This is a genomic window from Arthrobacter sp. sptzw32, from assembly GCF_059089735.1.
Genome location: NZ_JBNHEZ010000002.1, coordinates 509,483 through 567,153, shown reverse-complemented (window position 1 = coordinate 567,153; position 57,671 = coordinate 509,483). Strand labels below are relative to the sequence as shown.

At 66.0% G+C, this 57,671-nt stretch carries 48 protein-coding genes (2 of these 48 running past the window's edge); 27 read left to right on the top strand and 21 right to left on the bottom strand.

What is annotated here, in order from left to right; translation table 11 throughout:
• Positions 1-575, top strand: the 3' end of a protein-coding gene (hisD, locus tag AC5RVN_RS06165) for a histidinol dehydrogenase (protein ID WP_494137375.1). The gene continues 790 nt to the left of window position 1, outside the view; only the last 575 of its 1,365 coding nucleotides appear in the window; the start codon falls outside the window, past its left edge; the stop codon is at positions 573-575.
• Between the two features lie 185 nt (positions 576-760).
• Positions 761-1,252, top strand: coding sequence for a transcriptional regulator NrdR (gene nrdR / locus AC5RVN_RS06160; RefSeq protein WP_494039443.1), 492 nt, complete (start codon positions 761-763; stop codon positions 1,250-1,252).
• A gap of 147 nt (positions 1,253-1,399) precedes the next feature.
• Here nrdR and ppgK read toward each other — a convergent pair whose 3' ends face one another.
• Both ppgK and map read right to left on the bottom strand, forming a co-directional pair.
• Positions 1,400-2,203, bottom strand: a complete 804-nt coding sequence (gene ppgK, locus AC5RVN_RS06155) for a polyphosphate--glucose phosphotransferase (RefSeq protein ID WP_494105628.1) — start codon at positions 2,201-2,203, stop codon at positions 1,400-1,402.
• A gap of 122 nt (positions 2,204-2,325) precedes the next feature.
• Positions 2,326-3,204: a type I methionyl aminopeptidase gene (gene map / locus AC5RVN_RS06150; protein WP_494105627.1), complete on the bottom strand. Its 879-nt coding sequence runs from the start codon at positions 3,202-3,204 to the stop codon at positions 2,326-2,328.
• Between the two features lie 123 nt (positions 3,205-3,327).
• Between map and AC5RVN_RS06145 the strand changes: the two genes are divergently transcribed.
• Positions 3,328-3,492, top strand: coding sequence for an SPOR domain-containing protein (locus AC5RVN_RS06145; protein WP_494039446.1), 165 nt, complete (start codon positions 3,328-3,330; stop codon positions 3,490-3,492).
• A gap of 56 nt (positions 3,493-3,548) precedes the next feature.
• Here the strand turns inward: AC5RVN_RS06145 and panB are convergent, their stop codons facing one another.
• Positions 3,549-4,445, bottom strand: coding sequence for a 3-methyl-2-oxobutanoate hydroxymethyltransferase (panB, locus tag AC5RVN_RS06140; RefSeq protein WP_494137374.1), 897 nt, complete (start codon positions 4,443-4,445; stop codon positions 3,549-3,551).
• Positions 4,446-4,702: 257 nt separating this feature from the next.
• Here panB and glnA (AC5RVN_RS06135) point away from each other — a divergent pair, with 257 nt between their 5' ends.
• The 4 genes from glnA (AC5RVN_RS06135) (at position 4,703) to AC5RVN_RS06120 (ending at position 10,326) form a co-directional block, all read left to right on the top strand.
• Positions 4,703-6,043 (top strand): type I glutamate--ammonia ligase, encoded by a 1,341-nt coding sequence (gene glnA / locus AC5RVN_RS06135; protein WP_494039448.1) that lies wholly within the window; start codon positions 4,703-4,705, stop codon positions 6,041-6,043.
• Between the two features lie 9 nt (positions 6,044-6,052).
• On the top strand, positions 6,053-9,064 hold the full coding sequence (locus AC5RVN_RS06130; protein WP_494137373.1) for a bifunctional [glutamine synthetase] adenylyltransferase/[glutamine synthetase]-adenylyl-L-tyrosine phosphorylase: 3,012 nt from the start codon (positions 6,053-6,055) through the stop codon (positions 9,062-9,064).
• A gap of 186 nt (positions 9,065-9,250) precedes the next feature.
• Positions 9,251-9,784 (top strand): N-acetyltransferase, encoded by a 534-nt coding sequence (locus tag AC5RVN_RS06125; protein ID WP_494137372.1) that lies wholly within the window; start codon positions 9,251-9,253, stop codon positions 9,782-9,784.
• A 368-nt stretch (positions 9,785-10,152) separates the two neighbouring features.
• Positions 10,153-10,326, top strand: a complete 174-nt coding sequence (locus AC5RVN_RS06120) for a hypothetical protein (protein ID WP_494039451.1) — start codon at positions 10,153-10,155, stop codon at positions 10,324-10,326.
• Between the two features lie 115 nt (positions 10,327-10,441).
• Here the strand turns inward: AC5RVN_RS06120 and glnA (AC5RVN_RS06115) are convergent, their stop codons facing one another.
• Entirely contained in the window at positions 10,442-11,866 is a 1,425-nt protein-coding gene (gene glnA, locus AC5RVN_RS06115; protein ID WP_494137371.1) for a type I glutamate--ammonia ligase, read from the bottom strand.
• Between the two features lie 277 nt (positions 11,867-12,143).
• Here glnA (AC5RVN_RS06115) and AC5RVN_RS06110 point away from each other — a divergent pair, with 277 nt between their 5' ends.
• Positions 12,144-12,581 (top strand): RDD family protein, encoded by a 438-nt coding sequence (locus AC5RVN_RS06110; protein ID WP_494137370.1) that lies wholly within the window; start codon positions 12,144-12,146, stop codon positions 12,579-12,581.
• Between the two features lie 12 nt (positions 12,582-12,593).
• Here the strand turns inward: AC5RVN_RS06110 and AC5RVN_RS06105 are convergent, their stop codons facing one another.
• The 4 genes from AC5RVN_RS06105 to lipB all read right to left on the bottom strand — a co-directional run bounded on the left by AC5RVN_RS06105 (position 12,594) and on the right by lipB (position 15,573).
• Positions 12,594-12,980, bottom strand: coding sequence for a DUF3817 domain-containing protein (locus tag AC5RVN_RS06105; protein ID WP_494137369.1), 387 nt, complete (start codon positions 12,978-12,980; stop codon positions 12,594-12,596).
• Positions 12,981-13,061: 81 nt separating this feature from the next.
• The gene (locus AC5RVN_RS06100; protein WP_494039455.1) at positions 13,062-13,814 is read right to left on the bottom strand and encodes a DUF4191 domain-containing protein; all 753 of its coding nucleotides are present in this window, start codon (positions 13,812-13,814) and stop codon (positions 13,062-13,064) included.
• 86 nt (positions 13,815-13,900) lie between these two features.
• Positions 13,901-14,908, bottom strand: a complete 1,008-nt coding sequence (gene lipA / locus AC5RVN_RS06095) for a lipoyl synthase (protein WP_494137368.1) — start codon at positions 14,906-14,908, stop codon at positions 13,901-13,903.
• On the bottom strand, positions 14,905-15,573 hold the full coding sequence (gene lipB, locus AC5RVN_RS06090; protein WP_494137367.1) for a lipoyl(octanoyl) transferase LipB: 669 nt from the start codon (positions 15,571-15,573) through the stop codon (positions 14,905-14,907). Before lipB ends, lipA begins: the two co-directional genes overlap by 4 nt.
• A gap of 140 nt (positions 15,574-15,713) precedes the next feature.
• On the opposite strand from lipB, the gene AC5RVN_RS06085 reads away from it, so the two are divergent.
• Positions 15,714-17,375, top strand: coding sequence for a serine/threonine-protein kinase (locus AC5RVN_RS06085; RefSeq protein WP_494137366.1), 1,662 nt, complete (start codon positions 15,714-15,716; stop codon positions 17,373-17,375).
• 25 nt (positions 17,376-17,400) lie between these two features.
• Here the strand turns inward: AC5RVN_RS06085 and AC5RVN_RS06080 are convergent, their stop codons facing one another.
• Positions 17,401-18,294 (bottom strand): TIGR01777 family oxidoreductase, encoded by an 894-nt coding sequence (locus AC5RVN_RS06080; protein ID WP_494137365.1) that lies wholly within the window; start codon positions 18,292-18,294, stop codon positions 17,401-17,403.
• A gap of 76 nt (positions 18,295-18,370) precedes the next feature.
• On the opposite strand from AC5RVN_RS06080, the gene AC5RVN_RS06075 reads away from it, so the two are divergent.
• Positions 18,371-21,877 (top strand): S41 family peptidase, encoded by a 3,507-nt coding sequence (locus AC5RVN_RS06075; RefSeq protein WP_494137364.1) that lies wholly within the window; start codon positions 18,371-18,373, stop codon positions 21,875-21,877.
• Positions 21,878-21,963: 86 nt separating this feature from the next.
• Here the strand turns inward: AC5RVN_RS06075 and AC5RVN_RS06070 are convergent, their stop codons facing one another.
• The 5 genes from AC5RVN_RS06070 to AC5RVN_RS06050 form a co-directional block, all read right to left on the bottom strand.
• Positions 21,964-22,392, bottom strand: a complete 429-nt coding sequence (locus AC5RVN_RS06070; protein ID WP_494039461.1) for an OsmC family protein — start codon at positions 22,390-22,392, stop codon at positions 21,964-21,966.
• 192 nt (positions 22,393-22,584) lie between these two features.
• Positions 22,585-22,935 (bottom strand): hypothetical protein, encoded by a 351-nt coding sequence (locus tag AC5RVN_RS06065; protein WP_494137363.1) that lies wholly within the window; start codon positions 22,933-22,935, stop codon positions 22,585-22,587.
• 143 nt (positions 22,936-23,078) lie between these two features.
• Positions 23,079-24,833, bottom strand: a complete 1,755-nt coding sequence (gene sucB / locus AC5RVN_RS06060; RefSeq protein WP_494137362.1) for a 2-oxoglutarate dehydrogenase, E2 component, dihydrolipoamide succinyltransferase — start codon at positions 24,831-24,833, stop codon at positions 23,079-23,081.
• A gap of 116 nt (positions 24,834-24,949) precedes the next feature.
• Positions 24,950-26,332 carry a dihydrolipoyl dehydrogenase gene (gene lpdA, locus AC5RVN_RS06055; RefSeq protein WP_494039464.1) on the bottom strand — a complete coding sequence of 461 codons (1,383 nt, stop codon included), beginning with the start codon at positions 26,330-26,332 and terminating at the stop codon, positions 24,950-24,952.
• Positions 26,333-26,590: 258 nt separating this feature from the next.
• A complete protein-coding gene (locus AC5RVN_RS06050; protein WP_494039465.1) occupies positions 26,591-28,117 on the bottom strand; it encodes a leucyl aminopeptidase in 1,527 nt (508 codons plus the stop codon).
• A gap of 258 nt (positions 28,118-28,375) precedes the next feature.
• Here AC5RVN_RS06050 and AC5RVN_RS06045 point away from each other — a divergent pair, with 258 nt between their 5' ends.
• The 4 genes from AC5RVN_RS06045 (at position 28,376) to AC5RVN_RS06030 (ending at position 33,668) form a co-directional block, all read left to right on the top strand.
• Positions 28,376-29,314, top strand: a complete 939-nt coding sequence (locus AC5RVN_RS06045; protein ID WP_494039466.1) for a proteasome assembly chaperone family protein — start codon at positions 28,376-28,378, stop codon at positions 29,312-29,314.
• A 78-nt stretch (positions 29,315-29,392) separates the two neighbouring features.
• Entirely contained in the window at positions 29,393-30,739 is a 1,347-nt protein-coding gene (locus AC5RVN_RS06040) for an MFS transporter (protein WP_494137361.1), read from the top strand.
• A gap of 91 nt (positions 30,740-30,830) precedes the next feature.
• Positions 30,831-32,102 (top strand): DUF4192 domain-containing protein, encoded by a 1,272-nt coding sequence (locus AC5RVN_RS06035; RefSeq protein WP_494137360.1) that lies wholly within the window; start codon positions 30,831-30,833, stop codon positions 32,100-32,102.
• Between the two features lie 252 nt (positions 32,103-32,354).
• On the top strand, positions 32,355-33,668 hold the full coding sequence (locus AC5RVN_RS06030; protein WP_494137359.1) for an RNA polymerase sigma factor: 1,314 nt from the start codon (positions 32,355-32,357) through the stop codon (positions 33,666-33,668).
• 167 nt (positions 33,669-33,835) lie between these two features.
• Here AC5RVN_RS06030 and AC5RVN_RS06025 read toward each other — a convergent pair whose 3' ends face one another.
• Positions 33,836-34,057 (bottom strand): DUF7455 domain-containing protein, encoded by a 222-nt coding sequence (locus AC5RVN_RS06025; RefSeq protein ID WP_013600696.1) that lies wholly within the window; start codon positions 34,055-34,057, stop codon positions 33,836-33,838.
• Positions 34,058-34,313: 256 nt separating this feature from the next.
• Between AC5RVN_RS06025 and AC5RVN_RS06020 the strand changes: the two genes are divergently transcribed.
• Complete coding sequence (locus AC5RVN_RS06020; protein WP_494039470.1) at positions 34,314-36,422, top strand: DNA gyrase/topoisomerase IV subunit B; 2,109 nt, start codon at positions 34,314-34,316, stop codon at positions 36,420-36,422.
• A 36-nt stretch (positions 36,423-36,458) separates the two neighbouring features.
• On the opposite strand, the gene AC5RVN_RS06015 is transcribed toward AC5RVN_RS06020, so the two are convergent.
• Positions 36,459-37,442, bottom strand: coding sequence for a M56 family metallopeptidase (locus AC5RVN_RS06015; protein WP_494137358.1), 984 nt, complete (start codon positions 37,440-37,442; stop codon positions 36,459-36,461).
• A 6-nt stretch (positions 37,443-37,448) separates the two neighbouring features.
• Positions 37,449-37,835, bottom strand: a complete 387-nt coding sequence (locus tag AC5RVN_RS06010) for a BlaI/MecI/CopY family transcriptional regulator (protein ID WP_494039472.1) — start codon at positions 37,833-37,835, stop codon at positions 37,449-37,451.
• A gap of 274 nt (positions 37,836-38,109) precedes the next feature.
• Between AC5RVN_RS06010 and AC5RVN_RS06005 the strand changes: the two genes are divergently transcribed.
• The 3 genes from AC5RVN_RS06005 to cydD are packed head-to-tail and all read left to right on the top strand — an operon-like array spanning position 38,110 to position 44,329.
• A complete protein-coding gene (locus tag AC5RVN_RS06005; RefSeq protein WP_494137435.1) occupies positions 38,110-39,714 on the top strand; it encodes a cytochrome ubiquinol oxidase subunit I in 1,605 nt (534 codons plus the stop codon).
• Positions 39,715-39,750: 36 nt separating this feature from the next.
• Positions 39,751-40,800 carry a cytochrome d ubiquinol oxidase subunit II gene (gene cydB / locus AC5RVN_RS06000; protein WP_494137357.1) on the top strand — a complete coding sequence of 350 codons (1,050 nt, stop codon included), beginning with the start codon at positions 39,751-39,753 and terminating at the stop codon, positions 40,798-40,800.
• Between the two features lies 1 nt (position 40,801).
• On the top strand, positions 40,802-44,329 hold the full coding sequence (gene cydD / locus AC5RVN_RS05995; protein ID WP_494137356.1) for a thiol reductant ABC exporter subunit CydD: 3,528 nt from the start codon (positions 40,802-40,804) through the stop codon (positions 44,327-44,329).
• Here the strand turns inward: cydD and AC5RVN_RS05990 are convergent.
• Together AC5RVN_RS05990 and AC5RVN_RS05985 are read right to left on the bottom strand one after the other, a co-directional pair.
• On the bottom strand, positions 44,311-44,829 hold the full coding sequence (locus AC5RVN_RS05990) for a DinB family protein (protein WP_494137355.1): 519 nt from the start codon (positions 44,827-44,829) through the stop codon (positions 44,311-44,313). The genes cydD and AC5RVN_RS05990 overlap by 19 nt on opposite strands.
• A 24-nt stretch (positions 44,830-44,853) precedes the next feature.
• Complete coding sequence (locus AC5RVN_RS05985; protein ID WP_494137354.1) at positions 44,854-47,349, bottom strand: DNA gyrase/topoisomerase IV subunit A; 2,496 nt, start codon at positions 47,347-47,349, stop codon at positions 44,854-44,856.
• 88 nt (positions 47,350-47,437) lie between these two features.
• On the opposite strand from AC5RVN_RS05985, the gene AC5RVN_RS05980 reads away from it, so the two are divergent.
• Genes AC5RVN_RS05980 through AC5RVN_RS05965 form a run of 4 tightly spaced genes read left to right on the top strand, consistent with a single transcriptional unit; the run spans position 47,438 to position 52,860 of the window.
• A complete protein-coding gene (locus AC5RVN_RS05980) occupies positions 47,438-50,122 on the top strand; it encodes a bifunctional acetate--CoA ligase family protein/GNAT family N-acetyltransferase (RefSeq protein WP_494137353.1) in 2,685 nt (894 codons plus the stop codon).
• A 41-nt stretch (positions 50,123-50,163) separates the two neighbouring features.
• Positions 50,164-50,907 carry a DUF5998 family protein gene (locus tag AC5RVN_RS05975; protein ID WP_494039478.1) on the top strand — a complete coding sequence of 248 codons (744 nt, stop codon included), beginning with the start codon at positions 50,164-50,166 and terminating at the stop codon, positions 50,905-50,907.
• Entirely contained in the window at positions 50,907-52,136 is a 1,230-nt protein-coding gene (locus AC5RVN_RS05970) for an alkaline phosphatase family protein (protein WP_494137352.1), read from the top strand. Before AC5RVN_RS05975 ends, AC5RVN_RS05970 begins: the two co-directional genes overlap by 1 nt.
• On the top strand, positions 52,129-52,860 hold the full coding sequence (locus tag AC5RVN_RS05965) for a thymidine kinase (RefSeq protein WP_494137351.1): 732 nt from the start codon (positions 52,129-52,131) through the stop codon (positions 52,858-52,860). Before AC5RVN_RS05970 ends, AC5RVN_RS05965 begins: the two co-directional genes overlap by 8 nt.
• 275 nt (positions 52,861-53,135) lie before the next feature.
• Here AC5RVN_RS05965 and sepH read toward each other — a convergent pair whose 3' ends face one another.
• Positions 53,136-54,560 carry a septation protein SepH gene (gene sepH / locus AC5RVN_RS05960; protein ID WP_494039481.1) on the bottom strand — a complete coding sequence of 475 codons (1,425 nt, stop codon included), beginning with the start codon at positions 54,558-54,560 and terminating at the stop codon, positions 53,136-53,138.
• Between the two features lie 228 nt (positions 54,561-54,788).
• Here sepH and AC5RVN_RS05955 point away from each other — a divergent pair, with 228 nt between their 5' ends.
• On the top strand, positions 54,789-55,088 hold the full coding sequence (locus AC5RVN_RS05955) for a DUF4193 domain-containing protein (protein ID WP_494039482.1): 300 nt from the start codon (positions 54,789-54,791) through the stop codon (positions 55,086-55,088).
• 109 nt (positions 55,089-55,197) lie between these two features.
• On the opposite strand, the gene AC5RVN_RS05950 is transcribed toward AC5RVN_RS05955, so the two are convergent.
• Complete coding sequence (locus tag AC5RVN_RS05950; RefSeq protein ID WP_494039483.1) at positions 55,198-55,686, bottom strand: DUF3093 domain-containing protein; 489 nt, start codon at positions 55,684-55,686, stop codon at positions 55,198-55,200.
• Positions 55,687-55,842: 156 nt separating this feature from the next.
• Between AC5RVN_RS05950 and dut the strand changes: the two genes are divergently transcribed.
• The 4 genes from dut to AC5RVN_RS05930 all read left to right on the top strand — a co-directional run.
• Positions 55,843-56,376, top strand: coding sequence for a dUTP diphosphatase (gene dut, locus AC5RVN_RS05945; RefSeq protein WP_494137350.1), 534 nt, complete (start codon positions 55,843-55,845; stop codon positions 56,374-56,376).
• Positions 56,377-56,490: 114 nt separating this feature from the next.
• Entirely contained in the window at positions 56,491-57,204 is a 714-nt protein-coding gene (locus AC5RVN_RS05940; RefSeq protein ID WP_494039485.1) for a DUF3710 domain-containing protein, read from the top strand.
• Positions 57,197-57,559 carry a single stranded DNA-binding domain-containing protein gene (locus AC5RVN_RS05935; protein ID WP_494039486.1) on the top strand — a complete coding sequence of 121 codons (363 nt, stop codon included), beginning with the start codon at positions 57,197-57,199 and terminating at the stop codon, positions 57,557-57,559. Before AC5RVN_RS05940 ends, AC5RVN_RS05935 begins: the two co-directional genes overlap by 8 nt.
• Positions 57,556-57,671: the 5' end (the start) of a DUF3159 domain-containing protein gene (locus AC5RVN_RS05930; RefSeq protein WP_494137349.1), read on the top strand. It continues 742 nt past the right edge of the window; only the first 116 of its 858 coding nucleotides appear in the window; the start codon lies at positions 57,556-57,558; the stop codon falls past the right edge of the window. Before AC5RVN_RS05935 ends, AC5RVN_RS05930 begins: the two co-directional genes overlap by 4 nt.

Sequence of the window (57,671 nt, the reverse complement as noted above, 5' to 3'; positions counted from 1 at the left end):
CCATCCTGGCGGACTCCACGGCCAAGCCTGCCCTGGTTGCCGCGGATTTGATCAGCCAGGCCGAACACGACCCCAAGGCAGCCTCAGTGCTGATCACAGAGTCGGAGGACCTTGCCGCCGCCGTCCGGGTGGAGCTGGACCGGCAGGCGTCGGCCACCAAGCACTCCGCCCGGGTCCGGGAAGCGCTGTCCGGCCCGCAATCCGGGGTGGTCCTGGTAGACGGCCTGGAACAGGGCATCGCCGCCTGTGACGCCTACGCGGCCGAGCACCTGGAGATCATGACCCGCGATGCCGCGGCAGTGGCCACCAGGATCCGTAACGCGGGTGCCATCTTTGTTGGTGATTTCAGCCCCGTGAGCCTCGGGGACTACTGCGCCGGCTCCAACCACGTACTGCCCACCAGCGGTACAGCTGCCTTCTCGTCAGGCCTGAACGTCACAACCTTCCTGCGGGCCATCCAGGTGGTGAACTACAGCCGGGAGGCGCTGGCGGAAGTAAGCGGCCACATTGTCAGCCTCTCCGGCGCGGAAAACCTTCCGGCCCACGGCGAGGCGGTTACCGCCCGCTTCTCCTGAGCTCGCAGAGCCGGCAGGCACCGTCATGTAGTAGTGCCCACCACTACATGTAGTAATTACAGGGTTGTGATTAGCTCCGTGCCGGACGTAAACTGAAGTCGCTGCGGGCAGGGCCTTGCCTTGCCTGCGGCTTGGACAAGCAACCGTCCACCAAGCGAAGAAGAGCCAGCGAAAGAAGGGACGCCATGTACTGTCCGTTCTGCCGCAATCCCGATTCCCGGGTAGTTGACAGCCGCATGGCGGACGACGGCTCAGCCATCCGCCGGCGCCGCCAGTGCCCCGAGTGCGGACGCCGCTTCACCACGGTGGAAACCACCAGCTTGTCCGTGATCAAGCGTTCCGGCGTAGGGGAGCCCTTTAGCCGCAGCAAGGTCATCAACGGTGTCCGCAAAGCCTGCCAGGGGCGCCCGGTGAGCGAGGACGACCTCGCGCTGCTCGCCCAGGAGGTCGAAGAGCAAATCCGCTCCTCCGGCGCCGCGGAAATTGACGCCCACGAGGTGGGACTCGTTATCCTCGGCCCCCTGCAGAAGCTGGACAAGGTGGCCTACCTTCGCTTCGCGAGTGTCTACCAGGCGTTCGAATCCCTCGAGGACTTCGAAACCGCCATCGCCCTGCTCCGGCAGGAAGCTGCAGAGGGCGCGAACGGCGCCAAAAGCTCCGAAAAGAGCCCCTTATAAGCTCCGGTGGTGGCACTGGAGGGGAAGCCGCAGCCACCACCGGCACCACGCCCGCGCTCAAGGCGCCTGGCGATGGCGGCACCGATGCCCCCGCCGGCACCGGTGGCCGCCAGAACGCCCCATCCCGTACCGGCTGAGGCGCCCCCGCTACTTCGCGAGCTTGTGCTTCAGTGCGATTTCGATGGCGGCGCCCACGATGCCGGCCTCATTCCGCAGGACTGCCGGCACGATTGGCGTGCGCAGCTTGAGGTTGGGCAGATATTCATCCGCACGCTTGGAAATGCCGCCGCCAACGATGAACAGTTCGGGAGAGAACAGGAACTCGACGTGGGAGAAGTAACGCTGCAGCAGGACGCTGTACTCGTCCCATGTCAGGCCGTCCCTCTCGCGGGCCACGGCGGAGGCCTTGGTTTCGGCGTCATGGCCGTCAATTTCCAGGTGGCCCAGTTCGGCGTTGGGTACGAGTTGGCCGTTGAAGATGAAGGCTGAACCGATGCCGGTTCCGAGGGTGATTACCAGGACGGTGCCGGCCACGCCCGCGCCCGCACCGTACCGGGCCTCGGCAAGCCCGGCAGCGTCGGCGTCGTTGATGACCTCCACCGGACGGCCCAGGCGCGCCGTCAGGAGGCCGTCGATGTCCGTGTTGAGCCAGCTTTTGTCCACGTTCGCGGCGGAGTGGACCACACCGTGCTGGATGATGCCGGGGAAGGTGACCCCTACCGGGGAGCCGGCAACAGGGGCTTCGGGGCGGGCCGAGAGTTCGGAGACCACCAGCGCCACTGCTTCGGCAACCGCCTCGGGGGTGGCAGGCTGCGGAGTGGGAACGCGGAACCGTTCACCCAGCAGTTTGCCTTTTTTGAGGTCGACGATGCCGCCCTTGATTCCCGTGCCTCCGATGTCGATGCCGATCAGCGGGGCGTTCTTGTGCGACTTTTCGTCCTTCTTGGCCAATGGGTTTCCGTTCGTGGCAGGGGCGGGCAGGGAAGGGGCGGCGGGCAGCCGGCCCCGGGGTGTTGCGTGGCCGGCGGCCTGCCGATGACAGGTGCCGGGCCGGTACCGCTGGAGGACACGGGTCAGGGCAGGGTAAGGATCTCCGCGCCGGACTCGGTGACCAGGAGGGTGTGCTCAAACTGGGCAGTGCGCTTGCGGTCCCGGGTGACAACGGTCCAGTCATCGGCCCACATGTCCCACTCCACGGTGCCCAGGGTCAGCATCGGTTCGATAGTGAACACCATCCCGGGCTCTATGACGGTGTTGTAGGCGGGGGCGGCATCGTAGTGCGGGATGATGAGTCCGGTGTGGAAGGCTTCGCCTACGCCGTGTCCGGTGAAATCCCGGACCACACCGTAGCCGAAGCGCTTGGCGTACGACTGGATGGCGCGGCCGATCACATTGATCTCCCGGCCCGGGGCAACGGCCTTGATGGCCCGGTTCAGGGATTCCTGCGTCCGCTCCACCAGCAGGCGGGACTCCTCGTCAACATCTCCCACGAGGAAGGTGTAATTGGTGTCGCCATGGACGCCGTCGATGAAGGCCGTGATGTCGATATTGAGGATGTCGCCGTCATTGACCACCGTGGTGTCCGGGATGCCGTGGCAGATGACCTCGTTCAGGGACGAGCACAACGACTTGGGGAACCCGCGGTACCCCAGGGTGGAAGGATACGCGTGATGGTCAAGGAGAAACTCGTGGCCCACCTTGTCCAGCTGATCGGTGGTGACGCCCGGCTCAATGTGCTTACCCACCTCCACGATGGCCTGCGCGGCGATTTTGGCGGCGACGCGGATCTTCTCGATGGTTTCGGCGGACTTGACCTCGGAACCGGTGAACTTCGCCGGTGCCGGCTTGCCGACATACTCGGGGCGGGCGATGGACGCCGGTACGGGACGCTGCGGGCTGACGGTTCCCGGGGTGAGGGTGCCGATGGGTGCAGTCGAGGCAAGGGAAGGCATAGATTGATCATATAAGGCACCACAGAAGGCCTAACAACCGGGAGCCGCGTCTGCCGTGCGCAGTGGTTTAAGTTACGCGCGTCACGCCGCAGCTTCCCTGCCTGCCGGAACGGGGAACAAGGGATGACTGAGTATTGGTACAACATCAAAACCCACGAGGTCGAGGAGGACCGGCTCTCCGACTGGAGCCAGCTGATCGGGCCCTATAAGACCAGGGAGGAAGCGGAACACGCCCTGGAGAAGGTCCGCGCCCGCAATGAAGCCTGGGAAAAGGACGACGACGACTGAAGGCTGGCGGCAGGCAGGCCGGCGCCGCCGGCCTGCCTGCCTGCCGGACCCTTGGGCTAGAAGGAGTGCTCGGGCCCGGGGAACTGGCCGGACCTGACATCTTCCCCGTAAGACGCGGCTGCGTCCAGGAGCGTATTGCGCAGGTCCGCGTACTGCTTGACGAACTTGGCCATCCGGCCGCCGCGCAGTCCGGCCATGTCCTGCCAGACCAGCACCTGACCCGTGGTTTCCTTGCCGGCGCCGATGCCCACAGTGGGAACGGTGACGGCTCTGTCCACAGCTGCCGCAGTCTCCGCCGGCACCATCTCCATCAGCACGCTGAAGGCGCCGGCTTCGGCCAGGGCAACGGCGTCGTCGATCAGGCGCTGGGCATCGTCGCCGCGGCCCTGGACACGGTAGCCGCCCAGCGCGTGTTCACTTTGCGGTGTGAAGCCGATGTGGGCCATCACGGGAATGCCTGCCTGCACCATGGCCCGGACTGTGGGCGCGTAGTACTTCCCGCCCTCGATCTTGACGGCGTGCGCCAGGCCCTCCTTCAGGAACCGGACGCCGGCGGCAACTGCCTGCTCGGGGGAAACCTCGTAGCTTCCGAACGGCAGGTCGGCCACAATAAGGGCCCGCCTGGCAGATCGCGCCACTGCCCGGCACAGGGGCAGCAGTTCATCGACGGTGACCGGAAGGCTGGTCTCATTGCCGAAGACATTGTTCGACGCGGAGTCGCCCACCAGGAGCAACTCGATGCCCGCGGCGTCGAAGATTTCGGCCGTGTACTGCTCATAGGCTGTGAGCATCGCAAACTTCGTGCCCTCGTTCTTGGCCTGCTGGAGGTGGTGGATCCGCACTTTGGCCGGCTTCCGTTCCGGGGCCGGCGGGACGCCCTGGCCGGGACCGCTGTCATAGGGGGCGGGGACGTCGGCGGACATGCTTTGGTCGGAACTGTTGCTTGAGGCCATGGCATGAGCGTAGTGCGACACCCGCGGTCCTAGCCACCGGCAGCGTCAACCTCAGCGGTGATTCACGCCATAGGGGAAGATTGGCGGCGATCCGGTTGGCGGCCGCCGGCGTCGCGATTCCCCGCCCTTCGTGTTAACGCTGTGTTACGCGGCCGGCAGGCTCCAGCACCGGCGCCAATTGCTTAGTACAGTGTTTGTGAACTGCTGCCGGCTTTCTGCGACCGGGGCATGGACGTTGACCGGAGAAGAGGCCACTAATGGACCGCCAGCAAGAGTTTGTCCTGCGCACAATCGAGGAGCGCGACGTACGTTTCGTGCGTCTGTGGTTCACCGACGTCGTGGGTTCACTCAAGTCCGTGGCTCTGGCGCCCGCGGAAGTGGAAGGCGCTTTCGAAGAAGGCCTCGGTTTTGATGGTTCAGCCATCGAAGGCCTCGCCCGCGTGTTTGAGTCCGACATGCTCGCGCAGCCGGATCCGTCCACCTTCCAGATCCTGCCGTGGCGCGGCGAGACCGAGCAGACCTCCCGGATGTTCTGCGACATCCTCACGCCGGACGGCGAACCGTCCACGGCAGATCCCCGCAACGTCCTCAAGCGCACCCTCGCCAAGGCTGCCGACATGGGGTTCACCTGCTACACGCATCCCGAGATCGAGTTTTACCTCCTCAAGTCCCAGGAACCGGGGCCGGACGGCGCGCCGGTGCCCGTTGACGAAGGCGGCTACTTTGACCACGTTCCCGGTGGCGTGGCCCAGGATTTCCGCCGCACGGCCGTGACCATGCTCGAATCCGTGGGTATCTCCGTGGAGTTCAGCCATCACGAGGCAGGCCCGGGGCAGAACGAGATTGACCTGCGCTATGCGGATGCCCTCCAAACGGCGGACAACATCATGACGTTCCGGACCATCATCAAGGAAGTGGCGCTCCAGCAGGGGACGTACGCCACCTTCATGCCCAAGCCCTTCACCGCGCACCCGGGATCCGGCATGCACACCCACTTTTCCCTGTTCGAGGGCGACACGAACGCTTTTTACGAGGCCGGCGCGGAATTCCAGCTGTCCAAGACCGCCCGCCAGTTCATTGCAGGCATCCTCAAGCACGCACCGGAATTCACTGCCGTGACAAACCAGTTCGTGAACTCCTACAAGCGGCTGTGGGGCGGCGGCGAAGCCCCCAGCTACCTGAGCTGGGGGCACAACAACCGCTCCGCCTTGGTCCGGGTTCCCCTTTACAAGCCGGGCAAGGGCCAGTCCGCGCGGATCGAGTACCGCGGGATCGATTCCGCAGCCAACCCCTACCTTGCCTACGCGGTCCTCCTTGGGGCCGGCCTGAAGGGCATCGAAGGCGGTTACGACCTGCCTGCGGCCGCCGAAGACGACGTTTGGTCGCTCAGCTCGGCCGAGCGCCGCGCGATGGGGCATGATCCCCTTCCCGCCAGCCTGCATGACGCCATCCGCACCATGGAGGAGTCCGAACTCCTGCCGCAGATCCTGGGCGAGCAGGTCTTCGAACACTTCCTGCGCAACAAGCGGGCCGAGTGGCAGGACTACCGGCTCCAGGTGACGCCCTACGAGCTGCAACGCAACCTGGCCATCCTCTAGGAGGTGGCGGTGAGCCTCGCGCGGCGACTGATCTCGGCCGGCTTCAGTGATCTGGAGAAGGCCGAGCGGTTCCTCGCTGCCCGTGAGCTCGAAGGACTGGATGAGGACCGGCTCTTTGCGGGGCTGCAGATGGCGGCCAGCCCGGACACCGCCCTGCAGTCCGTGGTGCGGCTGATCGAAAAGCATCCGGACCTTCGGGAGCTGGCCGGAGCAGATCCGGAAACGAGTGAACCGCTCTACCGCGTGCTGGGTGCTTCGGAGGCGCTGGGGGAGTTCCTCATCCGCCATCCGGAACACCTCGACGCCTTCAAGGTCCGGCCCAGCCCCGAGCCGCTGCAGGCGGATCCGGCGAAGTTGCGCGCGGAACTCCTTGCGTCCGTAGGCGCTGATCCGCGTGCCGCCCGTCCCATTGCCGCTGTCACCGGCATGGAAGCCTACGCAGCTCTCCGGACCGCGTACCGCAGGGGACTGGTGGACCTTGCGGTGAAGGATCTTTGCGCTGCCGATCCGCTGGACTTCCTTCCCTTGGCGGGCGGGGAACTGGCAGACCTTGCCGGCGCAGCGGTGGAGGCCGCACTCGCTGTCTCGCGCGCGGAGGCTGCCGGCCAGTTCAGCGGCCCGCAGGTGGCCGAGATTGGCCTGGCGGTCATCGGCATGGGCAAATGCGGGGCCCGGGAGCTGAACTACATCTCCGACGTCGACGTGATCTACGTAGTGGATGCCGGCAGCCTGGAGGATGCGCAGGCCAGCACCATCGGCACGGCCCTGGCCAGCGGCATATCGCGGGCCATTTCCTCCGTGGCCCGGGAACCCGGGCTGTGGGAAGTGGACGCAAACCTCCGGCCCGAGGGGAAGTCGGGGCCGCTGGTGCGCACCCTGGCTTCACACCGGTCCTATTACGAGCGGTGGGCCGAAAGCTGGGAGTTCCAGGCGCTGCTGAAGGCCCGCACCATCGCCGGCGATGCTGCCCTTGGCCAACAGTACGAGGACGCCATTGCGCCGCTGATCTGGAGCTCAGCCGGCCGCGACGGGTTCGTTGAGTCCGTGCAGGCCATGCGCCGGCGGGTCACGGAGCATATTCCGCAGGCGGAGGAACAACGGCAAATCAAGCTGGGCCGCGGCGGACTCCGGGACGTTGAGTTTACGGTCCAGCTGCTCCAGCTGGTCCATGGCAAGTCCGACGAATCCCTGCGGCGTCGGGACACCACCTCCGCCATCGCGGCACTTTCCGCTGGCGGTTACATTGGGCGCACCGATGCTGCCGCCTTCGACAACGCGTACCGGTACCTGCGGCTGCTGGAGCACCGCATCCAGCTCTTCCAGCTGCGCAGGACACACCTGATGCCGGTGGGAGAGCCGGCGCTGCGCGCGCTGGCCAAGGCCGTGCTGGGGCCGTTTTCCAATGAACGCCCGCACCCGGACGCCCTGCTGGCCGCGTGGCAGAAGACCAAGCGCTCAGTACGTGAGCTTCACGAGCGGATCTTCTACCGGCCCCTGCTCAACACCGCCGCGAAACTCAGCAGCGAGGACGCCAGGCTTACCCCGGAAGCAGCGCAGGGCCGGCTCGCCGCCCTCGGTTACCGGGACCCGAAGGGCGCTATGCGCCACATGGAGGCTCTTACCGCCGGCGTCAGCCGCCGCGCAGCGCTGCAGCGCCAGCTGCTGCCCATCCTGCTTGACTGGCTTGCTGAAGGAGTGGATCCCGACGGCGGCCTGCTCGCCTTTCGCCGGGTCAGCGAGGCTTTGGGAACCACCCATTGGTATCTGGGGATGCTCCGTGACTCCAAGGCGGCTGCTGAGCGGCTGTGCCATGTGCTTTCCAATTCGCGGCTGATCGCGGACCTGCTGGAAGTGTCTCCCGAATCGGTGGCGTGGCTTGGCCATGACAAGGACCTCGTCCCGGTCAGCTTCGAGGCCCAATGGCAGGAAATTACTTCGAAGATGTCCAGGCATGCTGACCCGGAGAGCGCCATGCGTCTAATTCGCTTGATCAGGCGGCGGGAGACTCTCCGGATCGCGATCGCCGATTCTGCCGGGCTGCTGAACCAGGATGAGGTGGGAGCGGCACTGGCGGACACTGACCGGGCGGCGGTACTGGGCGCCCTGCGCGTTGCCGAAGGCGTTGTATCCGCCAAAGGTCCGTTGAAGACCGCTGTCCTGGTGGTTGCCATGGGCCGGCAGGGCGGGCGGGAGATCGGTTACGGGTCTGACGCTGACGTCATGTACGTCCACCGGGCGTTGCCGGGCTTCTCCGAGGCGGAGGCGCAGGAGCAGGCAACACGGATCGTAACCAAGGTTTCCAGCCTCCTGACCCAGCCCCTGAAACCGGCGATCATGGCCGAACGGGTGCTGCAGGTGGACGCCGACCTGCGCCCGGAGGGTAAAAACGGAGCGATGGTGCGCTCCCTTGATTCCTTCGCTGAGTACTACCGGCGCTGGTCGCTCATCTGGGAGGCGCAGGCGCTGCTGCGCGCCCGGCCGATGGCCGGTGACGACGCCCTGGCCGCGGACTTCCTGGAACTCATCAACCCCATCCGGTATCCGGAGTCGGTCTCGGGGCAGGACGTTCGGGAAATCAGGCGGATCAAGGCAAGGGTGGAATCTGAACGCCTGCCCCGCGGCGCGGACCCTGCACGGCATCTTAAGCTCGGCCGCGGCGGGCTTAGCGACGTGGAGTGGCTGGTCCAGCTTCTGCAGCTCCAGCACGCCGGCAAACACCCGGAGCTGCGGACCACCTCCACCATTGAAGCCCTCCAAGCCGCAACCGAAGCCGGTCTGCTGGCCAGGGATGACGCCGACCTGCTGGCGTCGGCCTGGCGCCTGGCCAGCCGGATCAGGTCCGCCAACGTCATCTGGAACGGCAAGGCCTCGGACCTGCTTCCGTCTTCGCGGCGCGACCTGGAAGCGGTGGCGCGCTGGTGCGGCTACGAGCCCGGCCAGGCCGCGGTCCTGGAAGAGGACTACCTTCGGGTCAGCCGCCGTGCCAGAGCCGTTTTTGAACGGGTTTTTTACGGCCATTAGCGTGGCGTTCGCGCCGTTGTCCCCGGCGGGCGGCTGGCACGTGCCAGGGGCCCGGTGCTAGCTTGAGCCCATGACCACCCATATCCGCGTCAACCTCCCCGTCAAGGGTCCGGGGCGCTGCGCGGACTTCTCCGCGGCCCCGGCCTTTTCCTCCAGTCCGCACGCCGGGGCGCCGTCCTGAAGGTTGTGAATGCCGGTGTCTGGCTGATCCCGCTGCGGGACCTCGACGACGACGCCCGCGCCATTCAGCTCGGCGCAGTGGCGGAACTGCAACTTGCGCCGGGCCAGGAGCGGTTCGTGGGCGATCCGCTCAGGATGGCCCTTGCAGGGCTGGCCGAGGAGTCCCGGCGTCCGTACGTCATAGAGTCCCTCGGCCTCGCCGTGGGCGTCCTCACCCTGCAGGCCGGGGCAGCCCGGCTTGCGGGTTGGAGGGACGACGATTCAGCCTGGTTGCTGCGGGGTTTCCTGATAGACCGGCGGCAACAGGGCAAGGGGCTCGGTCCGCTGGGTGCTGCCGCCGCCGTGGCGGCCGCGGCAAAACTCAGCGACCGGCAGGGGACTGGTGAGACCGGCGTCGTTCTTTCCGTCAACGAGGCGAACCCGGCGGGACTGTCCGCCTACCGCAAGGCTGGATTCGAAGACCGCGGGCAGTACTCCGGGGGCTCAGCAGGACCCCAGCGCATCATGTTCCGGAGCTTCGGCCGGTCCGACCGGGCATAGGCCAGGCGGTCCGGCATTGCGCTCAGCCCCGGATTGCTTGATTATGTGGATTGGCGGTGTTCTTCAAACCTTGTTGGGGGGAAGGCTTCCACAGTCTTCGTCTCGGGGGGCACTTGTCAGGGGATCCGGCTCCCGGTCTCAGCACGTCTGGAGCTGGATCCCCACCTACAGCCGCCGGTGGCCGGGCCGGGGCACGCGTAGGCGCCCCTGCAAAAGGCGAGTACAGCCTACTGGTGTTCGGAACCGTCGGGAACGGTTAGATATGAGTGCCGGCAGGTTGGAAGTTCGGTAGCCCCTCCAGCCTCCGCCGGCACCAGGATTGCTGAACGGGGAAGCCGGCGTGCCGGCCCAGAAAGCGGCAGGGTGCCATGCGAATCACAGTACACACCGAGGACGGGCTGGATCCGATGGATTGCCCGCATCAGTTCGTTGGCCGCTGTGAACAATGTTCCGCGGCGGGAGGGCCGGCGGATCCTGCCGGGATGGCCGCTGACAAAATTGCCGATCCCGGCTGGTTCGGGACCGGCGCGCTTGCCGGCTGACGGATCATTTTCGCCCGGGAACTGCAAGGGCCGGTCCCGTGGGGACCGGCCCTTGCAGTAATTCCATTCCAGCGGACTGCCTGCGGACTATGCCCGCTTCACCCGCTTGATCCAGCTAGACGCCGTAGTAGAGCTCGAACTCGTAGGGGTTCGGGCGCAGCGACAGCGGACGGATCTCGTTTTCGTACTTGTACTCGATCCAGGTGTCGATCAGGTCCTGGGTGAACACCCCGCCGGCCTGCAGGAACTCGTTGTCCTCGGCCAGGGCCTCGAGGGCTTCTTCGAGGGTGCCCGGAGCCTTGGGGATGTCCTTGGCTTCTTCGGCAGGGAGCTCGTAGAGGTCCTTGTCGATCGGTGCCGGCGGTTCGATGCGGTTGCGGATGCCGTCGATGCCGGCCATCAGCTGGGCAGCGAATGCCAGGTACGGGTTGGAGGAGGGGTCCGGTGCGCGGAACTCGATGCGCTTGGCCTTGGGGTTGCTGCCCGTGATGGGGATACGGATACCGGCGGAGCGGTTGCCCTGGGAGTAAACCATGTTGACCGGAGCCTCGAAGCCCTTAACTAGGCGGCGGTAGGAGTTCACCGTCGGGTTGGTGAAGGCCAGGACGGCGGAAGCGTGCTTGAGCAGGCCACCGATGTACCAGCGGGCGGTGTCGGACAGGCCGGCGTAGCCCTTCTCGTCGTAGAACAGCGGCTCGCCACCGTTCCATAGCGACTGGTGGCAGTGCATGCCGGAGCCGTTGTCACCGAAGACCGGCTTGGGCATGAAGGTGACCGACTTGCCCCAGGCGTCCGCGGTGTTCTTGATGACGTACTTGAACTTCTGCAGGTCATCGGCAGCGTGGGTCAGGGTGGTGAACTTGTAGTTGATCTCAGCCTGGCCGGCGGAACCAACTTCGTGGTGGCTGCGTTCAACCTCAAGGCCGGCTTCGTCCAGGGCGACACACATGGCATCGCGCAGGTCGGCCTGCTTGTCCGTGGGGGAGACCGGGAAGTAACCGCCCTTGACGGGGGTCTTGTAGCCGAGGTTTCCGCCTTCTTCCTCGCGGCCGGTGTTCCAGTAGGCTTCCTCGGAATCGATCTTGTAGAAGCTGCCCTGCGGGGAGGACTGGTACTGGACGTTGTCAAAGACGAAGAACTCAGCTTCGGGTGCGAAGAAAGCGGTGTCGGCGATGCCGGTGGAGGCGAGGTAGGCCTCGGCTTTTTCAGCCACGCCGCGGGGATCGCGGTGGTAAGGATCGCCCGTGCGCGGGTTGACGATCGAGAAGTTCAGCGCGAGGGTCTTTTCCATGCGGAAGGTGTCCAGGAACGCGGTGGTGACGTCCGGAATCAGCTGCATGTCGGATTCGGCGATGCCCTGGAAGCCGCGGATGGAGGATCCGTCGAAGAGCTGGCCGTTGATGAAGAAGTCGGCGTCAACGCTCTTGGCCGGCACGTTGAAGTGCTGCTGGACACCCGGCAGATCCGTGAAGCGAATATCGACGAACTTAATATCTTCGTCCTTGATGAACTTGAGGACTTCGTCCGCAGTGGTGAACATCTATGCTCCTAACGCATATGTAAATATCTGGCGTGAAAGCCATCTGATCCAGCGCAATCCGAAGGCAGGGAAAACACAAGGTTTCCCTGCTCTGAGCACCTGCCGGGGGATTTGCTTGAAACTGCTAACAGCCTATGGACGCGGCATTTCCCGTCCGTGTCCACATTGTTTCGGGCAGGTTACAGAATGCCCTGTTAGGGCTACGCTATCGGCAGTCCACACTGTGGTCTAACTGCTTCCACACTCTGGGCTGCGCCTGCCCGGGTAAACTTGGACGGTGGTAGATCGCAAAGACATTGGCTCCTGGCTCACCGGCCCTGACACCTCGGGCATCTCGAAGTATCCCGGTGAAAGGCTTGGGTTGCCGGAGTCCGGACCGGGTTCCATTGCCCGCGCCGGGCGCCGGATCATCGCCATCATGATCGACTGGGGCGTCGCGTTGCTGATCAGCAACTACGCCTTTGCCGGCGACGCGTGGGCCACCCTGGCGATTTTCGCCGTCGAACAGATCCTCCTGGTGGGAACGCTGGGTTACAGCATCGGCCACCGCGTGGCCGGCATCCACGTGCTGAAGGCCGGCGGAGGAGCCCCCGGACCGCTCGCTGCGCTGGTGAGGTCGGTGCTGCTTTGCCTGGTGGTTCCCGCCGTTATCTTCGACCCGGACCACCGCGGCCTCCACGACAAGGCTATGGACACGCTGCTCCTGCGCCGCTAGAAGCAGCGGTGTTCAGACGCGGCTTGCTTCCTTCGCTGCGGGAGCACTTGCGGCCGCAGAGGCAAGGTATCCGCGTTTGCCGGCCCATCGCTCGAACCAGAGCGTGGCAAACGGGAAGATTGCGGAAAGGCCGGCAAACAGGGCCACCGGGAACGGCCAGCGCTGCAGCCGCCAGAGCATCAGGGCCGCAATCCCGTAACCCACAAACAACGCACCGTGGATGGGCCCTGCTACCTGCACACCAACCTCCGTGGTTCGCGCAATCCACTTGAAGTACATGCCGGCGAGCAGCGCCGCCCAGCTGAATGCTTCGGCGATCGCGAGAATGCGGAAGGCGCGGAGGACGGCATTCCTCACGGGGGATTGCACCTGGTCCTGTTGCAGCTGGTCCTGTTCCACTGTGTCCTGTCCTGTCGTTGGGCACGGGCCGGTCAAAAAATTGCCCCGGTTCCGGCAGGTGCCGGAACCGGGGCGCTTGCTTCAGCGTCCGCGGTTGGGACGGGCTTTGTAGGGGTCAATTCCCTTGGGGATGGGGAGCTTGTTGCCCAGCGAAGCAATGCGCTTGGATACGGCGTTGACCTCAAGCTTGGTCAGTTCCTTCTTGAGCTTGCCCATCTTCTTGGCCACCTGGCTGATGGGAACCTGGCCTTCGCCGCGGCCGCTTTCGATGACGTGCACGGTGACGTTGGGCAGGATCCTCGCAAGGCGCTTGCGCTCTGCCTCCAGCAGGGGCTTTACCCGGTGCGTGGGACCTTCGCTGACCAGCACGACGCCGGGGCGTCCGATGGCGCGGAACACGGCGTCCTGCGTGCGGGGGTTGACGGCGACGGGCTGTTCCTCGGTGATCCAGCCGCGCCGCAGGGTTCCCAGTGCAGCGCCCGACGCGCCGGGCTGGTTTTCAATCTGGGCGAAGGCCGCGCGTTCGGCGCGGCGGGAGAGAATCAGCGTGGCGCCCAGCAGGCCCAGCGGGATGCCGATGATCAAGCCGGTGATCCAGTTGTCCAGCCAGAAGCCCACGAGGAAGCTGACAGCAACAACGCCGAGGAAAACCAGCAGCATAAGCCACGGAACCATGGGGTCGTGGCGGCGGGTCATGTTGAAGACCTCACCGATCTGCTTTAGCCGGCTTGGTTTCTTGACCTTTGCTTCTTTCGGCTTGCGGGAGAAGAAGCCACGTTTCACTGCGCTTGAGCCCGCAGGAGTGGGGTTGCTGGAATCAGGGGATTTCGCCATAGTGCCTCAATTCTACGTGACCAAAGTCGAAGGGCCGGCACCGGAGTTCTCCGGTGCCGGCCCTTGGGGGAGACGCGTTTAGAGGGTCAGGAATGCGCTGCGAGCAGTGAGCTGGCTTCCTGGCGGGTGGTGCCGGAGGACTCGATGTGGGCCAGTTCGGCGGGGATTTCCCAGCCTTTCTTCCGCATCGCGGTGGCCCAGAGCCGGCCGGCCCGGTAGGAGGACCGGACCAGGGGTCCGGACATGACGCCGAGGAAGCCGATCTCGGTGGCCTCGTCCTGGAGGTCCACGAATTCCTGCGGCTTGACCCAGCGGTCCACCGGCAGGTGCCGCTCGGACGGGCGCAGGTACTGGGTGATGGTGATCAGGTCACAGCCGGCCTGGTGCAGGTCCCGGAGGGCTTCGGAGATTTCCTCGCGGGTTTCGCCCATGCCCAGGATCAGGTTGGACTTGGTCACCATGCCCAGGTTCCGGCCCTGCGTGATCACATCAAGGGACCGCTCGTAGCGGAACGCGGGCCGGATCCGCTTGAAGATCCGCGGTACGGTCTCGACGTTGTGCGCGAACACCTCGGGCCGGGAATCGCAGATCGCGGCGATGTGCTCGGGTTTGCCGGAGAAGTCCGGGATCAGCAGTTCGACGCCGGTGCCGGGGTTCAGCTCGTGGATCTTGCGGACGGTTTCGGCGTACAGCCACACGCCCTCGTCCTCGAGGTCATCGCGGGCCACACCGGTGACGGTGGCGTAGCGCAACTGCATCGACTGCACCGACCGGGCGACCTTGGTGGGTTCGAACCGGTCCACCGGGGACGGTTTGCCGGTATCGATCTGGCAGAAATCACACCGCCGCGTGCACTCGGACCCGCCGATCAGGAACGTGGCTTCCTTGTCCTCCCAGCACTCAAAGATGTTGGGGCAGCCGGCCTCCTCGCACACCGTATGCAGGCCTTCCTTCTTGACCAGGTTCTTCAGGCCCACGAACTCCGGGCCCATCTGGACCTTGGCCTTGATCCACTCCGGCTTCCGCTCCACCGGGACAGCCGAGTTGCGCTGCTCAACGCGCAAAAGCTTCCGGCCTTCAGGTGCCAATGTCACAGTAGAGCTCCTTCGTGGGTAGCGACCAGGGCGTCTTCATTCTTGCGCAGTTCTTCGGTGATTCTGGAAACGAGGTCAGCAGGGGCGACGTCATAACCGGTTTCCTGGGCGATGGTTGTGACCCCGGCGTCAGTAATACCGCAGGCAATGATCTGCGTGTACGGGGCGAGGTCGTTGTTGCAGTTGATGGCAAACCCGTGCATGGTGACGCCCTCATGAACACGGATGCCGATAGCGGCGATCTTCCTGTCCGGGCCTTTCCCGTCCGCTTCGAGCCATACCCCTGCCCGGCCCGCGATCCGCACAGCCGCTATGCCGTAGTCCCCGAGGACGGTGATGATGACTAATTCGAGGCGTTCAACGTAGTCGCGAATCCCTGCCCGGTTCTTCAGTTTGATTATGGGATAACCCACCAGCTGGCCGGGTCCGTGCCAGGTCAGTTTGCCGCCGCGGTCCACCGGAACCACCGGCGTGCCGTCGAAAGGGCGTTCGTGGTCCTCAGTCCGTTTGCCCGCCGTGTACACGGGGGCGTGTTCAAGGAAAAGGACAGTGCTCGGCGCCTTTCCGGCGACAACGCTGTCATGGAGTTCACTCTGAATGGCCCAACCGCGGGTGTAGTCGACGTAGTCCGGAGCAAGACCCAGCTGTGAAAACTCAAGAGTCATGGCATCCAGCTTAGACCTTGGGCGGCCACAGGCCGGGTTTAGTGCTTAAGCTCACCGTGCGTGTGCGAGCCGTGCGCCTCTGTGTCCGAAGCCTGTGGATAACTTCTGCACGCAAAGTTGGATTCGGCTAGACATGGGGCATGGAAGATCTTCAGGGGATGACGGTGTCCGGCTACGCCATAGGACGGCTGCTGGGACGCGGCGGCAGTGCCTCGGTATGGCTGGCAAGGGAGGAACGCAGCGGCCGGGAGTTCGCCCTCAAGTGCTTCCGCCCGCCGGCCCGCAGGTCTTCGCGCGGTGCAGTGATGACTGAAGAAGGAATCCGCCGGGAGATCCGCATCCTGTCGGTCCTCGATCACCCGCATCTCATCAAAGCCCATGACACTGTGCCGCTGGCAGGCGGCGTGGAAGGCCGCGCCGCACTCATCATGGATTATGCGCCCGGCGGGTCCCTGGCCAACCTGGTAGCTGCCAGGGGGAAGCTGACTGTGGGGGAAACGGTGACGGTGCTGACGCCCCTTTTCCAGGTCCTGGCGTATCTGCACGGCAAGGGGTTCACGCACGCGGACGTCTCCCCGGGCAACGTTCTGTTCACGGGCCAGGGTAAGCCGATGCTTTCCGATGTCGGCATCGCCCGGATGCTGGGCGATCCTGCCCCTGGGGCCGGTGCGGGCACCCCGGGATTCATGGACCCGGCGCCGGTGGACGCAGTGCGTGCCGGGCTGCAACCTGAACGCGACGTCTATTCTGCTGCCGCCCTGGGTTGGTTTTGCCTGACGGGCCGGCCTCCGCAGCGCACCGCGGACCGGCCGCCCCTAACCATCCTGCTTCCCGGGGTCCCCCGGGAACTGGCGGCTGCCTTGGAGTCCGGACTGAACGAAGACCGCCGGCTCCGGCCCACCGCCGCTGCCATGGCCACGGCGGTCTACCGAAGCGCGGAGCCCCTGCCGCTGGACCTTGCACCGGCGGTCCACCCCACCGTTGTGCCGGAACTGGTAACCCGCCTGCATGCGCCGGCAAGCCCCGGCAGCCGGCTCGGCGGGAGGATCAGGGGATTGCGGCGAAGGCTTACGACGGCGAAGTGGGCACGCCCGTTCGTTCCCCCGGAAAAGCTGCCCTTTCCCGGGCCGAAGATGCTTAAGCCCCGCGTCTCCCCGGACGCCCTCAAGACAGGACGCCATTCCCAGCCCAGGGGCAGCCGGCAGCTGCGGCGCAGCATTCTTGCCGGTGCAGCCGCCGCGGCAGTTGCTGCCGCCTGGTGGCTCTCCGGTGGAGGTGTCACCTTCGCCGGTCCCGTTGCGCTGTCGGGGCCTCCGACCGCCGGCCCGGGTACCGCCGCTGCCGGCGAGTCCGCTCCTGCCGAAATGGACCAGCATGCCCTTGCGGTAAAGGCTGCAAGGCAGCAGGCAGCGTCCCCGGATCCGGCGGTAGCTGTCCAGGGCCTCGCGCTTCTGAGATCACTGGCTTTTAGCGGAGGACAGCTGGAACTCCTGGACGAGGTGAACCAGCATGGCTCGGGTGCAGCGGCTGCTGATCTCGGAATCAGCGCACAGCTGCGGGAATCCGGCCGCAGGCTGTCCGGATTTTCCACCACGCTGACAGAGGTGCAGGCGGAGGAGGGCGGTAACGGGACCCGCACGGTAGTTGCTGTTACCTCGGCCTCTTCCGCTTATGAGGAAACGGATGGCCAGGGCGATGTGATGGCAACGGGAGCAGCCGCGGCCGGGCAGCGGCTCCGCGTGGTGCTGGTCTCGGTGGACGGCAGGTGGCGGGTCAGCGAGATCCTTCCCGGCACCGGCTGACCCTGCGCTCCTGCAAAAGGAGCCCCTACCTTCCGCCCGCCACCCACTGCGCGGCCTGGGCGAGAGTCGGGTGCTGCCAGGAAAAACCCGCAGAGGACAAAAGGGCAGGCTCCATGCGCTGGCTGGCGAGGAGCAGTTCGTCAGCCAAGTCGCCCATCACCAGGCGCAGCACCGGGGCCGGCGCGCGCAGGGCAGCGGGACGGTGCAGCGCCCTGGCCAGCTCAGCCACCAGGGCGTTCACGTCGGCATCCTCGGGGGCACAAAGGTTGACCGGACCGGTCAGTGGGGATTCCAGCAGGAAGAGGAAAGCTGCCGAGACATCCGGCAGCGTTATCCAGGGCCAGTATTGGCGGCCATTGCCGAAGGGTCCGCCAACACCCAGCCGGATCAGCGGAAGCAACCTGCCCAGGGCGCCGCCGGAACGGCTGAGGACCACCCCGGTCCGCGGAACCACTACGCGGACACCCTGCGGAGCGGTGGCAGCTGCAGCCTCCCACTCCCCGCAGATACTGGCGAGGGCCCCGGTTCCCTGGGGAGCATTCTCACGCAGCACAGTGTTCCCGGCATCGCCGTAGTAACCCGACCCGGACTGGCTGATGAAGACAGGCGGTGGTGAGTCGAGCTGCCGCATCGCCCGTGTAAGCGTCCGTGTGGAGTCCACCCGGGAACTGAAAAGCTCCTTGACCCGCCTGCGTGTCCATGGCCTGTCCCCGATGCCCGCGCCGGACAGATTGACGACGGCCCCCGCACCGGCAAGCGCCGCCGGTTCCAATTCGCCCGCGGCGGGGTTCCACCGTACTTCCATCGCCGACGCCGGCTCGCGCCTGACCAGGGACACGACCTCGTGGCCGGCACCGCGGAAGGCCGCTGACATGTGGGTTCCGATCAGCCCGGAGGCGCCGGCGATGACTATGCGCATGGGGTCCATCACACCACGGCTGGCGCGGCCGCGGCACCTCCAACAGGGTTAACCGGGGGCTGACTATGATCAAACGATGACATCTTCGAGCTACTTCCGTTACCCGCACCTGCACGGCGATCTGGTCACTTTTGTGGCCGAGGACGACGTGTGGATTGCGCCTCTGGGCGGCGGCCGCGCCTGGCGTGTCTCCTCGCTCCAGCTTCCGGCCCGCAACCCCCGCTTCACCCCGGACGGACAGCGGCTGGTGTGGACGGTGGTACAGGGAACGGCGCCGGAAGTTGTCTCTGCGGCGGTGGACGGCGGCGACTACCGGCAGCTCACGTACTTTGGCCACAGCACCACCAAGGTCAAAGGCTTTACCGCGAACGGCTCCGTGGTGGTCACCAGCGCCTTCCGCCAGGCTGAGAGCCGGCACACGCACGCCTACAGTGTCCCCCTTGAGGGCGGCTGGGCGGAGGAAATGCCGTTCGGGCCGGTGGAGTCCGTTGCCTTTGGTCCCGAAGTGGGGGATGAGCGCCCGGTAGTGGTGGGCAGCGTGCTCTCCCGCGAGCCGGCCTGGTGGAAGCGCTACCGTGGAGGCACAGCTGGAAAGCTTTGGCTGGACAATGACGGCAACGGCGAATTTGAACGGCTGCTGCCGGAGCTTGACGGAAACCTTGCCGATCCCATGTGGGTGGATGGCCGGATCGCGTTCCTGTCCGACCATGAGGGTTACGGCAACCTGTACTCCGTCCTCCCGAACGGCAAGGACCTGCGCAGGCACACGGACCACGAGGACTTCTATGTCCGCCATGCCGCCAGCGACGGCAAGCGCATCATTTTCGAATCCGCCGGTGAGCTCTGGATGCTTTCCGGTTTGGAAGCTGACGCGGAGCGGCTGGACATCCTCCTGGGGTCCGCTTCCCAGTCGCGGCGCCCCACACTGCTCAACACCCCCAAGCATCTTGGCGCTGCGGTCCCGGATGCCACCGGGGCCGCCAGTGCCATCGAAGCGCACGGCACCATCCACTGGCTGCGGCACAAGGACGGGCCGTCCCGCATCATCGAAGCTTCGCCGGGCGTCCGCGCCCGGCTACCCAGGCCACTGCGCAACGGGCGGTTGGCCTACGTGGCGGATCACGACGGCGTAGAGGCGCTGTACATCAAGGACGTCGCCGGACCGGTACCCGGGACGGCCGCCTCAGCCGCCCTGGGGACGTCCGTGCCGCCTGTCGGAGACCCCGGCAGCGACTCCCCTTCAACGCCGGGCAAGGCCGAGGCCGAGGCAGCCTTGCCCCAGCCCGTTCCGGCCGCCGGGGCTGCCGTCCTGGCAGGAGCCGGTCCGGCTCCTGCAGCCAGGGACGACCAGCAGGCAGACGTCGCCCCCGGGAACGCACCCACAGCCGCCGCAGCGCCGGATCCGGCAGCAGCAACCCGCATCGCCTTCCCCCGCCCCACCCGCACCAGCTCGCTGGAGGCGAGCCCGGACGGCAGCTGGCTTGCCCTGGGCACGTCCTTCGGCGAGGTATACACGGCCAACACCCGGACCGGAGAACTGGCACTCGTGGCCAGCATTGGGGAGGGCACCATCTCTGACCTGGCCTGGTCGGCGGATTCGCAATGGCTGGTCTGGTCCGAACCGGTTACCTCCTTCGGTTCCCGCAGCCGGCTCCGGCTGGCAAAGGTGACCGATTCCAAGGCCGACCCGGTGGACGTCACCGATGGCCGCTTCTGCGACACGTCACCGGCCTTCACCCCTGACGGCAAGTTCCTGGCTTTCCTCTCCAACCGCAGCTTCGACCCCGTGTACGACGGACACTCCTTTGACCTGTCCTTCCCGAGCCCCATCAAGCCTTACCTCGTGGCACTGGCCGCCGACACGCCGTCGCCCTTTGGTCCTTCCGTGGACCAGGACGCGATGGACGAGGCAGATACCGGCGACGGGGAACCGAAGCAGGACGCATCGTCAGCGGCCGCGGAAGTCAAGGTGGACGCGGACGGGCTCGCCCACCGGGTTATCGGTGTTCCCGTGCCCCAGGGCAACTACACGTCCCTCAAGGCAGCCGACGGCGCACTGCTGTGGCTCGACTGGGCACTGGCCGGCGTCACCGGTGACGGCAAAGCCAGCCAGGAAGACAAGGATGCCCGTCCCAGCCTTGCCCGGTTCGACCTCGCCCGGCGGAAGCAGTCCACCCTGGTGGAGTCCCTGGACAGCTTCCGGCTCTCCGGTGACCGGACGAAGGTTGTGCTGATCTCGGACAAGAAGGTCAGTGTTGTCCCGGCCGACAAGAAGGCTGACGAGGACTCGGGCGAGCTGGTCAAGGTTGACCTCGGCCGGGTCCGGGTGATGATGGACCCGCTCAGCGTCTGGGGCCAGGCCTTCGACGAGGCATGGCGGCTGCAGCGAGATTTCTTCTGGACCGAAGACATGGCAGGGCAGGACTGGGAGTCCATCCACAAGCGCTACCGTCCACTGGTGGACCGCCTTGGCTCCCATGACGACCTGGTGGACCTGCTGTGGGAACTTCACGGCGAACTGGGAACCTCCCACGCGTACGTCCGGCCCGCACCGGTCACGGAAAACGGCAGCCATGGACAGGGCCGCCTCGGGGCCGACCTCGCGCTCACGCCCGCCGGCTGGGAAATCACCCGCATTCTCGCCGGCGAATCCTCGGACCCCCTGGCCACCTCGCCCCTGACACGTCCGGGCGTCGGCGCAAAAGCCGGCGACATCCTGCTGGCCATCGACGGCGTTCCTCTCTCCGGAACCGTAACCCCTGCCATGCAGCTGGTGGGCGCGGCGGGCCGGGCCGTGGAGCTGACGCTCCTCAACGGTGCAGCACACGCCGGAGGCACCGGCAGGCAGCGCCGCGTGGCCGTCGTACCCGTCAAGGACGAGGAACGCCTGCGGTACCAGGAATGGGTTGCCTCCAACCGGCGGACCGTCCGGGAGGCCTCCGGCGGCAGCTTCGGCTACCTGCACATCCCGGACATGATGGCCAACGGCTGGGCCCAGCTCCACCGCGACCTCGACACCGAAACAGCGTTGGACGGGCTCATCGTGGACGTGCGGCGGAACCGCGGCGGCCACACCTCGCAGCTGGTGGCCGAACTGATCGGGCGCAAGGTCACCGGCTGGAGCATGCCGCGGGGCGAAAAGCCCCGCACGTATCCGCACCACGCGCCGCGCGGGCCGGTCATTATCCTTGCCGACGAATTTGCCGGATCCGACGGCGACATCATCACCCAGGTCTCCAAGTTGCGGGGCATCGGACCCGTGATCGGAACGCGCACCTGGGGCGGCGTGGTGGGCATCGACAACAGGTTCGCCCTCGCCGACGGCACGGGTGTCACCCAGCCGCGCTACGCCACGTGGTTCGGCGGCGGTGTGGGCTGGAGCGTCGAAAACTACGGCGTCGACCCCGACATCGAGGTCACCTACCCGCCGCACGCCTACGCCGCCGGGCGGGATCCGCAGCTTGAATACGGCATTGGGGCGCTGAAGGAGATGATTCAGGAGCTTCCCACCGACCGCCCGCCTGCCCGGGAGGGGTACCGCCGGTTGCGTCCCGCGCCGCTTCCGGCGCGCCAACAGGGGTAGCCGGCGGCCCGCAAACAACAAAGGGCCCTGCCTGGCCGGAGAACTCCGGCCAGGCAGGGCCATATTTCTTGTCCGAAGAGGCCGGATCAGGACTCCAGGGTGGCGTCCATGGTGATGTCGATGCTGGCGAGGGCACCGGAAACCGGGCAGCCCACCTTGGCTTCGCCGGCGATCTTCTGGAATTCGTCTTCAGAAATACCCGGCACTGTGGCGGAGACGGTCAGGTGGCTGCCGGTGATGCCGGTGCCCGGCACGAACGTCACGTCCGCCTTGGTACGTACTTCCTCCGGGGTGTGGCCGGCCTTGGCCAGCTCGTTGCTGAAAGCCATGGAGAAGCAGGCAGCGTGCGCTGCCGCGATCAGCTCTTCCGGGCTGGTCTTGCCGTTGGCCGCCTCGGTACGCGCCTTCCATGTGACGTCGAACGTTCCCAGGCCTGAGGTGGCGAGGCTGGTGCTTCCGGCACCCTCCGTCAGGTTGCCGTTCCATACTGCATTTGCTGAACGTGTTGCTGCCATGTCCACTCCTCAAGGTTGTTTCGAACCGGGGTCAGGCCGGTGCCCGCCCCGCCGTTTCCCATCCTAGGGACTTCACGGGAAGCGTGCACCCGCTGTCCGCTTCTGGTGGATTATGACCCCATGGCGCAAGACGACGGCGGCGGCGCCCCCCAAAGGGGAGCGCCGCCGTCGTGAGGCCGCGACTTGGGGTAATTACTGCCAGATGGTGGCGATGGCGATGTTCAGGAGCCCGAGGCCGCCCACACTGTGCGCCAGGCCCTTGCTGATGTCCTCGCCTGCCTTGTACTTCCGGCGGCCGATGAAGGCAAGGACGCCGACGGCAAGGGCGATGGCGAACTTGATGCCGAGCTTGACGTAGTTGGCGTCCATGTCCAGGGCCGGGATCAGGCCCATCAGGGCTACGCCGGTGAGGAGCTGGAGCATGGCGCCGTCAAACTGGCGCGGGTGGACGGTGGGCTTTTTCATCTGGCCGATCCAGATGCCGACGATCATGGCGGCGCCAATGATGTGCAGGAAGACCACGGTGTTATAAACGATGTTCATGGGACCAGTGTACCCAGTCCTTCTACGGCTTGTAGTAGTTCAGCATCGGGGGGTGGGCGCACGTGCGTTAACCGGCGACGGCCGTGCAGGCCTTGCGGTGGTTTCCCACCGCTGCCCGCACCGCCGTCGTGCGTTGTGACGCGTTACAGCCCGAGGTCCGCTTCGAAGGCGCCTTCCTCAAGGCGTGCCTTCAGCGTCTGGAGGAAACGGCCCGCATCGGCGCCGTCCACCAGGCGGTGGTCGTACGTCAGGGACAGGTACATCATGGAGCGGATGGCGATTGAATCGTCACCGTTCTCATCGGCCACAACCACGGCGCGCTTGACGATGGCGCCGGTTCCCAGGATGCCCACCTGCGGCTGGTTGATGATGGGAGTGTCGAACAGGGCGCCCACCGAACCGATGTTGGTGATGCTGAAGGTACCGCCGGACAGCTCGTCCGGGCCGATCTTGCCATCACGGGTGCGGCCCGCAACGTCGGCAATCTTGGCAGCCAGTCCGGCCAGGTTCAGGTTGCCCGCGTCGGAGATAACCGGGACCAGCAGGCCCTTGTCGGTGTCGACGGCGATGGCCAGGTGCTCAGCGTTGTGGTACGTGATTTCCTGCTTGCCCTCGTCGTAGGCAGCGTTGAGCTTGGGGTGCTGCTTGAGCGCCTCAGCCACAGCCTTGGCGATGAACGGGAGGAAGGTCAGCTTGACGCCGTTCTGGGCCTGGAACGAGTTCTTAGCCTTGAGGCGCAGCTTGGCGACCTTGGTCATGTCCACTTCATGCACCTGGGTCAGCTGGGTGGAGACCTCGAGGGACTCGCGCATGCGCCGGGCGATGACCTGGCGGATGCGGGGAGCCTTCTGCGTGGTGCCGCGCAGGGAAGAAACAGCGGCGTTGGAAGCGGCCGGGGCTGACGCGGCCGGCGCGGCTGCGGGGGCTGCGGCGGGCGCGGACTTGGCTTCGGCGGCAGCGATGACGTCCTGCTTGCGGATGCGTCCGCCTACTCCTGTGCCTGACAGTGATGCGATGTCCACGCCGTGCTGGTTGGCCAGCTTGCGGACCAGGGGAGTGACATAGCCGGACTCGGATCCACCGTTGGCTGGTGCGGCCTCGGTTGCGGCCGGGGCCGCAGCGGGGGCGGGAGCAGCCTGCGGTGCCGGTGCAGCCTTGGGTGCTTCCGGAGCCGGTGCAGCCTGAGGTGCCGGTGCCGGTGCGGGGGCGGGTGCTTCAGCCTTGGGGGCTTCCTGGACCGGTGCCTCGGTGGAGGGTGCTTCTGCCGGGGCAGCAGCTGCACCTGAACCGATGACAGCCAGGACGGAGCCGACTTCCGCTGTTTCGTCTTCGTTGACGCGGATTTCCTGGAGAGTTCCAGCCACCGGCGACGGGATTTCGGTGTCAACCTTGTCCGTGGAGACTTCCAGGAGCGGCTCGTCAACCTCCACGGAGTCGCCCACGGCCTTCAGCCAGCGGGTGACGGTGCCTTCGGTGACGCTTTCGCCCAGCGCCGGAAGGGTAACTTCATGTCCTTCGCCGCCGCTGGCCGGTGCCTCAGGTGCAGGGGCCGGTGCTGCTGCGGGAGCTTCTGCAGCGGGTGCTGCTGCGGGGGCTTCTTCCGCGGGAGCTGCAGCGGGTGCTGCTGCGGGGGCTTCTTCGGCGGGGGCGCCGCCGCCGGAGCCGTCACCGATGCGGACCAGGGGAGCGCCGACCTCGGCGGTCTCGTCCTCGGCAACCAGGATTTCCTCAATCACGCCAGCGACAGGAGAGGGGATTTCAGTGTCTACTTTGTCGGTGGATACTTCGAGCAGCGGCTCGTCCACCTCTACCCGGTCACCTACCTGCTTGAGCCAGCGGGTGACGGTTCCTTCGGTGACGCTCTCACCGAGGGCGGGCAAGTTAACGGATTCAGACATGTCGTCCCCGTTCTCCTTATTGATCTTTAGTGCGGATGATTGCTGCCTTGTTGGCCAGCCTAATGCACCCGGCATTTCGTGCCGGGTGCACCAGGCCCTTTGGTGCTGGGGGGAGACTAGCCGTGAAGCGGCTTGCCAGCGAGTGCCAGGTGGGCTTCGCCCAGGGCCTCGTTCTGGGTGGGGTGGGCGTGCACCAGCTGGGCAACATCCTCCGGGTAGGCTTCCCAGTTCACGATCAGCTGGGCCTCGCCAACCTGCTCGCCCATGCGGGCGCCGATCATGTGGACGCCCACCACGGGGCCGTCCTTTTGGCGGACCAGCTTGACCAGCCCTGAGGTGCCCAGGATGGAGCTCTTGCCGTTGCCGGCCAGGTTGTACTCCTGGGTCTGTACCTGGTCCTCGCCGAACTTCTCCTTGGCGGCCTTTTCGGTGTAGCCGACGGTGGCGATTTCGGGATCGGAGTAGGTGACCTTGGGGATATTGATGTCCTCGACGATCACGGGCTTCAGGCCGGCGATCTCCTCGGCCACGAAGATGCCCTGCTGGTAGCCGCGGTGGGCCAGTTGGACGCCGGGGACAATGTCGCCCACAGCGTAGACGTTGCCGACGCCCGTGTGGAGGCGCTCGTTGGTGATGACGAAGCCGCGGTCGATGGTGATGCCGGCTTCCTCGTAGCCCAGGTTGGCCGTGACGGGGCCGCGGCCGACGGCGACGAGCAGCAGGTCGGCTTCGAACGTTTTGCCGTCCACCAAGGTGACCTTCACGCCGTCGCTGTTCTGCTCGACGCCCTGGAAGAACACGCCGGTGGAGAACTTGATGCCGCGCTTCTTGAAGGCTCGCTCGAAGTTCTTGACGATGGTGGCGTCCTCGTTGGGAACCAGTGAGGGCAGGCCCTCCACGATGGTGACGTCCACGCCGAAGGACTTCCAGACGGAAGCGAACTCGACGCCGATAACCCCGCCGCCCAGGATGATGACGCTCTTGGGAATGGAGTCCATGGTCAGGGCCTGGTCGGAGGTGATGACCTTGCCGCCGATTTCCAGTCCCGGAAGGGTGCGCGAGTACGAGCCGGTGGCCAGGACGATGTTCCGGCCCTTGTACGCGGTCCCGTTCACGACGATGGTGTCGGTGCCCTGGAGCTTGCCTTCACCTTCGATGACGGTGATGCCCTTGGACTTAATCAGGCCCTGGAGGCCTTTGAACTTGCCGGCGATGATGCCGTCTTTGTAGGCGTTGACGGCGGTGATGTCGATGCCGTCGAGGGTGACGTTCACGCCGTATTTGGCGGAGTCACGGGCGTGGTCGGCGAGTTCTGCAGAGTGCAGCAGCGCCTTGGTGGGAATGCAGCCATTGTGGAGGCAGGTGCCGCCCAGCTTTGCCTTCTCCACGAGGCCGACGGTAAGGCCAAGCTGTACGGCCCGCAGTGCGGCGGCGTACCCGCCGCTGCCGCCGCCGAGTACCAGGATGTCGAATTCTTGCGCAGTTGCCTGATCGGCCACTTAAACGCTCCCTCGCGTGAACGATGACGCGTTCTGCGCGCATCATCTGGTCTTGGAACTTACACTGCCGTGATTATGCCAGCAGGCCTGTTCTCTTGCATTTGTGACTACCGTGGTTCACCTTAGCGAACCACCTATCCATGCTCCACCTTGGCGCCGCGTTTGTGGAGCGCTTGTGTCCAGAGTCACGCGGTACTGCGGTGCAGGGAACAAACCCGCACCGCAGTACCGCGCAGCCTCTGCGCGCGGACACCTGTGTCAGGCCGCCGCGGCCAGGATGTCCTCTACATAGGCCACCAGGGTCCGCACGGTGCAGCCCGTGCCCTGCTTATGGGTGTAGCCATAGGGGCTTCCGTTGTTAAAGGAAGGCCCGGCAATGTCGATGTGGGCCCAGGGGATCTGCTCCCCGTCCTTGCCCTTACCCACGAACTCACGCAGGAAAACCGCAGCCGTCATCATGCCGCCGTGGCGTTCGCCAATGTTGGCAAGGTCTGCTACCTGGGAGTCGATGCTGGGGCGCAGTTCCTCGGGAAGCGGCATGGGCCACACGAGTTCGCCGGCCCGGTCCGCTGCGGCCTTGAGCGGACCGGTCACGCTGTCGGAGCCCATGACGCCTGCGGTGCGGTTGCCCAGTGCGATCAGCTGTGCACCGGTGAGGGTGGCGACGTCGATGATGGCGTCCGGGTACTCGCGGCTGGCTGCGACGATGCCGTCCGCCATGACCAGCCGGCCCTCAGCATCGGTGTTCAGGACCTCAACGGTCTTGCCGCCGAACATCGTGAGGACGTCAGCCGGACGGGACGCTGCACCGGAGGGCATGTTTTCGGCGATGCAGAGCCAGGCAGTCGCCTTGACCGGCAGGCCAAGCCCGGCGAGGGCCAGGACAGTATTAAGGACGACGGCGGCACCGGCCATGTCGCTCTTCATGTCGCCCATGCCAAGGGCCGGCTTGATGGAAATGCCCCCGGTGTCGAAGGTGATGCCCTTGCCGACGAGCGCAATCTTCGACGTCGGCCTGGCGGGGGAGTACTCCACCTTGACCAGCCGCGGCTGGCGGGCGGAGCCCTTGCCCACGCCCATGATGCCGCCGAAGCCTTCCTTCTCCAGCCGCTTCTCGTCCCAGACGGTGACCTTAACGGGCAGGCCCTTGGCCAGCTCCTTCGCAGCTTCGGCGAAGGTTTCGGGATAGAGGTGGCTGGGCGGCTGGTTCACGAGTGAACGGGTGGCGTTGACGGCCTTGCCGATCAACCGGGCACGCTTCAGTGCCGCACCGGTTTCGGCGTGGTCGGCGAGCTCCGTGAAAATGACCGCATTCCGGACCGGATCCTTCAGGCCGTCCTTCGACGACCGGAACTCGGTGAAGGAGTAGGCGCCGAGGGCGGCACCCTCGGCGAGGGCCGCGACGTCGGCAACGGACGCCGTCGGAAGGGCCAGGACAACCGTTGCGAGGCCGGCGAGTTGGCGGACGGCGGAACCTGCTGCGCGGCGCAGTGCCTCACCGGTGAGGGGCTCTGCTGCGGAGACCTTGCCGGTGCCGGCGAGGACCAGGATCCCGGCGCCGGTTTCGGGCAGGCCGGGAAGGCGGACGATCTGGTCGGCGGCGCCCGTGACGCCCAGGGACTTAAGGGAGCCGGCAAGGGCCTCCGCGGACTTGGCGGTGAGGGGGTTATCCAGGAGGACCGGCCCGTCAGTGCCCTTACCCACACCTATGACCACTGCGTCACTGGGGCTCTTCTTCAGGTCCCTTGAGAGGGTACTAAGGTTGATTTCAGTATTCTTGACCACAGGGATCAGTCCTCAATTCTCGAGAGATGTTCGGGCAGGAATGCATGTTCGGCGCTCTGCCATGGATGCCCGGATGCAATCGTTCGGGACGCAGTCCGGGTGTCTGCAGGCCCGTTTGGCAGGCCAGTTCCGATCGTAGCCCGTCCCCGCCCGGGCCGGTGTATTTCCTGAGAGGTGCGCCACAGGCGCAGCAGGAATGTGCGGCTCTCCTGCGGCGTTGTAGAAGGTAACCACCCGCACCTATGAAAGGAACATGCCGTGCTTGAACGGATTTCCGGCTCCCTGCTGGACCCCGATGCGCTTTATGCAAGCAACATCGGGCTGTTCCACAGCCCGGCGCTCCGTGGGCTGAACCTGGTGATGGGTTTCACCGGGTTCGCCGACGCCGGTCACGTGGTAAGGCAGATCAACGCGGAACTGCTTGACACGCTCGACGCCGAACCGGTTGCAGTTTTCGACGCCGACCAGCTGATTGACTACCGGTCGCGGAGGCCGCACCTGACGTTCGTCGAGGACCACCTTCAGGACTACCAGGAGCCCCGGCTCGCCCTCTACCGGCTGAAGGACGGCCTGGGCAATCCCTTCCTTCTGCTCGCGGGCTTTGAGCCCGACCTGCAGTGGGAGCGGTTTGCCCGCGCGGTGGTGGGCATCGTTGAGAAGCTGGACGTCAACCTGGTCACCTGGATCCACTCCATTCCCATGCCGGTACCGCATACGCGTCCAGTGGGCGTGACAGTGCACGGCAACCGGCCGGAACTGATCGAAGGCATCTCCGTGTGGAAGCCCACCGTGGAAGTGCCCGCAGCTGTTGGACACATCCTGGAGCTCCGCCTTGTAGAGGCAGGCCGGAACGTGGCAGGTTACGTCATTCACGTCCCGCACTACCTGGCCGAGGCGGAATACCCCACCGCCGCCGTCGCAGGCCTTGAATATCTCGGTGCGGCCACGTCACTGATGCTGCCCTCGGACAGGCTCCGCGAAGCCGGCCGTGAAGTCAGCCGCCAGATCGCCGAGCAGATAGACGCCTCAGAAGAAGTCCAGCAGGTGGTGGCCCGCCTGGAGACCCGGTACGACGAAAAGGCCGAAGGCACGGTCCGCCGCTCCCTTCTTGCGGACGAGAACGACGAGCTGCCCAATGCGGATGTCCTCGGTGCTGCCGTAGAGGCCTACCTCGCACGCGAGAACCCCGGCCAGTAACAACACTGCCGATTCCCCGGCCGGCAGCCGGATCACGCTGCTGCCGGGCGGCAAGGGCAGTCCGGGCATAATGAGATGGTGACTGCACCCCGCGCCTGGCTGATCTGGACCATTGGCATCTTCGGGTACCTGGTGGCCGTCACCCAGCGCACGTCCTTTGGGGTGGTGGGCCTTGAGGCCACGGAGCGGTTCCACGCCAGTGCCTCCGCCATCTCCTTCTTTACGGTCCTTCAGCTGCTGGTCTATGCCGGGCTTCAGATTCCCGTGGGCCTTTTGGTGGACCGGTTCGGTTCCCGGGCCATGATCGCCGGCGGTGCCGTGCTGATGGGCCTGGGCCAGCTCCAGCTGGCCTTTGCCGACAGTATTCCGGGCGGAGTGGCCGGGAGGGTGCTCGTAGGTGCCGGGGACGCGATGACATTCATCTCGGTGATTCGCCTGATTCCACTCTGGTTTGCGCCCGCCCGGGTCCCGCTCGTGACCCAGCTGACGGGTATGTCCGGCCAGCTGGGCCAACTGTTCAGTGTCATCCCGTTTGCCTTCGTCCTGCACGCCGCCGGTTGGACCCCGGCGTTCCTGATGCTGGCAGGGATGTCAGGACTCGCCGTTGTCCTGGTTCTGCTGCTCCTGCAGGACGTGCCGGCCGGTACGCAGCGGCCGCAGGCCCAGCAGGGGCTGAAGGCGACAGGAGCCTCCCTCGCCCGCGCCTGGCGCCAGCCCGGGACGAGGCTGGGGTTATGGAGCCACTTCACCATCCAGTTCAGCGGCACCGTATTTGCAATGACGTGGGGATACCCGTTCCTGCTGTCCGGGCAGGGCCTCGATGCCGGAACGGTTGCCGCCCTCATGGCCCTGTACGTTGCCACCGCCATGGCAGTGGGGCCGTTCATTGGCCGTTTCGTTTCCCGCCACCCGCTGCGGCGTTCAACCATGGTCCTGCTGATCGCCGGTGCCACCGCCGGAGCCTGGGCCGCAGTCCTGGTGACACCCGGGCGCTCGCCGCTGTGGCTGCTGACCGGCCTGGTGGTGGTGCTCGCGATCGGCGGGCCCGGCTCCATGATCGGCTTCGACTTCGCCCGCACCTTCAACCCGGCACACCGGATTGGAACCGCTACGGGCATCGTTAATGTGGGCGGGTTCTTTGCCGCGCTGATAGCCATCTTCCTGATTGGCCTCGTGCTGGACGTGCTACATGCCAGCGGGTTCTCCAACGGTGTCCTGTATGGGCTGGACCCGTTCCGGATCGCACTGAGTGTCCAGTTCCTGCTGCTTGGTTTCGGAGCTGCCGCCACCCTGGTCTGCCGCCGCAAGGTCCGGCGGCAGATGGCAGCCCAGGGCGTGGTGGTTCCGCCCCTGCGCAGCGCGCTCGCCCGCCAGCGCCGGGAAAGCCTTGCCCGGCGGAGCAGGGCGGCGGCTTCAGAGGACTGACTGGTCCTCCACAGCGCCGGACCCGCCGGGTGTATCCACATACCAACGGGCAGTGCTTTCGAGGGGTGCTCCGGCGGCGAATGCTGGAGCCATGACACTCCCAGAACGCCTGACAATCCGCGGCCCGGAAGACATCCTGGGTTTCATTCCGCACTCGCTGGGATACTGGCCGGCGGAGAGCCTCGTGGCCATGACGCTGCACGGCAAAAGGCTGGGAGCCACACTGCGGCTGGATCTTCCCGGGCGGGATGTCCTTGCTGATCCGGCCGTCTTTGCCCGGACAGTTTGCGGGTATCTTGCAGCAGACGAAGATGCGGACGGGACCCTGCTGGCCTTTTACACCAACAACGGCTGGCTGGTGGGGCCGGACCGCTACCAGGCACTGCTCGAGAGCCTTGAAGCAGCCCTGGGTGAAGCCGGGATGCCCGTCAGGGACGCCTGGAACGTCGGTGACCAGTACTGGCGGCACGTCCACTGCACCGGACCAGCCTGCTGTCCCTTGCCGGGGCGTTCCGTCCATGAAATTAAGGACAGCCTGCTGAACACAGAGATGGTGTTCCGGGGAAGCAGCGTGGGACCGGCCCCCGGGCACCGGCAGGCGGCCAGCCCTGTTCCGGAACTCCACCGTGCCGCTGTGCTGAAGGCGGAAGCCACGTGGTCGGCCCAACTGGATCTCCGGCGGCACAGCAGGGCGCAGTTCGCCGCGGTGCTGGGCCAGTGGGAGCTGATGCTCGCCAGGCCGGTTGGGGACCTGCAACGGCGGTCGGTACACCGGGACGCTTTCCTGCGGGCAACGCTCCTGGTGCCCGCCTGGCGGGACGCTGTCCTGGTCATGGCAGCGGCCGGGAAAGCAGCGGCAGCAGCCGGGGCCGAAGAATTTGGAATCTTCAGCGAGGACGCCCGGCTTGGTCCGCTGGAACCTGCGGAAGAAGCCGGTGCAGAAGAAGCGCCAACAGCTGCGGAGGCGCCTGGTTCCGGATCCTTCTCCGCAGCCGGCCTCTGCAGTGGAGCCCTGGCCGCCTCCGGCCGCCAGGCGGGAATTCCTGGTTACGGGGACGTCCTGATGGGGCACGAGCCTGCAGTTCCCCTCTGGCCCAGCCTCGACGCCCTTGATCACGTCCTGGAGCACCTGGCTGTGCTCGGTGGACCGCCGTCAGCGGCTGCCCTGACGGGGAGGGGCTGGATTGCCTGGTGCCGCGGACGCGGCTCCTACTCGGCCTCGTACTTGGGGGAGGCGCTCGAAGCCGAGCCCGGCTACCGGCTGGCAGAGCTGCTGCTCGAGATGGTCCGCCGGGGTACGCTGTGCGGCTGGGCCGCGCGGAAGGAGGCTGCCTGGCAGAAGTTCGGCCCCGACGCGGCATGAAGTGACGGCGGCAGGAACAGCGGGTTGGGCTTTATTTGGCGAAATCGTGAGACAATGGAGGTCGAGACCCGGTTGGGTCCGTGTATCAGGTGCTCGCAGCGAACCCTTACGGGAACATTGCGGCCGCTCCGGCAGTTCTATTTATGGACTCTGCCGGCCGTGGTGGCGCTTGGTTTTCACCACGGACTTGACAGGGTCATAGTGGTGTTGCCCGTATGGCGATTCCACAGACCACCGCTAGAAAGGTTTTCTGTGACCCCGTCTTCCACGAAGAAGGACCCCGCCGCCCAGGACGAACTGTCCGCTGAGCAGAAGCAGGCGGCAACAAACGCCAAGCGGGCCGCCACTCGGGCAGCCAACAAGGCTTCGGCCGCTGAAGCTGGTGCGGACGGCAAGCGCGAGCCCAAAAAGCGCGGGCCCAAGCCCGGCGCGAAGGCTGCTGCTGAGGCCGCCGGAAAATCTGCCGGTGCCGACGCCGATGAAGTCGAGGAAGTTGAGGAAGACCTCGACGACATCGTCCTTGAAGGACCTGACGTTGTCGAGGAGGACGCCGAGGCCGACCCCGTCAAGGGAGCAGCCGGCTCGGGCAAGGGCTTTGTCTACTCCGACGCTGATGACGACGACGCACCTGTCCAGCAGGTCATGTCCGCCGGAGCCACTGCCGACCCCGTCAAGGACTACCTGAAGCAGATCGGTAAGGTAGCGCTGCTCAACGCCGAGCAGGAAGTGGACCTTGCGCTCCGGATCGAAGCCGGACTGTTCGCCGAAGAAAAGATCGCCGCTAACGACGGCTCCATGGACCCGAAGTACAAGCGCGAGCTTGAATTCATCATCCACGACGGCAAGCGTGCCAAGAACCACCTGCTGGAAGCCAACCTCCGCCTTGTGGTCTCGCTCGCCAAGCGCTACACCGGCCGCGGCATGCTGTTCCTGGACCTCATCCAGGAAGGCAACCTGGGCCTGATCCGTGCGGTCGAGAAGTTCGATTACACCAAGGGCTTCAAGTTCTCCACGTACGCCACCTGGTGGATCCGCCAGGCGATCACCCGTGCCATGGCGGACCAGGCACGCACCATCCGTATTCCGGTGCACATGGTGGAAGTCATCAACAAGCTGGCCCGCGTCCAACGCCAGATGCTGCAGGACCTCGGCCGCGAACCCACGCCTGAGGAGCTTGCCCTCGAACTGGATATGACCCCTGAAAAGGTCGTGGAAGTCCAGAAGTACGGCCGGGAGCCCATCTCGCTCCACACGCCGCTTGGCGAAGACGGCGACTCCGAATTCGGCGACTTGATCGAGGACTCCGAGGCTGTGGTTCCGGCTGACGCCGTGAGCTTTACCCTCCTGCAGGAACAGCTTCACTCCGTGCTGGATACACTCTCCGAGCGCGAGGCCGGCGTGGTGGCCATGCGGTTCGGCCTGACCGACGGACAGCCGAAGACTTTAGACGAAATCGGCAAGGTCTACGGAGTCACGCGTGAGCGGATCCGGCAGATTGAATCCAAGACCATGTCCAAGCTCCGCCACCCCTCACGTTCGCAGGTGCTGCGGGATTACCTGGACTAAAGCAGAACACAAAAAGCGGCCCGCCGGCTGCCGCGCCCACACCAGGCGCGGTACCGGTGGGCCGCTTTCTGCTGGCCCTCTTCCGATTCTTTGCTGGCCCTATGGAGGAGCCCCTTAAAAAGGTTGGGACCCTGCCTTACGGCAGGGTCCCAACAACTTCAGTAGAACTAGTCGATTTCCACGGCTGCTTTCTCGTGAAGCTTCCCCGTCTCATCGTGCCAGTCCGAGCTCAACGGCTTGAGCGTTGCCTCAACTGCACGGGCGTGGTGGCCACAGAACAGCAGCTCACCGCCGGAGGACTCCAGTACAACCCGGACATATGCCTGAGCTCCGCAACGATCGCACCGGTCCAGTGCGTTGAGTGTGCGGTCTGCCACTGCTGTTGTCATGTCGGCCTCCTTAGTAGATCAGTACGTCTATATAACCAGCATTCGTATCAAAACCATCGCAAGGATGGCCCAAGTTCGCTGTGCGCGTATCCTCAAGACTGCGTCAAGGGCTGCGAAGCGGAACCCAGGCACGCGGCACGTGGCGCGGTGCACACGGGGCCCAAGGTGTGGCAGTCCGCGCTGCCGGGCCGCGCCGACTACCCTAGAAAGAGCGACCCCAGCCCGCTTTTTCCCTCCCTGAAGGAGATCGTCACCAGTGGCACCAAGCTCTGATTACACTGCCCGGCACCTGTCTGTGCTGGAGGGCCTCGAAGCCGTCCGCAAGCGCCCCGGCATGTACATCGGCTCCACTGACTCCCGCGGCCTGATGCACTGCCTCTGGGAGATTATCGATAACTCTGTGGACGAGGCACTGGCCGGATTCGGCCACGACATCAAGATCATCCTGCACGCGGACAACTCGGTGGAGATCCACGACGACGGCCGCGGCATCCCCATCGACAAGGAGCCCAAGACGGGACTCACCGGCGTCGAGGTGGTCTTCACCAAGCTCCATGCCGGCGGCAAGTTCGGCGGCGGCTCCTACACCGCTTCCGGCGGCCTGCACGGGGTGGGCGCGTCCGTGGTCAACGCGCTGTCCTCCCGCCTCGACGTTGAGGTGGACCGCGGCGGTAAAACCTACAAGATGTCCTTTCGCCGGGGGGAGCCCGGGCGCTTCAAGGACAGCGGGTCGAAGTCCGATCCGGCTGCCCCGTTCACCCCGTTTGTGGACGACTCAGTGCTCGATGTCGTGGGCAAGGCTAAGCGGGGCATCACGGGAACCAGGATCCGCTACTGGGCGGACCGGCAAATTTTCACCCCTGACGCGAAGTTTTCCTACGACGAGCTTGCTTCCCGGGCCCGGCAGACATCCTTCCTGGTGCCCGGCCTGAAGCTGACGGTCCGCGATGAGCGCAAGGTCCCGGGAACCCCGGGCGAGGCCGGGCCCCATGAAGAGGTTTTCCACCACGACGGCGGCATCTCCGAGTTCGTGGAGTTCCTTGCCGCCGACCCCGCCGTCACCGACGTGTGGCGGCTGCACGGCTCCGGGAAGTTCAAGGAGACGGTTCCCGTGCTGGACGAACGGGGGCACAGCCAGCTAGCCGAGGTGGAGCGCGACTGCGAAGTGGATGTGGCGCTGCGCTGGGGGATCGGGTACGACAGCACGGTCCGCAGCTTCGTTAATATCATCTCCACGCCCAAGGGCGGAACCCACCAGTCCGGCTTTGAGCAGGCACTGGTGAAGACCTTCCGCAAGGCAGTGGAAAACAATGCCCGCAAACTCAAGGCCGGCAACGACAAAATTGAAAAAGACGACATCTTCGCCGGCCTTACGGCCGTCCTGACCGTACGCCTGGCGGAGCCGCAGTTCGAAGGCCAGACCAAAGAGATCCTGGGCACCTCAGCCGTCCGCGCCATCGTGTCCCGGGTGGTGGAGCGTGAGATCACCGCGAAGCTCACCTCTGCCAACCGGAACGACAAAGCACAGTCCGCGCTGCTCCTGGAAAAAATCGTCAGCGAGATGAAATCCCGGATCTCAGCCCGGGTGCACAAGGAAACCCAGCGGCGCAAGAACGCCCTGGAGACCTCCTCAATGCCCACGAAGCTTGCGGACTGCCGCACGGACGACGTCGAACGCTCCGAACTTTTCATCGTGGAGGGCGATTCGGCGCTGGGGACCGCCAAACTGGCGAGGTCCTCGGATTTCCAGGCCCTGCTGCCCATCCGCGGCAAGATCCTCAACGTGCAAAAGGCATCGGTGGGGGACATGCTTTCGAACGCCGAATGCGCGGCCCTCATCCAGGTGGTGGGCGCCGGATCGGGCCGCAGTTTCGATATCGCCGCCGCGCGCTACGGCAAGGTGATCCTGATGACCGACGCCGATGTGGACGGCGCGCACATCCGCACGCTGCTACTGACCCTCTTCTTCCGTTACATGCGGCCCATGATCGATGAGGGACGCGTGTTTGCCGCCGTCCCGCCGCTGCACCGGGTGGAAGTCATCAACGCCGGCCAGAAGGCCAATGAAATGATCTACACCTACTCGGAGGCCGAGCTCCACGTACTGCTGGCCCGGCTCGCCAAGGAGGGCAAGCGGTACAAGGAACCCATCCAGCGCTACAAGGGGCTGGGCGAAATGGATGCTGAACAGCTGGCCGAGACCACCATGGACCCACGCCACCGCACCCTGCGGAAGGTGGGGATCGAGAACGCAAAGCAGGCGGAGGAGATCTTTGACCTCCTGATGGGCTCGGATGTATCGCCGCGGAAGGACTTCATCATCGCCGGCGCCTCCAGCCTTGACCGGGAGCGCATCGACGCCTGACCACGGGAAGCCAGGCAGGAATACGACGGCGGCGCGTCAGCCGAGCAAACCCGGCACCACGAGCAGTGCGGTGGGCAGTGCCAGCAGGAGGACGCAGCCGGCGAGCACCAGGCTGCGGACCGGGGAGGACAGCTGGGGCTGCGGGGAGAGCAGCCGGCTGACACGCGAGGCAGTGGTGCGGGCCGAATCCGAGCCGGACGCGGACTCGATACCGGCAAGGGCCAGACTCGGGGCTCCGGACTGAAGTTCGGCGTCACGCGCAGTCCCGGCGGAGCCGCTGGCCACAATCGCGATTGCCTTGATGAGCGTGACCTTGCTCTCGGTCTTGAGTGCGACGTCATCTGCCAGCATTTCGATCAGGGAGTTGACGGACTCCTGGGCGAGCCGGGTGGTAGGCAGCCAGGGCAGTGCCTGGCGCCAGGCGGCGAAGGCCCACAGCAGCAGGTGGTGCCGCTGGCTCAGGTGCGCGTTCTCATGGATCAGGACTGCCCGGAGTTCGGCCGGTTCGAGGGCTGCCATCAGGCCGTCGGAGAGCACGGTCACCGAGCGCGCGCCGCCGGGGAGGCAATAGGCCACGGGCGAATCGTGGCTGATGACCAGCGTCCCGGCTCCCTCCGCGGACGGTGAGGCCAGGAGCGCCAGAAGCTCGCGGTGCCGCCGCCGCTGGCGCTCTATCTTGTAATAAGTCAGCAGGAGGGTGAATACCAGGTGGGCCGTCAGCAGGGCCGCGGCGGACAGTGCGAAGATGTGCCAGAAGCCCAGCGCGGTGGTGGGAGCATTAAAAAGCACCATCCCCGCAAGAGCCCGGAGGCCGGCGAGGAGATTGTCACCAATGGGCTCCAGGCCGTACACCAGCATTGCCCCGATCATGGACAGCCCGCCGGCCAGTGCAATGGCCTGCCAGAGCAGCATGGCCGTGAAAGGGCTGCGCGCGGGCCACTGCGCCCTTGACAGGAGGATAGGCACCGGCCATGCCAGGACTATCGCAAGGACCGCCAGCAGGTATGAGGCCCAGAACATGGTCCGTTAGATGTGGCCAAGCAGTTTGCGCAGAGTTTCGGCTTCACCTTCGGAAACGGATCCGATAAAACGGGCCAGCACGGCCTCGCGGTCCGGAGCTGACCCCAGAACCTCGTGCATCAGCTCAGCGGTATGCTCCTCGCGGCTGGACACTGCCTGGTAGCGGTGCGGGCGGGTGCCGCGTTCGCGTTCCACCAGGCCCTTTTTCTCCAGCCGGGACAGCACGGTAAGGACGGTGGTGACGGCAAGTTCCTTGCCTTCGTGCCCGGCTGCCCCGCCCTGGCCGGCCGAGGTCTGCGCAAGCCGGTCCCGCAAGGTGTTCGCGGTGGCTGCTTCATGGCCCGCCCAGAGCAGGTCCATCACTGCCCGTTCCAGTTCACCAAGACTAGCCATTGCATTTTTCCTTTGTTTCCCCGCACCGCAGCCGCAGAGGCAGCGCAGTGACTCATGCGTGTGTTTCACCTACAGGAACCAATTTACCCCTATTCCCCGTCACTTTCTACATTGGGTAGAACAGCCATCACCGTGGGCGCCAAAAGCGTGAGCCATCGATGAGACGGCGCGTTTTACACTCCCTGCGGCGCTGTTCTACACTTTGTAGAAGTTAGACTTTCTACAGCACGTAGAAAACCTGCATCGGCTGACAGTAGGGACCGCCTTGGACGCTTTGGACGCTCTGGAAATCGCACGGTGGCAATTCGGCATCACCACCGTCTACCACTTCATGATGGTCCCGCTGACCATCGGCCTGGGGCTGGTGGTGGCCGTAATGCAGACTGCCTGGCACCGGACAGGGAAGCCCGAGTATCTCCGGATGACCAAGTTCTGGGGCAAGCTCTTCCTGATCAACTTCATCATGGGTGTGGCCACCGGCATCGTCCAGGAGTTCCAGTTCGGAATGGCCTGGAGCGAATACAGCCGCTTCGTCGGCGATGTCTTCGGGGCTCCGCTGGCACTCGAGGCGCTCCTGGCCTTCTTTGTTGAGTCAACGTTCCTGGGCCTGTGGATCTTCGGCTGGAAGCAGTTGAAGCCGGCCGTCCACCTGGCGTGCCTCTGGATTGCCGTCATAGGCTCCGTGTTCTCCGCATATTTCATCATCGTGGCCAACAGCTGGATGCAGCACCCGGTAGGTGTTGAAATGATTGATGGCCGGCCCGTCATGACAGACGCCTGGGCGGTCTTCACCAACAACACCGCACTGGTGGCAGTTCCGCACACGCTGTTCGGCGCACTCGCCGTCGCCGGCGGTTTCCTGCTCGGCATCGCGTGGTACCACCTGTGGCGCAGGCGTCGCGACGGCGTGGACACCGTCGGTGCCGACGGCAAGGTCATCGCCGGCGAAGCCCAGGACATTCCCGGCCGGGACAAGGACGACCACAAAGTCTGGATCCGGTCCCTGCGCATCGGCGCGGTGGTAGCCATGATCTCCTTCGCCGGAACCGCCCTCACCGGTGACCTCCAGGGCAAGCTGATGTTCGAGCAGCAGCCCATGAAAATGGCGGCCGCAGAAGCAGCCTGCCACGACGGCACCGGCTTCTCGGTGTTGAGCATCGGCAACCTCGGCTCGCAGAACTGCGACGACATCGTGGCCCTGATCGAGGTGCCCGGCATCCTCTCCTACCTGGCCAAAGGCGACTTCACCACCGAAGTCCAGGGCGTCAACAGCCTCCTGCCCCAGTACAAGGAGGCCTACGGCACCCACCTGCCGGACAACCCCATCTACGGCGAACGCGCCGGCCAGGAGATCGACTACCTCCCCGTCATGGAGGTCACCTACTGGGGCTTCCGCATGATGATCGGTTTCGGCGGGATCGCCGCCCTGGCGGCCCTCGTGGCACTATGGCTGACCCGCAACGGAACCGTGCCCGAGTCCAGGTGGCTCATGCGCCTGGCCGTCTTCGGAATCCTGGCCCCGTTCGGTGCCAACGCCGCCGGCTGGATCTTCACCGAAATGGGCCGCCAGCCCTTTGTGGTGGCCCCCAACCCCGACCCCAGCGGCATCGACCAGGTGTTCATGTTCACCGCCGCTGCGGTGTCACCCGGGGTCACCGCCGGGGAGCTGCTGGCCTCACTCGTCACCCTGGCAGCCATCTACGGGGTACTGCTCGTAGTGGAAGTGAAACTGCTGGTCAAGTACATCCGGGGCGGCGTGGTGTCCGCCATGCCGGAACTGGTGCACGCCCCCGTCGATGAAAACGAGGATGCCACCCCGGGCCAGGGAGGCCAAGGCAGCGGAAAACCCGCCGAAGACGTCCTCGCCTTCGCCTATTAGTCCGCGCCCGCCAACGAAGATCAGAGGAAACGACGAATGGAACTGCTGCCAACCATCTGGTTCATCGCCATCGCGGTGCTGTGGACCGGCTACCTCTTCCTTGAGGGCTTCGACCTGGGCGTCGGGATGCTGATGAAGCTTTTCGCCCGGAACAACACCGAGCGCCGCGTCCTGCTCAACACCGTGGGACCGGTCTGGGACGGCAATGAGGTGTGGCTCCTGACCGCCGGCGGGGCAACCTTTGCCGCCTTCCCGCTCTGGTACGCTTCGCTGTTCTCCGCCCTCTACCTGCCGCTGCTGGTAGTCCTGGCAGCACTGATCTTCCGCGCTGTGGCCTTCGAGTACCGGGGCAAAGTGGACACGGATCAGTGGCGGAACCGGTGGGACTGGGCCATTGCCCTGGGGTCCTTCTTCGCAGCCTTCGGCGTGGGTGCGGCGCTTGCGCTGACCACTACCGGGCTTCCTTTGAACGCCAACGGGGACCGCGAAGGCGGGCCGCTTGCATGGTTCAGCGGTTACGCCGTGCTGGGCGGGCTGGCCGTGGTGGGGTTCTCCCTGGTGCACGCCCTCGCATTCCTGGCATTGAAGACCGACGGCGACGTGCGGCACCGCGCGCGCAAGTGGTTCGTCCGCCTTCTCCCCGCCCTGCTCCTGCCGATCGCGGGCTGGGCGCTCAGCATCCAGTTCCTCGCAGGAAAACTTTGGACCTGGGCACTGGTGCTGCTGGCTGTCGCCGCCGCGGGTGCAGCCTGGGCCGCGGCGCGCAAGGGAAGGGAGGGCAAGGCCTTTATTGCGCTTGGCGCCTTCCTGGCCCTGGGATCGGCCTCCATCTTCGGGGCGGTGTTCCCGGTGGTACTGCCGTCCACGTTGAACGAGGCCTTCGACCTCACCATTTCCAACGCCTCATCCTCTGACTACACTCTGGGCCTTATGAGTGTTGTGGCAGCGTTCGGCCTGCCCCTGGTCATCGCCTACCAGGCCTGGACCTACTGGGTGTTCCGCCGGCGGGTCAGCGCCGCGCATATTCCGGAAGCCCACAGCTTCCTGCCGGCCATCGCCGCCAGGGCCTTCACCACCAAGGGCTGAGATGCGTCCAAGTTTCCCTGCCGGCCCGGCAACCCGCTCCGCCATCTATTGGCTGGGACTCCTGGCAGCCCTCAAGGCGTTGTCGCTGGTCCTGATCGGCCAGGCTGTGGCCTCGGCGCTGGCCGGCCTCGCGGCCGGGGACACAGGCTGGGCGGAGCAGATTTCTGTCGGCATGGCCGGCGTGGTGCTGAGGTCCCTCACGGTCTGGGGGCAGGCAGTTGCAGCCCGCCGTGCTGCGCTGGGCATCAAGGAGGAACTCCGGTCCGGACTGCTCGAAAGGGCACTGCGTAACGGCGTCCGGAGCGAGGGACCGGCCGACGGCGGACTGGCGGTCCTGGCCACCCGCGGACTGGATGCCCTGGACAGCTACTACACCCAGTTCCTGCCTGCGCTGGTGAACTGTGCGGCCATCCCGCTCCTGGTGGGGGCGCGCATCCTCTTTGCAGACTGGGTCAGTGCTGTGGTCGTGGTCCTGACCGTTCCGCTGGTGCCGCTCTTTATGGTGCTGATCGGCCGGTACACGGAGGACAGTGTCCGCGAGGCACAGGCCTCCCTCGCCCGACTCTCCACGCACATGCTGGAACTCGCCAAGGGGCTGCCGGTCCTGGTGGGTCTTGGCCGCGCCACCGCCCAGCGGAAGGCACTCGAAGAAATATCTGAAGAGTACCGGGCCCGGACCATGGGCACGTTGCGGACCGCGTTCCTCTCGGCGCTGGCCCTCGAGCTCATCGCCACCATCTCCGTGGCCGTGGTGGCTGTATTCATCGGCGTCCGCCTGGTCCACGGCGACATGCCCCTGGAGGCCGGCCTGCTGGCCCTGATTCTGGCGCCGGACTGCTACCTTCCGCTGCGCGAACTGGGAACCGCCCACCACGCCAGCGATGACGGCCGGGTGGCGCTCGCCCAAACAACGGCAGTGACCGACGCGCCGGAGCCGCAGCCTCTGCCCGCTGCCAAAGCCGGCCGGCCCGGTGCCCCGATAACCGTCACCGGACTCACCGTGACCTATGACGGAAGATCCCGGCCCGCCGTCGGCCCCCTCAACTTCACCGCGCCCCAGAGCAGGATCACCGCGCTGGACGGGCCCAGCGGCGCCGGCAAAAGCACTGTGCTCGGGGTCCTGGCCGGGACCATCGGCCATGGCGCCGGCACCACCGTCAGTGGCACCCTCACCGGCCTGGACCGCAGCAGGATTGCCTGGGTTCCGCAGCATCCGGTCATGGTGGCGGAGACGGTGCTCGATGAGATCGTGCTTTACCTGGGCGGTGATTCCGGCACACGAATCACTGAGCCGCGTACCATTGAGCCGGGAACCATTGAACACCCGCGCACGGCAATGGAAGCTGCCGCCAGGGCCTGCCTGGCCCGCGCTGCAGCCGGACACCTCGCGGCAAAGCACCCCGCGGAGCTAAGCCCGGGGGAGCTGCGCCGCGTGGCCCTGGCCCGCGGTTTGGCGAGGATCGAGGCCGGGGCCACCGTCCTGCTGCTGGATGAACCAACAGCACACCTCGATGACGGGTCCGCAGCATTGGTGGAAGAGGCCATCAGGAAGCTCCGTGGACACGTCACGGTCATCCTGGTGGCCCATGAAGAACGCACCCGGGGGCTGGCGGAACACCTGGTGCCCGTGGGTGGAAACGGCCTGACACATCCGCTCCCCGGCAGCTCGCAGGTTGCCCAACCCGCGGCCGCCTTCGGTCCTGGCGCAGCCCTCTCCAGCGATCCGAAGACGGCCGCGAAAGAGCCGGAGCCGGCAGCCAGTGCACACCCTGATGAATGCGGCGGCACAAGTGGCGTCAACGGATCCGGCTCAGCTCAACTGCTCGCGGCACTTCTGGCGCCCGTGAAGGGCAAGTTCGCCGCGGCAGCGCTCGTGGGCACGCTGGCGGCCGTCTTCGCTGTCGCCCTCTCCGGGCTGTCCGGGTGGCTCATCATCCGCGCCAGCGAGCAGCCGCCCATCCTCTACCTGCTGACCGCGATCGTTGGGGTGAGGTTCTTTGGGATCGGCCGGGCAGTGCTTCGATACTGCGAGCGGCTCCTCCTTCATGACGCCGTGTTCGCGGCACTGACCCGCCTGCGCGGCAGGTTGTGGGAAGCGTTGAGCCGGCGCGCACTGCCGCTCCGCCGGCTCCTGCAGGGCGGCAACGTTCTGGGAACGGTGATCGACGACGTCGACACCGTCCGCGATCTCCTTCCGCGGGTTGTCCTGCCGCCGGTCACAGCACTCGCGGTTGCGGCCCTGGCTTTTGTGGCCACCTCGCTGCTGGTCCCGGCGGCGCTTCCTGCCGTGATCGCAGCCGGCCTCACCGGCCTCCTGCTCGCCCCGGCAGTAGCACTCTGGGGCGACCGCAAGTCCGCCGCTGCCGAGCAGTTCCTCCGGTCCGGAGTCCTGCGCCGTGTTTCGGCAGCCCTGGACGCCCGCGCCGAACTCTTTGCCAACGGGGTGTCTGCCCGCGTTATGGACGTGTTGCGGGACCAGGACCGCCAAGCCACCAAGGCCTCCCAGCGCTCTGCCTGGGCTGACGGGTTGGGCCAGGCCCTCACCACCGCAGCCTGCGGAGCTGCGGCCCTGGCAGCTGCCTTGCTGGCTGGCCCCGCCGTGCTGGCCGGCCAGCTCGCGCCGGCGACGGCGGCCGTGGTGGTCCTGCTGCTCCTTGCACTGGTGGAACCCTTCGCAGCGATGACGACGGCGGTGCGGCAGTTCCCCGCGCTGCAGGCCGTGATGCAGCGCGTCAGCGAGTCCGGGGCCCTGGATGAGAATGTCCGGGATGGTTCCGGCAGTGGACTTGGGAACGGTTTGCAGGCGGTACCTGCTCGGCTTAACGGGGTTCCCGGCGTCGAACTGGCCGGGCTTGCCGCTGCCTGGCCCGGGGGTGCCCCGGTGTTTTCCGGGCTGGACGCCGTGGCGAAGCCCGGGCAGTGGCTGGCCGTTACGGGACCCTCAGGGTCGGGGAAGTCCACGCTGCTCTCGGTCCTGCTTGGCTTCCTGCCGGTTGCGGCGGGCCGGATCGGCGTGACCGGCCGGGCGGCGTGGTGCCCTCAGGAAGCGCACCTGTTCGATTCAACCATCCGCGGGAACCTGCTGCTGGGCCGGCCTTCCTCTGACACCGGAAGCCCCGAAACAATCAGCGACGACACCATGCTGGCCGCGCTTGCGTCAGTGGGCCTGACCGGCTTACTGGAGCGGCTTCCCGCGGGCCTGGACACCCGGATTGGCCCCGGTGGCGCGTTCCTCAGCGGCGGGGAGCGTCAGCGGCTGGCAGTGGCCCGCACGCTCATGACCGGGGCCGAGGTGATCCTTTTGGACGAGCCGACGGCCCATCTGGACGCGGAATCGGCCCGGGCCATGCTGGCGGACCTGCGGCAGGGCTTGCGCAGCCGCACGGTGGTGCTGGTGACACATAACCCTGCCGACATCAGGCCAGAGGATGCCCGGCTGGTGCTCGCCACCGGTTCAGGACAGCCGTCCCCGGAGCACGGGCAGGACCTGGCGGCGTCGTTTCCGGGGAATCAGCCGTCCACGTCGTGAAGGTGGTGCATCAGGTCATGGAGGAAGTACTGGGACAGTGTCAGGACGGTGAACTCGGAGCCGTTGCTGCGCAGCCCCTTGCGCCCCCATTGCTGCTCGCGGACCGCGGCGAAGGACTCCGCCGCCTGCTTGCCTTCCGCCGCCAGTTCTGCGCTGACAACCGCGGGGTCGGCGTTGGCGTAGTCCTTGTCAACGGCGGTCTGGTCCTGGTCCCAGTTGTCGAACCGGGCGTCCTCTGAATCGAGCATGAGGTTCAGGCGCTGGTCAAAAAGGCTGAAGACGTCACGGACGTGGCAGGCGTATTCCAGGGCGGACCAGGTGTGGTCGTCCGGGCGCTCGGCAGCATCAGGACGCCGGAGCACCGCACGCCAGCGGGGGAGCATGCTGTCGATACTGCCCGGGACTGTTGACGGCGTCACAGTGGAGGCGTCGAAGGAGCATTCCGGGCACGGACGGGTCAGGACCCAGGTCCAGTCCTTTTCATCAGGAACGATAGGCATGGCAGCAGTCTAAGCGGGATCAGGTCAGGCCATGGCAGGGCCCACCACTTCCACCGGCTGGGACAGCGGCACGCCGGAACCGTCACGCCGGCCGTGCTCCTGGGGGAGGGACCGTGCCACCCCGGCCGCAGAGGATGCCTTCGCCGGGCCGTGGCCGGCCCACGCCAGCAGCAGGGTGTCCTCGCCCTTCAGGAACCGGTGTGCCCGGACTCCGGCGGTCGCCCGTCCCTTCGCCGGGTACTCCGAGAACGCCGTCACCTTGGCCGTGCCCGGCGCCGTGCCGGGCAGGGCGCCGGTGGTACCGGCAATGGTCACCACCACTGCGGCCTCATCCTTGGGCTGGACAGCGCCGAAGAACAGCACGCGGTCACCGGCAGCAAGCTTGATCCCTGCCATGCCGCCTGCAGTGCGTCCCTGCGGCCGCACCACCGCAGCGCCGAACTTCAACAGCTGGGCCTGGCTGGTCAGGAACACCAGTTCGGCATCGTCTGCTCCGGCGGGGGCTACCCCTACCACGAAGTCCTTGTCCTTGAGCGCGATGACTTCCCAGTCCTCCCGGTTCAGTGGGTAGTCCGGCTGCACCCGCTTCACTACGCCCTGGGCCGTGCCAATGGCCAGCACCTCGTCCAGCGGAGCGAATGCCACCAGGGTTTCGCCCTTCAGCAGGGTGATGAAGTCCTTGGCCGGAACCCCGCCGGCGAGGTTGGGCAGGCCCGAGACGGGCGGCAGGACCGGCATGTCCATCACCTGCAGGCGGAGCATGCGCCCCTGGGAGGTGACAGCGGCGATCTCGCCCCTCGCGGAGGTCTTGACGACGGAGGTGTACACGTCATGCTTGGTCCTCGGCCCGGCCTCAGCCAGCGGTTCCCGGTTGCTGGTGCGCGCTATCTGCCCGGATGCGGTGAGGATGGCCCAACAGGGGTCGTCGGCGATTTCCAGCGCCAGCGGGGCCGCCTTGCCCTTCTTTCCGTTGGTCAGGGCGAGGTCGGCGGCGACGGTGGGGGACACGGCTTCGGATTCGAGCAGCAGGGTCCGCCGGGGCGTGCCGTGCTCTTCAGCAATGGCGCCCAGTTCGTCGGACACAAGGGTGCGCAGCCGTTCCTCGGAGCCAAGGATGGCCTCCAGCTCCGCGATTTCGCGGCGCAGCTCGTCCTGTTCCTTCTCCAGTTCAATCCGCGAGTACTTCGTCAGCTGGCGGAGCCGCAGCTCCAGGATGTAGTTCGCCTGGATTTCGGTGAGGTCGTAGATGGACATCAGCCGGGCCCGGGCGGCCGCGGCTTCATCCGACGACCGGATGATTTGGATGACCTCGTCGATGTCCACGATGGCGATGAGGAGGCCCTCCACCAGGTGCAGGCGGTCCTTTTTCTTCCCCAGCCGGAAAACGGTCCGGCGGCGCACCACGTCAATGCGGTGGTCCACGTACACGGTCAGCAGCTGCACCAGGCCCAGGGTTTGGGGCTGGCCGTCCACCAGGGTGACGTTGTTGATGCCGAAGGAGTCTTCCATCGGGGAGTAGCGGTAGAGCTGCTGGAGCACGGCGTTGGGGTTGAAGCCGTTCTTGAGTTCGATGACCAGGCGCAGGCCGTGCTTGCGGTCGGTCAGGTCGACGATGTCGCTGATGCCTGTCAGTTTCTTGGCGTTGACGGCGTCCTTGATCTTCTCGATGACCTTTTCCGGGCCCACCATGTAGGGCAGTTCAGTGACCACCAGGCCGGTCCGGCGGGCGGAAAGCTGCTCGACTTCCACCTTTGCGCGGGTCTTGAAGGACCCGCGGCCGGTGGCGTACGCATCGCGGATTCCGTCCAGTCCCACAATCCGCCCGCCGCTGGGCAGGTCCGGTCCGGGAACGAAGCGCATGATGTCGTCCAGCGTTGCGTCCGGGTTGGCGATCAGGTGCCGGGCAGCGGAAATGACCTCCACCAGGTTGTGCGGGGCCATGTTGGTGGCCATCCCGACGGCGATGCCGGTGGCGCCGTTGACCAGCAGGTTGGGGAACGCCGCCGGAAGGACCTCCGGCTGGGTCAGCTGGTTGTCGTAGTTGGGGACAAAGTCCACCACGTCTTCATCGAGATGGTTGGTGAGGGTGAGCGCAGCGGCCGCCAGGCGGGCCTCCGTGTACCGCGGTGCCGCAGGGCCGTCGTCGAGCGAGCCAAAGTTTCCGTGCCCGTCGATCAGCGGCAGCCGCAGCGAAAAGTCCTGGGCCATGCGCACCATGGCGTCGTAGATGGCGGTGTCGCCGTGCGGGTGCAGCTTGCCCATCACTTCGCCAACCACGCGCGCGCTTTTGACGTGGCCGCGGTCCGGCCGCAGGCCCATGTCGCTCATCATGTAGAGGATGCGCCGCTGCACGGGCTTGAGTCCGTCCCTGGCGTCCGGAAGTGCACGGGAGTAGATCACCGAGTACGCGTACTCCAGGAAGGAGCCTTCCATCTCGGAGGTGACATCGATATTCACGATGTTCTCCGTGAAGGGGGAGCTGTCAGCCACAGCGGGGGCGGTACTTTGGCGGCGGGCCATGGGGTTGGTAAATCCTTCTGGGTACTGTGCAATCGGTCTATTGTGCGCAAGCTGCGGTGCTGCGGGAGTTTTTGGCTAGGCTAAGCCTATGGTGGATCAGCCCGGGGACGGCGAATATCCGGAACATTGGGAAGCCGATGTCGTACTGCGCGACGGCGGGACAGCGCACCTGAGGCCCATCCACCCCTCGGATGCGGACGCTGTCCAGGCCTTCCACATCGGGCAGTCGCAGGATTCAATTTACATGCGCTTCTTCGCCTTCAAAGCCAGGCTGTCCAGCAAGGAGCTCAAGCGCTTCACCGAAGTTGACTACAAGGACCGGGTGGCCTTCGTCATCACCATCCGCGGCGAGATCGTGGGCATCGGCCGCTATGACCGGCTCGATGACCCCACCGAAGCGGAGGTGGCGTTCAACATCGCCGACTCCCACCAGGGCAGGGGGATCGGCTCCATCCTGCTGGAACACCTTGCCGCCGCAGCGCACGAAAACGGGATCCGGCGCTTCAGTGCCGAGGTGCTGCCGGAAAACCGCAAGATGCTGAAGGTTTTCTCCGAGGCCGGCTACGACGTCCGGCGGCACTTCGATGACGGCGTCGTCAGCCTCGAGTTCAACATCGACCCCACCGAGAAGTCCCGTGCGGTGATGGAGTCCCGGGAACACCGCGCCGAGGCGAGGAGCGTGCGGGACCTGCTGACGCCGTCGTCCATTGCCGTGATTGGCGCCAGCCGCAAATGGGGGACAGTGGGCTACCAGCTCCTGGAGCACATTATTGAAGGCGGCTTCCGCGGCCCCATCTACGCCATCAACCCTGAAGCGCTGGAACTGGCCGGCATGCTGTCCTTCGGCAAACTGTCCGAGGTCCCCGACCCTGTCCAGCTGGCCGTCGTCGCCGTGCCCTACGAGGAAGTCCCTGCCGTAGTGGCGGACTGTGCCGCAGCCGGCGTCAGGGGACTGGTGGTCGCCTCGGCAGGCTTCGCGGACGACGGCGAACGCGGCCTGTTGCGCCAGCGGGACCTCGTCCGCCAGGCCCGGGCGAGCGGCATGCGGGTTATCGGACCGGCGTCCCTGGGGATCGTCAACACCAATCCCGAGGTGTCGCTGAACGCTTCGATGGCGCCCACCCTGCCCCAGCGCGGCGGGCTCGGCCTGTTCAGCCAGTCCGCCGCCATCGGTGTCTCCCTGTATGCCGCCTCCAGCCGGCGGCGGCTGGGCCTGTCCACCTTCCTGTCGGCCGGGAACCGGGCCGACGTCTCGGGCAACGACATGATGCAGTACTGGGAGGACGACCCGGAGACAACCGCCGTCGGGCTCTACCTTGAATCCATCGGCAATCCGCGCAAGTTCTCCCGGCTGGCCCGCCGGCTGGCCCGCATCAAACCCGTGATCGTGGCCAAGTCCGACGCCATGGGGCTGCGGCTGCCGCCCGGGCACGCCGTCCGCACCACCCAGGCACCCTCCGGGGCGCTGGATGCAATGCTGCGCCAGTCCGGCGTTATCCGGGTGGAAACCATCGAGCAGCTGGTGGACGTCGCCCAAGTGGTCTCGGGCCAGCCGCTTCCCGCCGGCCCGGGACTTGCCATCTTCAGCAACTCCCAGGCACTGGGCAAAGTGGTGGCGGACAGCGCCACGTCCCAGGGACTCGCCGTCGAACAGCTGGTCACCGGAGTGGACCTCGACGCCGGCCAGTCAGTTGCCCTTCCCGCCCTGCGGGCCAGCCTGCTCAACACGCTGGAGTCCGACGCTGTCCACTCGGCTGTTGCGGCCCTGCTTCCGGCACGCGGGCTGACGGTGGACAGCATCGCAGAAGTCCTGGCTGAATGCTCGGCTGCTACCGGAAAGCCGGTCGTCGCTGCCTTTACCGGCATCCTTGACCCTTCCATCTCCGTTGAGGGGATGCTGGGGTCCCCGGAGCGCGGGGTGCCCAGTTTCTCCAATCCCGGTGCCGCTGTTGCCGCGCTCGCCGCCGTGGTGCGCTACTCCGAATGGGTCTCCCGCGACCAGGGTCATTTTGTGGAACCTGAAGGCTGCAATCCGGAGCTTGCCCGGGCGGAACTTGAAGCCCTGCTTCAGGATGTCAAAGGCGAACAGCTGAAAAAGCTGGATCCTGCCGCCGCGGCGTCGCTGCTGGGCCACTACGGGATTAGGGTTCTGCCGTCCGTGGGCTTTGATAACCCTGACCAGGCGGTTAAAGCTGCCGACTCCCTCGGCTGGCCGGTGGTGCTCAAGACCACCGATCCCGCCCTCCGGCACCGCCTTGACCTCGGCGGCGTGCGGCTGGACATCCAGGACGCCGAATCGCTTCGGCTGAACGTGCAGCAGATGCGGCGCGTGCTTTCGAATTACGGCAACCCGGCACTGGAGGTGCAGAGCATGGCTCCGGTCGGCCAGGCCTGCACCTTCAGGGCTATCGAGGATCCGCTGCTCGGGCCGGTTATCTCCTTCGGGCTTGCCGGAGACGCCGTGAACCTGCTGGATGACTGGTCCCACCGGGTGCCGCCACTGTCCGCTGCCGACGTCGACGACTTCATCCGGGGGCCCCGCGCAGCCCAAAAGCTGTTCGGGTACCAGGGGCTGCCCGCCGTGGATGTCGAAGCCCTTGAAGACTTGGCCGGCCGGCTCGCCTGGCTCAAGGACAACCACCCCGAGATCGCCCTGGTGGAGCTCAACCCGGTGCTGTGCGGCACCTCGGGAGCCACCACCCTTGCCGCGGACGTTCGGATCGGCAACGCCGCCAAGCGGACGGACAGCGCGCGCAGGGCCATGCTGGGCTGAGGCGGTTAGCAAGTGACCGGCCGATCTGTGAAAATGGGGGAATGAGCTCTCAGCCTCCCGCCTCGGCGCCAGAAACGCCCGGCAATGAAACCACGGCACTGCGTCACCACAGCTCACACAACCACAGCGCGCAGGGCCAGAGCCTTGATGGTGCGCTCCAGAAGGCAGGCTTCTACCCCCTTCTCGTGGCCGATGTGGTGGACGACGCCCTGGACGGCCGCGACTGTGTTGCCCACCTGGTGCACCTGGAAACCCACTTCGACCGCGCCGAGGTCCGCCGCCACATCACGGTGCTGGTCCTTACTGCAGACATGCTGGTCATCACGCACGTGGACGACCAGCAGCTGGACGAAGCCGGCGAGCAAATCGTGGCCCAGATTTCCACTGAATCCGTCCCTGTGGCGCAAATCCGGTCCGTGGTGCTCAGCTACATGTACGCACAGCCGCAGGACTACAAGCCATCGGATCCTGTCCGTGAACTAACGCTCTCCATCGCCTGGTCGGGCGGGCAACGGCTGGACATGGGTCCGGCGAGCTGCGGTGACCCGCAGTGCGAAGCTGACCACGGCTACAGCGGAACCATCGCCCAGGAGGACATCGTTCTGCGTATCAGCGCGGAGGCGGATGGCCTGCAGGCAGTCCAGGACGCCAAGCTCTTTGCCCGCGCGCTCCGGGCCGTCAACACCGGTTCCCCGGCTCCGCAGGCACATGTTCAATCTTTGCCGCCGCGGCCGCGTGCCGGGGTATTCGGGAACCGCCTCAGCCGCGGGCACCAGCCGCGCTGATGCCGGAAGACCGCCACCCGAACCATGCTGTTTCCGCCCGGCCCCGCAGCCAGGTTGTCCTGCCGTCCGCTCCCGCCTACGGGCAGCGCTCGGTCGCGGAGGTGCTCACCAGCGCCGCGGCGAGCCTGGGCGTGGAGGGGTTCTCGAACACCCTTGGCCTGCCTGCGGCATCACGTGTCTGCGTGGTGCTGGCGGACGGGCTCGGCCGAAACCTCCTGAAGCAGAAATCGGCCCACACGCCCTTCCTGCGCTCCGTTATCCAGGCAGGGCAGGGCGAGGTCCCTGTCTGGCTGGATTCCGCGTTTCCTTCCACCACCGCAGCTGCCCTGTCCAGTTTCGGCACCGGCCTGGCGCCCGGCCAGCACGGCATGGTGGGCTATGACGTGCTCGACCCGGAGCAGGACAAGGTAGTCAACCTGCTCGGGAACTGGGACGCCGGCGTTGATCCCGCACAATGGCAGCCATTTCCCACCGTGCTGGAACGCGCGGCGGAACACGTGAACGTCATCACGGTGAGCCTGCCCCAGTTCGGCGGCTCGCCCATGACGCGGGCTGCACTGCGTGGCGGCAACTTTCTCTCCGCCACAACAGCGCATGCCCGGACGGAGGCCGCGGCCGAAGCGATGTCCGGCGCCGGTCCGTCGCTTATGTACTTTTACCTCAACGAGCTGGACAAGGCGGGGCACCGCTACGGCTGCCAGTCCGAGCAATGGGAGCACCAGCTAGAAGAGCTTGACGCAACCATGAAGCGGCTCAACGCTTCCCTTCCGGCCGGCACCACCATCCTTCTCACCGCCGACCACGGAATGCTGGACGTGCCCGAACAGCGACGCATAGATTTCTCCGCCGACCCCGCGCTGGTGGACGGGGTGCGGCATACGGCCGGGGAACCCCGGATGGTCCACCTCTACCTTGAGAACGGGGCAGGGGAAGACGTCCGGGAACGGCTGCTCGCAGCATGGCGGGGACGCTTTGGTGACCAGGTGTGGGCCTTCACCCGGGAAGACGCACTGGCGGCGGGCCTCTTCGGCGCGGTCCGTCCCGCCGTCGAGGGCAGGATCGGCGACGTGATGATCGCGGCGCGGGACGCCGTCGCCCTTTACGACACGCGGCGCGTCCGCCCAACCGCTATGGAGGTGGTGGGCCAGCACGGCTCACTCACCAAGGCCGAGCGGGAGGTTCCCCTGCTCTGCTTCAGCGCCGGCGGCAGGAGCCCCCGGCGTGGCTGAACTCGTATTCTTCTCCGGCACCATGGACTGTGGAAAGTCCACCCTCGCCCTGCAGATGGACCACAACCACCGGGCCCGGGGACGCGGCGGAGTGCGCTTCAGCCGCAACGACCGGGCAGGGGAATCGCGCATCTCCAGCAGGCTTGGCCTGGAAACAGACGCGGTGGAGGTGCTGGACGGCACTGACTTCTGGGAGGAAGTCATGCGCCGGCGCACACAGGGGCAGCGGGTGGACTACCTGATTTGTGACGAAGCACAGTTCTACACCCCTGAGCAGGTGGAACAGCTGGCAAAAGTCGTGGACGAGATTGACGTGGACGTCTTCGCGTTCGGCATCACCGCCGACTTCCGTACCCGGCTGTTTCCCGGATCCCAGCGGCTCGTTGAACTTGCCGACCGGGTGCAGGTCCTCCAGGTGGAGGCGCTCTGCTGGTGCGGCCGCCGTGCCACCCACAACGCGAGAACGGTCGACGGCGTGATGGTCACCGAAGGTGCGCAGGTAGTGGTGGGCGATGTGGACATGGCGGGAGACTCCACCGCCGTTGAGATTCCCGCGGATCACGTCCCCGTGGTGGGGTACGAGACGCTCTGCCGCCGGCACTACATGCGACGCGTTACCGCGCACGGGGCCGCATTGATGGGCCAGCAGGACCCGCTGCTGCCCTTTGAAATTGATGCGTGCCTGTGGCGCGGCTCAGGCGGAACCGGAGTTACGGAGGCCTGAATTTCGGCGCCTGGCCTGATGCTCCGGGTTCGCAGCCCTCTGCCGCTTGCTGCTCCTTCGTCGCTCTGACGCGCCCGCACAAATGACTCCGGCACCGGTGCCGAACCTCATGGACCGGCTATTGGGCTGGAGTTGGAGCACCTCGCCCGAATACAGTACTGGACCGAGGGGACTACCTGAGCAGCAAAAACCCGCTTGTTAGAGCCGCTTTGTGACGGAAACCCAACACAGGAGCGTTGCCTGCTGCGCTGCTTGGACGCCGTGCGGGCTACCAGTTAATCGCCCCGCGTACCGAAGACTATCTCGTCCCACGAGGGAACGCTGGACCGCTTGGGCCTGCCCGGCTGGCGCTCGGGAGCGCCGGTCTCCGGCAACTGGCCGGTAGTGGGGGAGGCGTCTTCACTGCGTGAGGCTAAGCGCCCGAGGTTCCCGCCCAACAACTCGTTCAGGCCTCCGCCACTGGCGGACCCGCTGTTGGTGCCGCTGTTGGTGAAACCATCCGAACTGGTGCCGCTGGCGTCCCCATGGCCAGCCTCGGAGGTGCTGCCGGAGGAGCGTTGGGGGGAGGCAACAATGGTGATTTCGCGGGTGTCGGTGCTCACGCCGTCGTGCAGCTTCAGAGTGTCATCCGGGGCGTCCCGGTGCGGCGGAATGAGGCTCAGGCGCGAAAGCATGGAAGGGCGGGCGTCACGCCGGCGGATGAAGGAGCTGCCCTGGGCCGCCGGGTCCTGTGCAGCCGCACCTTGTCCAGCCGGACCGTGTGCAGCGGGCGCCTCCGGTGTGTCTTTCTGAGGCTGGTCGTTGTGCTCTTCTGCGTCAGGGGTCACTTCCGACGGCCGCGGGTGTGCTGCGGGAACGCCGTGGGTCAGCAACAGGGCCAAGGCGTCGTCGGAATTTTCGTCGACGCCCAGACGCTGGCCGCGGCGCGACCGGAGCATGTCAAGGAGTCCGTCTGACTCCTTGCCGTCCGTCTGTCCGGCGTCCGGCCCGGAACCGGGCGAAGGGCGGGCCGAGTCTGCGTCAGCCTCGAAGTCGAATGGACGGTCGGATACCGCCGAGAGCCGGCGCGCCGGTACGGGCCCGTCCAGGGGCTCGAGCTCGCTGAGCTGCTGCGCCCACCTGTTTGCGTTCTGCAGTGACCTCCTGGCCGGGCTGAAAGTCCACAGTGCCGGAGGTTCCTCACCGATGCCGGCCTTCCCGCCCGTGTTGGTTTCGAAACTCGCCTGAACCGTCCACGTTCCGTCCTGGCGCCGCCAGGAATCCCACTCGACGGTAGAGGGGTCAATGCCGTGGGCTGAAAGCCGGTGGGCCACCATGTCCGCCAGCGTGGCTGGGTTGTCGCCGAAGGCCGACCTGTAGATGTCGTGACCGGGCGAAGGTGAAGCTACTTCCACCTTGCGCGCCTGCTGGGCAACATACTCGCGTTCTGCCAGAACGGGTCCTTCATACCGTTCCACCTTGGCCAGCGGCAGGCCGGACAGGTCTGCCACCTCCGCAGCGGTCGCTCCCGCCCGGATCCGGGCCTGGATGTCCCTCGGAGACATGGGAATGGCAGGCCGCTCAGCGGGCGGCCTTGCGGCTGACCTGCTCGCGGTCCTCAGCGCTTCGTCGATCGGCAGCTGGAACATCTCGCCGCCGGCACCGCTCAACAGGAGATGCGCTCCGTCGTCGTGCACGCCTACAAGCCGTAGATCCTGCATACAAATCCTCCACCCTGGCATTACTATCAGTCGGTACTCTGCCACCCGCTGAACCTGTTTTGGCTCAAGGGACAGGGCGCGCCGCGATATTCCGGCCCAACGCCGGGTACTGGGCGGCTGAAGGGCCCCCGTGCGGGCATGCCGCGGCCGGGCACAAAGCCGGGACGTTCGGCGTTATGGAGGGTGATGTCCGCAGGTTTGGGCCAAAGGAAGAGGGTTACAGCGACAATGGCCACCGATTATGATGCGCCGCGCAAGTCCGAGGAAGAGCTCGGGGAGGATTCCATCGAAGAGCTGAAGACCCGGCGGTCAGAAAAACCGGTTGCGGTGGTGGACGAGGACGAAAGCGATCTTGCCGCAGGCTATGAGCTGCCAGGTGCCGACCTTTCCGGCGAAGAGCTCACGGTGCAGGTGATTCCGGCGCAGCAGGACGAGTTCACGTGTTCTTCCTGCTTCCTTGTCCGGCACCGCTCCCAGATTGCACGCGAGAAGGACGGACGCTTCTACTGCAGGGAGTGTGAAGGCTGAACACGGTCCGGCGCGGGGGCATTTGCGCTGAGCCAGCCTGGCAGGGCAGTTCAGCAGGCAAGGCGGGGTGCAGGCGTCACGACGGCGGGATCCTGCCCGGCCAGGCAGGTTACCTGCGTGACAGGGCGGCGGTGAGTTCCTCCGGGCGCCGCGTGGAGGTCAGCCAGTACGGCGTCTGGTCGGACGGATCGGTAATTCCGATCTTGACCACAGGGTCGATCCAGCCGCGGAAGCAGAGGTAGGCCAGCGCGTTCAAGCGGGTGCCGCGTTCTGCAGTTGCCTCCTCGCCCCGGAACGCCTCAACCTCGCCCACGAACCGGCGCTCGATGCTGGCCCGGCCAACTGTCAAGGAATCCTCGGTAACCGTGATCGCCGGAGTGGACAAAACCAGGAGTACCGCCATGATGGCAAAAAGCACTCCTGCGGCCGTGAAACCCGCTGCTGTGCTGATGGGCGCGAAGACCAGGATCCCGGCTCCTGCCACGCCGGCAGCAATGATCCAGATCCACATGTTGGGCCAAAGCTTCTCCCGGTAAATCACCGCGCCCCCGGTGGACGGTCTCTGGGGGACGGGCGCGGGAGAGCTTGATTCGGGCATGAGCCAAGCTTTCCATCTTTGCCCTGCTAATTCATCTTGGGCTGTTTCTTCCTGCGCGGGACTGTTCCCGCCACCGTCACCTCCCCGCCAGGTGCAGCCGCCGGCACGAGGCCGTCCCTAGGAGCGATTGCCACACGCGGGTTAGAGTGAGTGACTGTGACTGATCATCCCGCCACAGTAGATGCCTTTCCCGTTGAAGCTGCCGCAGCCGGCCCCGCCGCGGCCTCGGGCGCTCCCACCTTGCAGGTTCAGCTGAAGATGCTGGACCAGGACCTTGAAGCCCCGTCCTACGCCCACCCGGGCGACGCCGGGGCCGACCTTCGTGCGCGCGTGGACGTTGTGCTGGAGCCGGGAGAGCGGAAGATGGTTCCCACAGGGGTGGCCATTGCCCTTCCTGAAGGTTTCGTCGCATTGATCCATCCCCGCTCGGGCCTGGCCACAAAGCACGGCCTGACCATTGTGAACGCGCCCGGAACTGTCGATGCGGGCTATCGCGGCGAGATCGCCGTCACCCTCCTGAACACCGACGCCAGGGAGAGTATTGAACTGCGCCGCGGCGATAGAATTGCCCAGATGGTCATCCAGCGCGTGGAGTACGCGCAGTTCATCCCCGTCAACGAATTGAGCGGATCTGTACGTGGCACAGGAGGTTTCGGCTCTACCGGCGGCTTCAACGCCCCGGGCGCCTGAACTTCAGCTCTTCCTCAACCCTTCTTCCGTACCGGCGCAGGCATGCCGGACGGCAACAGAGCACGACGGCGGGGCCCCAAGGGCCGGACCGGCAACCAATTAAGGAGATACCCAATGGTCTTTGGGCTCGGCAGGAAAGCCAAGAAGGAACAAGCAGCCGAACCGGAGGAACTGTCCGCTGACGCGGAGACCGCGGAAGAGGCAGCGCCCGTTCCTGGACCTCGCTCGAACGGCCCGTTCGACGAGTCCGAAATCGGCAGCCGTGATGGCTATGTCGATCTGGGTGCGCTCCTGATCACACCCAGCGAGGGACTGCAGCTCCGGCTCGAGGTGGAGGAGGCCACCCAGCGGGTCGTTGCCGTCACCATGGACCTCAACGGCTCCAGCCTGCAGCTCCAGGCCTTCGCAGCCCCCAAGAGCGAGGGGCTCTGGGACGAGATCCGCGAGCAGATCGGCCAGTCCGTGGGAGCCCAGGGCGGCCAGGTTGAGGAAGTTGAAGGCGCTTTCGGCACTGAACTCGTGGCAAAGCTGCCGGCAGGGCTGCCGGATGGCAGCCAGGGCTACCGGGCGGCGCGCTTTATAGGAGTGGACGGTCCCCGGTGGTTCCTCCGGGGCGTTCTCGGTGGAGCCGCTGCACTGGAGCGCCCGGCCGCTGAACCCCTTGAAGCCCTGTTCCGCCAGGTAGTTGTGATCCGCGGAGACAGCCCCATGCCGCCGCGCGACCTGCTGCAGCTCCGGCTGCCGAAGGACGCCACCCCCACGCCGCCACCGGCTGCACCTGCACTTCAGGAACCTGAACGTGGTCCTGAAATCACACAGATTGGCTGATGCCGCAGCCGGGGGAGCTCCGCTGGACGAAAGCGGCGATGTTCCCCTCAGCCGGCTGCCGCTCAAGGGCCGGCTGGTCTGCCGCGGCCGCATCGAATCGGTGACCTACGTACCGGCCGACAGGACTGCAGCCTTCAGCGCCATAGTCTCGGACGCCGACCCCCGGGAATCAGGAGCCGGAACCGCAGCCGGACCCCGAGGGCGGCTCCGTGTGGTGTGGCTCGGACGGCACCGCGTCCCAGGCATCGAGGCCGGCGCCGAAGTCCGGCTCAAAGGAATGGTGTCCCGTGTAGAGGGCATGCCCACCATGTTCAACCCACGCTACGAGATATTGTCCCGCCAGGAGAACGAATGACTGCGTCCACGCCCCGCCCTTCCGGTACCGGCCCGAACAATGCCTCAGGCCCGGACGGTGCTTCGTCGAACGGCCGGGGCAGCCTGGAAAACGGCGCGGACCTTAACGGCGC

Excerpts from the sequence above, each read along its gene's own strand:
- cydD (WP_494137356.1), top strand. The coding sequence starts at position 40,802 with ATGCGTCCAAGTTTCCCTGCCGGCCCGGCAACCCGCTCCGCCATCTAT.
- AC5RVN_RS06035 (WP_494137360.1), top strand. The coding sequence starts at position 30,831 with ATGACACTCCCAGAACGCCTGACAATCCGCGGCCCGGAAGACATCCTG.
- AC5RVN_RS05990 (WP_494137355.1), bottom strand. The coding sequence starts at position 44,829 with ATGCCTATCGTTCCTGATGAAAAGGACTGGACCTGGGTCCTGACCCGT.
- AC5RVN_RS05985 (WP_494137354.1), bottom strand. The coding sequence starts at position 47,349 with ATGGCCCGCCGCCAAAGTACCGCCCCCGCTGTGGCTGACAGCTCCCCC.
- cydB (WP_494137357.1), top strand. The coding sequence starts at position 39,751 with ATGGAACTGCTGCCAACCATCTGGTTCATCGCCATCGCGGTGCTGTGG.
- AC5RVN_RS05980 (WP_494137353.1), top strand. The coding sequence starts at position 47,438 with ATGGTGGATCAGCCCGGGGACGGCGAATATCCGGAACATTGGGAAGCC.
- AC5RVN_RS06065 (WP_494137363.1), bottom strand. The coding sequence starts at position 22,935 with ATGAACATCGTTTATAACACCGTGGTCTTCCTGCACATCATTGGCGCC.
- AC5RVN_RS06080 (WP_494137365.1), bottom strand. The coding sequence starts at position 18,294 with ATGCGCATAGTCATCGCCGGCGCCTCCGGGCTGATCGGAACCCACATG.
- AC5RVN_RS06010 (WP_494039472.1), bottom strand. The coding sequence starts at position 37,835 with ATGGCTAGTCTTGGTGAACTGGAACGGGCAGTGATGGACCTGCTCTGG.
- map (WP_494105627.1), bottom strand. The coding sequence starts at position 3,204 with ATGCCTTCCCTTGCCTCGACTGCACCCATCGGCACCCTCACCCCGGGA.
- AC5RVN_RS06145 (WP_494039446.1), top strand. The coding sequence starts at position 3,328 with ATGACTGAGTATTGGTACAACATCAAAACCCACGAGGTCGAGGAGGAC.
- glnA (WP_494137371.1), bottom strand. The coding sequence starts at position 11,866 with ATGTTCACCACTGCGGACGAAGTCCTCAAGTTCATCAAGGACGAAGAT.
- AC5RVN_RS06120 (WP_494039451.1), top strand. The coding sequence starts at position 10,153 with ATGCGAATCACAGTACACACCGAGGACGGGCTGGATCCGATGGATTGC.
- AC5RVN_RS05975 (WP_494039478.1), top strand. The coding sequence starts at position 50,164 with ATGAGCTCTCAGCCTCCCGCCTCGGCGCCAGAAACGCCCGGCAATGAA.
- AC5RVN_RS06015 (WP_494137358.1), bottom strand. The coding sequence starts at position 37,442 with ATGTTCTGGGCCTCATACCTGCTGGCGGTCCTTGCGATAGTCCTGGCA.
- lipB (WP_494137367.1), bottom strand. The coding sequence starts at position 15,573 with ATGACTCTTGAGTTTTCACAGCTGGGTCTTGCTCCGGACTACGTCGAC.
- panB (WP_494137374.1), bottom strand. The coding sequence starts at position 4,445 with ATGGCCTCAAGCAACAGTTCCGACCAAAGCATGTCCGCCGACGTCCCC.
- sepH (WP_494039481.1), bottom strand. The coding sequence starts at position 54,560 with ATGCAGGATCTACGGCTTGTAGGCGTGCACGACGACGGAGCGCATCTC.
- AC5RVN_RS05970 (WP_494137352.1), top strand. The coding sequence starts at position 50,907 with ATGCCGGAAGACCGCCACCCGAACCATGCTGTTTCCGCCCGGCCCCGC.
- nrdR (WP_494039443.1), top strand. The coding sequence starts at position 761 with ATGTACTGTCCGTTCTGCCGCAATCCCGATTCCCGGGTAGTTGACAGC.
- AC5RVN_RS06025 (WP_013600696.1), bottom strand. The coding sequence starts at position 34,057 with ATGACAACAGCAGTGGCAGACCGCACACTCAACGCACTGGACCGGTGC.
- AC5RVN_RS05955 (WP_494039482.1), top strand. The coding sequence starts at position 54,789 with ATGGCCACCGATTATGATGCGCCGCGCAAGTCCGAGGAAGAGCTCGGG.
- AC5RVN_RS06100 (WP_494039455.1), bottom strand. The coding sequence starts at position 13,814 with ATGGCGAAATCCCCTGATTCCAGCAACCCCACTCCTGCGGGCTCAAGC.
- AC5RVN_RS06075 (WP_494137364.1), top strand. The coding sequence starts at position 18,371 with ATGACATCTTCGAGCTACTTCCGTTACCCGCACCTGCACGGCGATCTG.
- AC5RVN_RS05950 (WP_494039483.1), bottom strand. The coding sequence starts at position 55,686 with ATGCCCGAATCAAGCTCTCCCGCGCCCGTCCCCCAGAGACCGTCCACC.
- sucB (WP_494137362.1), bottom strand. The coding sequence starts at position 24,833 with ATGTCTGAATCCGTTAACTTGCCCGCCCTCGGTGAGAGCGTCACCGAA.
- AC5RVN_RS06085 (WP_494137366.1), top strand. The coding sequence starts at position 15,714 with ATGGAAGATCTTCAGGGGATGACGGTGTCCGGCTACGCCATAGGACGG.
- AC5RVN_RS06070 (WP_494039461.1), bottom strand. The coding sequence starts at position 22,392 with ATGGCAGCAACACGTTCAGCAAATGCAGTATGGAACGGCAACCTGACG.
- glnA (WP_494039448.1), top strand. The coding sequence starts at position 4,703 with ATGGACCGCCAGCAAGAGTTTGTCCTGCGCACAATCGAGGAGCGCGAC.
- AC5RVN_RS05940 (WP_494039485.1), top strand. The coding sequence starts at position 56,491 with ATGGTCTTTGGGCTCGGCAGGAAAGCCAAGAAGGAACAAGCAGCCGAA.